We start from the raw sequence: 54,940 nt of genomic DNA, 5'->3' as shown, positions 1-54,940 counted from the left end.
TCAAGCAGGCCCTGCTCAATTTCGATGCCGGCGTGGCCTCGGCCGGCGCGCTGTTCGCCGTGGTGCTGGCCAACATCGCCGCTGCTTTCATGATCCGCCTGGTTGGCAAGAACCTCGACAAGTGAGTCCAGCATGTCGCGATCCACTTCTTTTTCGCCCGCGCTGATGCTGCGCACCCTGGTGGCCTGGGGCATCACCCTGCTGCTGTTTTTTCCCTTGGGGTGGCTGGTACTGACCGCCTTCAAGACCGAGATGCAGGCCATTGCCGTGCCACCGCTGCTGGCGTTCAGCCCCACGCTGGACAACTTCCGTGAGGTGCAACTGCGCAGCGACTACCTGCTGTATGCCAGCAACTCGGCCATCACCAGTGTCCTGTCCACCCTGCTGGGCCTGGCCATCGCGGCGCCGGCCGCCTATTCGATGGCTTTCTTCAAGAGCGCCCGCACCAAGGACCTCCTGATGTGGATGCTGTCCACCAAGATGATGCCTGCCGTGGGCGCCCTGGTGCCGGTGTACGTGATGGCCCAGCACAGCGGGCTGCTCGACACCCGGCTGGGCCTGGTGATTCTCTTCACCCTGTCCAACCTGCCCATCATGGTGTGGATGCTGTACTCGCACTTCAAGGACATCCCGCACGAGATCCTGGAGGCTGCCCGCATGGATGGCGCCACCCTGTGGCAGGAGCTGCGCCTGGTGCTGCTGCCCCTGGGCCTGGGTGGGCTGGCGTCAACCGGCCTGCTGTGCCTGGTGCTGTCGTGGAACGAGGCCTTCTGGAGCCTTAACCTCAGCTCGGCCAAGGCGGGCACGCTGGCCACGCTGATTGCCAGCTATTCCAGCCCTGAAGGCCTGTTCTGGGCCAAGTTGTCGGCCGCTTCGCTGCTGGCCATCGCGCCCATCGTCGTGTTTGGCTGGTTCAGCCAGAAGCAGCTGGTGCAGGGCCTGACCTTCGGCGCCGTCAAGTAAACCCTTTCAAGAGATTTCCCCATGGCCTATCTGCAACTGCATGGCATTGAAAAATTCTTTGGCGAGCACCGCGCCATCAAGGGCATCGACCTGCACATCGAGCAGGGCGAGTTCATCGTTTTCGTCGGCCCCTCGGGATGCGGCAAATCCACCTTGCTGCGCCTGATCGCGGGCCTGGAGAGCAGCGACGGCGGCCGCCTGATGCTGGATGGGCGCGACATCACCGAGCAGCCCTCCAGCAAGCGCGATCTGGCCATGGTGTTCCAGAGCTACGCGCTGTACCCGCACATGAGCGTGTTCGAGAACATGAGCTTTGCCCTCAAGCTGGCCAAGGCCGACCCCGCCGTGATTCGCGACAAAGTGGAGCGTGCGGCCCACATCCTCAACCTGGGACCCTACCTGCAGCGCACCCCCAAGGAGCTCTCGGGCGGCCAGCGCCAGCGCGTGGCGATCGGCCGCGCCATCGTGCGTGCGCCCAAGGTGTTCTTGTTCGATGAGCCGTTGTCCAACCTCGACGCGGCCCTGCGTGGCCAGACCCGGGTCGAGATCGCCAAGCTGCATCGCGAGCTGGGGGCCACCACCATCTACGTCACCCACGATCAGGTCGAGGCCATGACCCTGGCCGACCGGGTGGTGGTGCTGCGCGACGGGCAGATCGAGCAGGTCGGCACCCCGCTGGAGCTGTACGACCGCCCCGCCAATCAGTTCGTGGCCCAGTTCATCGGTACGCCGCAGATGAACGTGGTGGCCGCTCAACTGCTGCCGGCCCAGCCGGGCTGGGACCTGCCTGCGGGCGGCTCGGTGGGGCTGCGCCCCGAGCACCTGAGCCTGTGCCCGCCGGGCCAGGGCCCGTTGCGCGGCCGGGTGGAACTGCTGGAGGCCCTGGGGGCTGAGACCCTGATCTACGTCGGTACCCCCGAAGGTGCCCAGCTGGTGGCCCGCCAGAACAGCCGCAGCGCCCTGAAGGCGGGCGATGAGGTGGGCTTGCAGATCGATTTCGATGCGGCCCACCTTTTTGACGCCCAGGGCCGCATCACCCGCACTGGCCTGGCCCGCGAAGCCCTGAGCCATTGACTGATCCCAGACCGACCCATTCCTTTTTTCCCATGGCCGACCACGACACCCCTTTCCTCATGCTCCACCTGGGGCTGGGCTCATTCCACCGCGCCCATCAGGCCGTCTACCTGCATCAGTTGCAGCAACTCGGCGACCGCCGCTGGGCCCTGGCTGCCGGCAACCTGCGCCCCGACATGGCTGACACGATCGAGGCCCTGCAGGCCCAGCACGGCGCCTACACCCTGGAGACCGTGAGCCCGCAAGGCGAGCGGGTGTACCAGCGCATCACGGCTTTGCAGACCGTGGTGCCGTACGACCCGGCACTCAGCGGGCTGATCCGGCTTGGGAGCGACGCGCGCACCGGCATCCTCTCGTTCACCGTCACCGAGGCGGGCTACTACCTCGACTCGGCCAACCGGCTGGAGCTGGCCCAGGCCGATTTGCAGGCCGACCTGCTGGCCGCCCGGCAGGGCCGGGCCGGCAGCACGATCTACGGCGCCTTGTGCGCCATCCTGCGTGAGCGCATGCGCCTGGGGGGCGGCCCGGTGACCCTGCTGAACTGCGACAACCTGCGCCACAACGGCGACCGCTCCCGCAGCGGGCTGCTCCAGTTCATCGAGCAGCTGGGTGACACCGCCTTGTCGGGCTGGGTGCAGCGCCACACCAGCAGCCCCAACGCCATGGTCGACCGCATCACGCCGCGACCCACGCCCGCGGTGCGTGAGCGCGTGGCTGCCGCCACCGGTGTGGACGACCCGGCGGCCCTGATGGGCGAAAGCTTCATCCAGTGGGTGATCGAAGACCGCTTTGTGGCGGGGCGGCCCGAATGGGAGCGGGTAGGGGTCGAGATGGTGGGCTCGGTCCAGGCCCATGAAGAGGCCAAGATCCGCCTGCTCAATGCCACCCACAGCTGCATCGCCTGGGCCGGTACCCTGCTGGGCCTGACCTACATCCACGAGGGCACACTGCACCCGGTGATCCGCCGCCTGGCCTACGACTACGTCACCGACGATGTGATCCCGGTGCTCGACACCCCCGAGCACCCCAGCCCCATCGACCTGGCCCGCTACCGCGATGTGGTGCTGGAGCGTTTCGGCAACCCGGCCATCGCCGACACCAACCAGCGCGTGGCCATGGATGGCTTCTCGAAGATCCCGGGCTTCATCGTGCCCACGGTGCGCGAGCGGCTGGCCGCAGGGGCCAGCATCCGCAGCGTGGCGGTGCTGCCGGCCCTGTTCCTGGCCTACCTGCAGCGCTGGCATCAGGGGCGCATTCACTACGTCTACCAGGACCAGGCGATGGACCCGGCCCAGGCCCACACCGTCTGCGAGGCGGCCGACCCGGTACGGGCGTTCGCCGCCCTGCCCACGTTGTGGGGCGACCTGGCCGGCGACCGCCGCCTGGTGGCCGCCCTGCGCGAAGCCAGCCAGCGCGTCACCCAATTCATCGAGGAGCAAAAGGCATGAGCGAGCGACTGAAGCACAAGCACGCCCTGTTGACCGGGGCCGCCGGCGGCATCGGCCTGGCGGTGGCCGGGGCCTACCTGGCCCAAGGGGCTCACTGCACCGTGGCCGACATCGGGGCCCAGCCTACGCCCGAGCTGGCGGCCCTGATGCAGCGCCACCCCGAGGCCCTGCACTACCAGCAGGCCGATGTGACCCGGCTGGCCCAGATCGACACCCTGATCGAGCAGGCCCGCAGCCGCTACGGGGCCATCACCACCTTGTTCAACAACGCGGCCATTTTTGACATGGCCCCCTTGTTCGACAGCCACGAGGCGATGTACGACCGGATCTTTGCGGTCAATGTGAAGGGCGCCTTCTTTGTGATGCAGAAGGTGCTGGCCCACATGGTGGCCGAGGGCGTGCAGGGCGGCGCGGTCATCAACATGGCCTCGCAGGCCGGGCGCCGGGGCGAGGCCCTGGTGTCGCACTACTGCGCCAGCAAGGCTGCCGTCATCAGCTACACCCAGAGTGCCGCCCTGGCCATGGCACCGCACGGCATCCGGGTCAACGGGATTTCGCCCGGCGTGATCGACACCCCCATGTGGCAGCATGTCGATGCCCTGTTCGCCCGCTACGAGCACCTGGCCCCGGGCGAAAAGAAAAAGCAGGTGGGCGCCGCCGTGCCTCTGGGGCACATGGGCCAGCCCACCGACCTGTGCGGGGCCGCCGTGTTCCTGGCCAGCGACGAGGCGGCTTACATCACGGCCCAGACCCTCAACGTCGATGGCGGTAATGTGATGTCCTGAGCCTTGTCCTGAGTCCGTCCTGTTCCGAGTCCACCCTGCTGCGCCGCCATGTCCACCAAACCCCGCCAGCTCAAGCCCGAGCTTGAACACGACTACAGCCGCCCGACCGAGCTGGGCTACGAGGCGCCCGATGAGGTCGGGCTGATCCGCTGCCTGTCGCACGGCTTTCCCACGCCGCTGGCCCGTTGGCACTACCACGACGAATACGAGCTGCACCTGATCACCGCCACCACCGGCAAGGCCTTTGTGGGGGACTGGATCGGCCAGTTCCAGCCCGGCCACCTGGTGCTGACCGGGCCGCGCCTGCCGCACAACTGGGTGAGCGTCGATGTGCCCGAGGGCGGTGTGCCGCAGCGCGATCTGGTGATCCAGTTCCGCCATGAGCCCATCGAGCAGGGCAGCCAGCAGATTCCGGAGTTGCGTGAGCTGCTGCCCCTGCTGGAGCGGGCCCGCCATGGCATCGAGTTCTTCGGCCTGCAGCAGCAGGCGACCGAGCACTGGCACCGCATCAAGCGCCTGCAGGGCCTGGCGCGGTTTGCCGCCTTCTGTGATTTCATGGCCGAGTTGGGGCGCTGCACCGACTTCAGGCTGCTGTCGAGCGCCCGGCTGCAGAGTGAGGACAACGACGCCCAGCTCGACCAGATCAATGCCATCCTGATGCGCATCACCGACCGCCTCAGCGAGCCGGTGTCGGCCACCGAACTGGCGGCAGAGCTGGACATGAGCGAGAGCCGCTTCTCGCGCTTCTTCCGTCGCGCCACCGGCAACACCTTCACCGACTTCGTCAGCCATGTGCGGGTGAATCGCGCCTGCCAGTTGCTGATGGAGTCGGATCGTCTCATCACCCACATTGCCTATGAAGTGGGTTTCAACAACATGGCCAACTTCAACCGGCGCTTTCTCGACATCAAGGGCATGACCCCCAGCGAGTACCGGCGCCAGGTGGACAAGCGCTTTGGCCTCAAGACCTGAAAGGCCGTGCCCATGTACCTCGGAATCGATCTCGGCACCTCGGGTGTCAAGGCCTGCCTGCTCGACCCTGAGCTGGGGATGATGGCCAGTGCCGACGCGGCCCTGACCTTGCAACAGCCCCGCGAGGGCTGGAGCGAGCAGGCCCCGCAGGCCTGGTGGAAGGCGGTGGAGCAGGCGCTGCAGCGCCTGCGCGCCCAGGCCCCGGCAGCCTGGGGCAGCGTGCAGGCGTTGGGCCTGTCGGGCCAGATGCATGGTGCCGTGCTGCTCGACGCCCAGGACCGGGTGCTGCGCCCGGCCATTCTGTGGAACGACGGCCGCAGCGAAGCCGAATGTGCCGAACTGGAGGCCCTGGCCCCTGAGCTGCACACGGTGGCCGGCAACCTGGCCATGCCGGGCTTCACCGCACCCAAATTGCTGTGGCTGCGCCGCCATGAGCCGGCGCTGTTCGAGCGCACGCGCCGCGTGTTGCTGCCCAAGGACTGGCTGCGCCTGCAGATGACGGGCGAGGCCGTCAGCGAGATGTCCGACGCCTCGGGCACGCTGTGGCTGGATGTGGGGCGGCGCTGCTGGAGCGAGCCCTTGCTGGCGGCCTGTGGCCTGGGCCTGTCGCACATGCCTCGGCTGGTCGAGGGCGATCAGGTGTCGGGTCTGCTGCGGCCCGTGCTGGCCGAGCGCTGGGGCCTGCCGGCCGGTGTGCGGGTGGCGGGGGGCGGGGGCGACAACGCCGCCAGCGCCATCGGTGTGGGGGCGGTTCGGGCGGGGCAGGGGCTGGTGTCGCTGGGCACCTCAGGCGTGGTGTTCCGCGTCTGCGACGCGTTCCGGCCCCTCACGGACCAGGCCGTGCACACCTTTGCCCATGCTCTGGCGGGGCGCTGGCACCAGATGTCGGTGATGCTCAGCGCCGCCAGTGCCCTGAGTTGGCTGCGGCGCCTGACCGGCGTGGCCGATGAGGCCGAACTGAGCCGCCTGGCAGGTCGCTTGAGCCTGGCTGAGCGGGCCGAGGCGCCCTTGTTTCTGCCCTACCTCGGGGGCGAGCGCACCCCTCACAACAATCCTCAGGCCAGTGGCGTGTTCTTGGGCCTGCGCAGCCGCCACGGGCCGGCGGATCTGGCCTGGTCGGTGATGGAGGGGGTGGGCTTCGGCCTGCTTGACGGTCTGCAGGCGATGGGCCCGTCGCCCAGTCAAGCGCCAGCGGCCTTCTCGCTGGTGGGGGGCGGGGCGCGCAGCGATGTCTGGGCCGGTCTGCTGGCCAGCGGCCTGGGCTGCCCCTTGCTGCGGCCCGTCGGGGCCGATGCAGCGGCGGCCCTGGGCGCGGCACGCCTGGCCTGGCTGGCCGATGGCGGCGACGAAGCCACCGTGTGCCAGGCCCTGCCCACCCAGGCCTGTTTCGAGCCTGAGCCCGAGCTGCAGGCGCTGCTGCAGGCGCGCCATCCACGTTTTCGAGCCGCCTACCCGGCGCTGCAGGCCCTGTTTTGAGCCTTTTCCTGACCCCTGTGACGGACCCCGCTTCCGAACCTATTGCCCGACTGCCATGACCGAATCCCCTTTGCCACTGCGCGTGGCTGTTGCCGGCGAAGCCTTGATTGACCTGGTGGGCCTGGCCGACGGCCACTACCAACCCTGTCTGGGCGGGGCGGTGTACAACCTGGCCCGCGCCCTGGCCTGCCAGAGCGTGGGCACGCTGTACCTGAACCCGTTTTCACGTGACCGCTTTGGCCGTGAACTGCAGGCCCAGTTGTTGCGCGATGGCGTGCGTCTCGCGCAAGCCGAGCCCGTGCCCCAGGCCACCTCGCTGGCCTTGGTGGGGCTCAATGCCGACGGGCACCCTGATTACGCCTTCTACCGTGAGGGCGTGGCCGACCGGCAGGTCAGTGCGCAGGGGCTGGCCCAGGCCCTGCGGCCTCATGACAGCCTGGAGCTGGTCTGCACCGGCGGCCTGGCGCTGGATGCCCGCGATGCGGGCATCTACCTGCCCTGGCTGCAAGCCCAGCGTGCGGCCGGGCGCGGTGTGGTGGTGGACGCCAACCTGAGACCCTCGGTGATGCCGGACCTGCAGGCCTACCGACAGCATGTGCTGGCGGTGCTGGCCCAGGCCCACATCGTGAAGGTCAGTGACGAAGACTTGCTGCACCTGGCGCTGCCCGGCGACACGGCACTGGAGCGTGCAGTGCACTTGCAGCGCCAATCGGGCTGCCCTTGGCTGCTGCTGACCCTGGGGGCCGAGGGGGCCTGTCTGTTGACCGGGCCGGGGGCGGCCTGGCAGGCGCGTGAGACCGATGCCTTGACAGTGGTCGATACCGTGGGGGCGGGCGACAGCTTTCTGGCGGGCCTGCTGGCGGCCTTGCTGCAGCGCTTGCCTTCACCGCTGGAGGCGTCGAACTGGGCCGACCGCCTGCAGCGCTTGTCGGGCGACGATGCGCAGGCCCTGCTCGGCCATGCCCTGGCCTGTGCCAGCCTGTGCGTGCAGCAGCGCGGCTGTGTGCCGCCACACTGGGCCGAGGCCCAGGCCTGGCGGGCGCAGCACAGCTTGCAGTCCCGGGCCTTGGCGCTGCCGCACTGAGCGCTCAAGCCCCGGCCACCGCGGCGCTCACAGGTTGGTAGCCGCCAGCACCTCGTTCAGGTCGGTCAGGCCGTGCAGCATCTTGTCGATGCCGTCCTGGCGCAGGGTCTTCATGCCGGCGGCCAGGGCGCTCTGGCGCAGCTCGCTGCCGCTGGCGCGGTGGCGGATCTGGCCGCGGATGGTGTCATTGCTCAGCATCAGCTCGTGCAGCCCCAGCCGGCCCTGGTAGCCATGGTGCTCGCAGTGCGGGCAGCCGGCTTCGTGGGCGCGGTACAGCATCAGGCCTTGTGGCCCCCGGCCGTGGGTGTGTTGCCATTGCTCGACCTGGTGCTGAACATCTTCAGCGCTGGGTTGGGCCACACCATCGCAGGCGCTGAGCAGGTACTGACGGGCCAGGCCCTGCAGTGCCTCGGTGGTGGCGGGCTGGGCTTCGCGGCAATGCGGGCACAGCCGGCGCACCAGGCGCTGGGCCAGGATGGCCAGCAGCGAGTCGGAGAAGTTGAAGGGGTCGAGCCCGATCTCCAGCAGACGCCCGACGCTTTCGGGGGCCGAGTTGGTGTGCAGGGTGGACAACACCAGGTGGCCGGTGAGCGAGGCCTCGATTGCGATGCGGGCGGTCTCCTCGTCGCGCATCTCGCCGATCATGATCACGTCGGGGTCGGCACGCAAAAAGGTGCGCATGGCGGCGGCAAAGGTCCAGCCGATGCGCGGGTTGATCTGCACCTGACGCAGGCCCTCCTGGGTGATCTCGACCGGGTCTTCTGCGGTCCAGATCTTGCGGTCCTCGGTGTTGATGTCGCGGATCAGCGAGTGCAGGGTGGTGGTCTTGCCGCAGCCCGTGGGGCCGCAGACCAGGATCAGGCCGTAGCTTTTCTGGGCCATGGCGCGCAGGGCCAGCAGGTTGTCGGGGTTCAGGCCGATGCTGTCCAGCGGAAGCGGGCGGTGGCTGCCCAACAGGCGCAGCACCACGTCCTCCAGGCCCTGCGAGGTGGGCACGGTGACCATGCGCATCTCCAGGCGTGAGTTGCCAAAGCGCGAGAAGTCGATCTTGCCGTCCTGCGGCTTGCGGTGCTCAGAGATGTCCAGCCCGGCCATGATCTTGAGCCGGGTGACGAGTGCGAAACGCCAGTGGCAGGGCACTTCGAGGTAGTTGATCAGGCGGCCATCCACGCGCAGCCGGATGCGCACCGGTGCCGGTGCGGGCTGCATCTCGATGTGGATGTCCGAGGCCCGGTGGGCCTGGGCCTCGCTGATCAGGGTGTTGATCAGGCGCACCAGGGTGTTGTCCGATTCGCTGACCTGGGTCGGGTCGACGTGGGTTTCCACGTCGCCGGCAGGCGCCAGTTCACTGGCCAGCGCGTGCGCGTCGAGCACCTTGGGGGCGTCCGCCGTGGCCGGGGTGCCCGTTGGTCCGGTGGTGCCGGTCCGACGCGGATAGAAGCGCGCGATGGTAGGCTGCAAGGTACCGGGGGCGGCCAGGGCCGGCAGCAGGCGGTGCTGGGTCAGGAAGCGCAGCTCATCGAGCAGGCGTTGATCCCAGGGGTCGGCCATCAGCAGCACCAGCACCTCGTCTTCGAGCAGCAGCGGCAGCACGGATTCACGTTCGGCCACATGGTGGGGCACCAGGGCCAGTGCGGCGGGGTCGGGTGAGAGCTGGCGCGGGTCGATCACGGGGCTGCCCAGCCAGGCCGCAATGGCGGCCTGCAATTGCGCCTCGCTCAGAATGCCGTTGCGCACCAGAATCTGGCCGAGCAGGGTCCTGTCCTGGTGTTCACCCGCGGGGGCGTTGTGCCGTTGCTTTTGCTGGTGGGCCAGGGCGCTTTCGATGGTGGCGCGTCCGACCAGCCCGCTTTGCTGCAGGGCCTCACCCAGGTGCCGGGCCCGGCTCAGGGTGGGGTGGTGGGCATGCAGGCCGTCCCAGAGTTCGCGGCTGGTCGCGGGGCGCAGAGGTGGGTTCAAAGCGGTGGCTGGCGGTGCAGTCATGAAGGCGCGATCAAAAAAAGGACTTGGTGGGTTTCAGGTCCTGGCCCTTCTTGCTGGGGCCCTGTCACCTGATCGCGTCCTTCCCGGGCCCTGTGCAGCACAGGGTCAGCGCGTGATGTAACTATATGTTAAAGCTTGTGTGAGCCTGGGTGTGTTATCAGACCTCGGCAGGTGGGGTCATGGCGACTTCGCCGGCCCCCACTGTGCTCACGGCCTGCTCGTGCAGCCGGTGCCGTCAGGGGGCGAGACTCGAAAATGACCTGCATGACGATCTCCAGTGAGTGAATGGCGTCTCAAAGACAGGGGGGCAATGACTTCATTGAAAGCAGATAATTTCGCATCAAGGTTCCTGAAAATACAGAGCTTTCGTCATGAGCGCCTCTTTCAATTACAAGCACCTGTATTACTTCTGGGTGGTCGCCAAGGAGGGCGGTATCTCCAAGGCGGCCGAGCGGTTGGGCATGGCGGTGCAGACCATCAGTGCCCAGGTCCGAGAGCTGGAGCGTTCGTTGGGCTATGCGCTGCTCAAACCGGCCGGGCGAGGGCTGGTGCTGACCGATGCGGGCATGGCCGCCATGCAGCAGGCGGACCAGATCTTCCAACTCGGCGAGAGCCTGCCCACCCGCGTGCGCGATGCGGTCAGCGCGCCCATGGTGCGGCTGGCCGTGGGGATTTGCGACGGCTTGTCCAAGCTGGTGGTGCGCAGCCTCTTGAACCCGATCATGGAGGTCACGCACCTGCGCCTGCTGTGCCATGAAGGCGAACTGGACGACCTGCTCGGTGAATTGGCGCTGCACCGGCTCGATGTGGTGCTGTCCGACCGGCCGGCACCCGTCAATCCGAACATCAAGCTCTACAGCCACCTCATGGGCACCTCGTCGATCGCTTGGTATGGCACGGCGGCCATGGCCCAGTCTTGCAGCCGCCACTTCCCGGCCAGCCTGGCCGATGTGCCGGTGCTGCTGCCCACGGGCCACACGGCCTTGCGGGCCCGCCTGGATCAGTGGTTCGAGCAGCAGGGGGTGCGGCCCCGGGTAGTCGGTGAGTTCGAGGACAGTGCGCTGCTGAAGACCTTCGGCGCCAGTGGCATGGGGGTGTTTCCGGCTTCCGAGCTGGCGCATGAGGATCTGCAGTCCCACTACCCGGTGCGCCGCATTGGCCCTTGCGAGGGGGTGACCGAGCATTTCTATGCCATTGGCACCGAGCGCAAGGTGCAGCACCCCATCGTGCAGCGGCTGCTGCAGGCGGCGGCCTGAGGCCGGGCTCTCAGGCGGTCTGCTGGATCCCGGCCAGCACCCAGCCGCCGGCACCTGCCAGGGGCTTGCTCAGGTTCCAGACCTCGTCGAACACCTCATCGTCGATGCCCGCGCCGTAGCGGATGAAGCCGGTGAAGCGGACGCTCACCAGGTAGCGCGGGGGTTCTTGCGCCACGTCGAGCACCTGGGCCTCGAGTTGCAGGACTTCACCGCGTTGCGGGGCTGAGCCACGCTCTCCGAATTCTTGTTGCAATTGGGCCAGCATCTCCGGCGTGGTGAACTCGCGCAGGGCGTCAAGCTGGCCGCTGTCATAGGCCGCCTGGAGCCGGACGAAGTTGGACTTGGCATGGTGCTCGAAGCCCGCCCGATCGAAGTCCGCCGGAATCGCGGCCTGTTGAGCCACCGGTTGCAGGGCCGAGCCGATGAGCGAGCCGGACCCGGTGCCCAGTGGGCTGGATGGCGTCGCAACTTTGTAGGCGTTCTGCGGCTGCGTGGCTTGAGGCGCGGTGGCGTAGGGCGCACCGGGGCCGACCCCTGGGGCGACTTGAGGACCGATGGCGGCCGGCATCAGGCCTGGGGCCGCTTGGCCAGTGCCCGGGCTGCCCTGGGCGCGCCGGCGCAGCACGAAGCCGATCACGGCCATGACGGCGACGGCCAGCAAGCCCATCATCATCATGGAGGCCAACTGCTCGCCAAAGCCGAAGTGCGAGGCCAAGGCCGCCAGGCCCAGGCCGGCGGCGAGGCCGGCCAGGGGCCCGGCCCAGGAGGGCTTGCGGGCCGCGGCCGTGCCGGCGGCAGCGGCCGGCGTGGCCGCTGTTGCGGGCGTCGCGCTGGGGCTGGCCTGGGCGGCCGGGCTGGACGGGGCCTTGTTCTGCACCGCTTCGCGTTGGGTGCCGACGGACTTGCCGCCGCCCATGCGTTTGGCGGCCTCGGCGTCCATGGAGGCGGTCGCCAGGCCCAGCGACAGCACCACGGCCAGTGCGGTTAAGAGTTTCTTCATGGTCTGCTCCTGGATGAAAAATGATCCTGGACGCAGCGTAAGCAGGAAGACGCTCAAAAAAAAGCTGGGTTTAGTGGATCCTCATTCCTAAAAAACCTGAATCAAATCCGGTGCTGCTCAGCCCGTTGGCGGCTGGCCGGGCGCCATCGATGGGCGGCGCGGTGTCAGAGCGCCAGCTCGTACTCCACCGTGATCGGTGCGTGGTCGCTGAACTTCTCGCCCTTGTAGATGGCCTCGGTGCGCGCGGTCTCGGCGATGGCGGGGGTGGCCAGGTGGTAGTCCAGGCGCCAGCCCACGTTCTTGGCGTAGGCCTGGCCGCGGTTGCTCCACCAGGTGTAGCAGGCCTCGGTGGTGTCGGGCTGCAGGCGGCGGTAGACGTCGACCACGCCATCGGCCAGCAACTGGGTCATCCAGGCGCGTTCTTCGGGCAGAAAACCACTGTTCTTCTGGTTGCCCTTCCAGTTCTTCAGGTCGGCCTGCTGATGGGCGATGTTGATGTCGCCGCACAGCACGAAGTCGCGCTGTTGCTTCAGGGCCATCAAGTGCGGGTGCATCAGCGCCAGGAAGCGGAACTTGGCCTGCTGACGCTCCTCGCCCGAAGAGCCGCTGGGGAAGTAGCTGCTGATGACCGAGAACTTGCGCTGGGGGGTGTCAAAGCGCAATTCGACATAGCGACCTTCGGCATCGAACTCGCCGCCATCGAAGCCGACCACCACGTCGCTGGGCGCGTGACGGGTGTAGACGCCCACGCCTGAATAGCCCTTTTTCTCGGCCAGATGAAAGTACCCCTTGAGCTGCGCCAGCTCTTCGAAGCGGCCGGCCAGATCGGGGGCCTGGGCCTTGATCTCCTGCACACAAATACAATCCGGCTGGGTGGCCGCAATCCAGGCTTCGACGCCCTTGGTGGTGGCCGAACGGATGCCGTTGAGATTGAGGCTGGTTAATTTGAACAAGGAATTCCCCATGGTGGTTGAGAGCGTGCAAGGGTCTGGTCAAGACCTGCTGGCCCAGGATTTTGTGCAGTTTGCGGTGGATGCAGGGGTGCTGCGCTTTGGTGAATTCAAGACCAAGGCGGGCCGCCTGAGCCCCTACTTCTTCAATGCCGGGCTGTTTGACGATGGCGCCAAGCTGGGCCGTCTGGCCGAATTCTATGCAAAACGGATCCTGGAAAGCGGCATTGAGTTCGACATGATTTTTGGCCCGGCCTACAAAGGCATTCCACTGGCCGCGGCGGTCGCGATCGAGCTGGCCCGCCTGGGCCGCAACGTGCCCTTTGCCTACAACCGCAAAGAGGCCAAGGACCATGGCGAGGGCGGCACCCTGGTGGGCGCGCCGTTGAAGGGGCGGGTGCTGATCGTGGACGATGTGATGTCGGCCGGGACTGCCGCGCGCGAGTCGATTGCCATCATCCAGGCGGCCGGGGCCCAACCCCATGCCGTGGCCCTGGCCCTGGACCGTCAGGAGAAAGCCACCGAAAACGGGCAGGACGTGCCTTACAGCGCTGTGCAATATGTCCGGGATCGGCTGGGTTTGCAGGTTTGTGCCATCGCCAGGCTGGCGGACTTGTTACAGTATCTGCAACAAACCGGGCAGGGTGGTTCGGCGGCAGATCACGAGCGTGTTCTGGCCTATCGCCAACGCTACGGAGTCAGCGAAGGATAAAGAGTGACGATCAGGGTTTGGGCCGTGATGGGCTTGCTGGCAGTCCACAGTGGACTGCAGCTTGCCCATGCCCAAGCCATCTTCACCTGCGTGGACGGCAAGGGCCGTCGCATCACCTCAGACCGGCCCATTCCCGAGTGCCTGGACCGCGAGCAACGCGAGCTCAACCCCAGCGGGACCGTCAAGCGCCAGATTCCCCCCAGCCAGACCGCTCAGGAGCGCGCCTCAGAGGAGGCTCGCCAACGCCAGGCCGAAGAGGAGCAGGCGCGGGTCCTGGAAGAAAAGCGCCGCGACCGCGCCCTGCTGGCGCGCTACCCCGACCGGGCTTCGCACGACGCGGAGCGTGGCGAGTCGCTGAAGCAGGTTGACGAGGTGGTGGTGTTGGCGCAGCGTCGCATCGATGATCTCAAGGCCCAGCGCAAGGCCATTGACACCGAGTTCGAGTTTTACCGCCACGACCCGAACAAAGCACCTTTGGCGCTGCGCATGCGGCGCCAGGACAACCTGGCGACCGAGCAGGCGCAACTGCGCTTCATCGAGGAGCAGGCGCAGGAGAAAAAACGCATCAATCAGCGTTTTGACCGCGAGCTGACGCGCCTGACCCTGCTCTGGGGTGGCGCCCGCTGAGCGCACCCGGGGCCGTGCGGGCCCCGGTGCTGACACAGGCGTAGGCGCTCGCTTTCGCCTCAGGCCAGTTTGCTCTTGAGCAGCTCGTTGACCTGGCCCGGGTTGGCCTTGCCCTTGCTGGCCTTCATCACCTGGCCCACCAGGGCGTTGAAAGCCTTGTCCTTGCCGGCCTTGTACTGCGCCACGTTGTCGGCGTTGGCGGCAATCACCTCGTCGATGATCTTCTCGAGCGCGCCCGAGTCGTTCATCTGCTTGAGGCCCTTGGCTTCGATCACGGCGTCGACTTCGCTGGCCTCGCCACTCCAGAGCGCTTCAAACACTTGCTTGCCGGCGTTGTTGGAGATGGTGCCATCGGCAATGCGGGCGACCAGTGCCGCCAGCTGGGCCGCGCTCACGGGAGCGGTCTCGATGCTGGCCTCGCCGCTGTTGAGGCGGCGTGACAGCTCGCCCATCACCCAGTTGCTGACCAGCTTGGGCTGGCCGCTGGCCTTGGCCGCCGACTCGAAGTAGGCCGCCATGGCCTTGCTCTGGGTCAGGGTGGTGGCGTCGTACTCGGGCAGGCCGTAGTCGGCCACGAAGCGGGCGGCCATGGTGCGCGGCAGCTCGGTCATGGCCGCCTTCACGCGCTGCACCCATTCGTCGGCGATCACCAGTGGGGGCAGGTCGGGGTCCGGGAAGTAGCGGTAATCGGCTGCGTCTTCCTTGGTGCGCATGGCGCGGGTTTCGCCGGTGTCGGGATCGAACAGCACGGTGGCCTGCTGGATGGCATGGCCGTCTTCGATCTGGTCGATCTGCCAGCGCACCTCGTAGTCGATGGCTTGCTGCATGAACTTGAAGCTGTTCAGGTTCTTGATCTCGCGGCGGGTGCCCAGGGGCTGGCCGGGTTTGCGCACCGACACGTTGGCGTCGCAGCGGAAGCTGCCTTCCTGCATGTTGCCGTCGCAGATGCCGATCCAGGTGACGATCTTGTGCAGCTCTTTGGCGTAGGCCACGGCTTCGTCGCTGGAGCGCATGTCGGGCTCGGTCACGATCTCCAGCAGCGGCGTGCCGGCACGGTTCAGGTCGATGCCCGACTGACCGATGAAGTCTTCGTGCAGCGATTTGCCGGCATCTTCTTCAAGGTGGGCGCGTACCAGACGCACCGTCTTCTTCTCGTCACCGAGGAAGAACTCGACCTGGCCGCCGACCACCACCGGGATCTCGAACTGGCTGATCTGGTAGCCCTTGGGCAGGTCCGGGTAGAAGTAGTTCTTGCGCGCGAAGATGCTTTTGTGCGAGATGTGCGAGCCGATCGCCAGGCCGAACTCGATGGCGCGTTCGACGGCGCCCTTGTTCATCACCGGCAGCGTGCCGGGCAGGGCCAGGTCCACGGCGCAGGCCTGGGTGTTGGGTTCGGCACCAAAGGCCGTGGGCGCTCGGCTGAAGATCTTGCTCTGGGTGGAGAGCTGGGCATGGGTTTCGAAGCCGATCACGACTTCGTAGCCGTGCACGAGTTTGGGTTGACTGCTCATGATCAGATGCTCTCCGGACGGCGGAGGTGGAAGTCAGTGGCTTGCTGGAAGCGGTGGGCGGCGTTCAGCAGACGGGTTTCGCCGAAGTAGTTGCCGATCAGCTGCAGGCCCACGGGCATGCCGCCTTCGCCGAAGCCGGCCGGCAGGCTCATGCCGGGCAGGCCGGCCAGCGAGCCGGGCAGGGTGAAGATGTCGGCCAGGTAGTTGGCCACCGGGTCGGCTGATTTCTCGCCCAGCTTCCAGGCCACGGTGGGGGCCACCGGGCCGGCGATCACGTCGCATTGCTTGAAGGCCTGCTGGAAGTCGTCGGCAATCATGCGGCGGATCTTCTGCGCCTGCAGGTAGTAGGCGTCGTAGTAACCGTGCGACAGCACATAGGCACCGATCATGATGCGGCGCTTGACCTCGTCGCCAAAGCCTTCGGCGCGGGTCTTCTTGTACATGTCGGTCAGGTCGCCGTAGTCCTTGGCGCGGTGGCCGAACTTCACGCCGTCGAAGCGGCTCAGGTTCGAGCTGGCCTCGGCCGGGGCGATGATGTAGTAGACCGGGATGGACAGTTCGGTGCGCGGCAGGCTGATCGGCACCAGGGTGGCGCCCAGCTTCTCATACTCTTTCAGGGCGGCGTCGACGGCGGCACGCACATCAGGGGCCAGGCCTTCGCCAAAGAACTCGGCCGGCACGCCGATGCGCAGGCCTTCGATCGAGTCGTTCAGACCACGCGAAAAGTCTTCGGCCGGCACGTCGAGCGAGGTCGAGTCGCGGTCCGGGTCGGGGCCGCAGATCGCCGACAGCAGCAGGGCACAGTCTTCGGCGCTGCGGGCCATGGGGCCGGCCTGGTCCAGGCTGGAGGCGAAGGCGATCATGCCGTAGCGTGAGGCCCGGCCATAGGTGGGCTTGATGCCGGTGATGCCGCAGAAACTGGCGGGCTGGCGGATCGAGCCGCCGGTGTCGGTGCCGGTCACGGCCGGGGCCAGGCGGGCCGCCACGGCCGCGGCGCTGCCACCCGACGAGCCGCCGGGCACGCGGTTGCGGTCCCAGGGGTTGCGCACCGGGGCGGGCTGCTCGAAGCCCAGCGGGGCGATGGCCGAGTTCTCATTGGCCGAACCCATGGCGAACTCGTCACAGTTGAGCTTGCCCAGGGTCACCGCGCCAGCATCGGCCAGCCGTGTGACCACGGTGGCGTCAAACGGCGACTGGTAGCCCGCCAGCATCTTGGAGCCGGCGGTGCTGGGGAAACTCTTTGTAACAAAAATATCTTTGTGTGCAATCGGCACACCGTCCAGGGCGCGGGCCTGGCCGGCCGCAATCCGCTCATCGGCGGCCCGGGCCTGGGCCAGGGTGGCCTCTTCGTTCAGGGCGACAAAAGCCCCGAGTTCAGGTGCGGCCTGGATGCGGCCGAGAAAATGCTGGGCCGCCTCGACGGCGGAAACTTCACGCTTCTGAAGCTGGCGGGCCAGTTCGGCCACGCTGAGGTCATGCAATGCAGGGGAGGTCATTCGAACGATTCCTTACTCGATCACCTTGGGCACCAGGAACAGGCCCCGCTCGACGGCGGGCGCGCTTTGCTGGTTGGCCTCGCGCTGGTTGGGCTCGCTGGCGATGTCGTCACGCAGGCGCAGCGCCACCTCCTGGATGGCGGCCACCGGGTGAGCCAGGGGCTCCAGACCGGTGGTGTCGACAGCGCGCATTTTTTCGACGATGTCAAAGAAACCATTGAGCTGGGTGAGCATGCGCTCGCTTTCGGCAGGTTGAAGTTCCAGCCGGGCCAGGTTGGCGATCCGGGCTATGTCCTGAGAGGTGAGGGCCATAGAGTTTGAGCGGGTGGTATCTGAAAAAAGCCGCTGTCGCAGCGGTGTTCCGAGGAGGTCGGAGGAAGTTATTCACAGGGGATCGGGTATTATCCCGTCTTTGTCGCGTTACCCCCCAAAGTGCTGGTAATTGAGCTAAAAACCGCTCATTTTGACCCCTGGTGACCCTGTAACTGACCCCGAAAATTGAGGCGACGGCGGGCCGAAGCGCATGCCGTGCCTGAGAGGATTTTGAATGTTTGGAGCCTTCCGTCGGTATTTCTCCACCGACCTTGCCATTGACCTTGGCACTGCCAACACCCTGATCTTTGCCCGCGACAAGGGCATCGTGCTGGACGAACCCTCTGTGGTCGCCATCCGCCATGAAGGCGGCCCGCACGGCAAGAAGGTCATCCAGGCCGTGGGCCGTGAGGCCAAGGCCATGCTGGGCAAGGTGCCTGGCAACATCGAGGCCATCCGCCCCATGAAAGACGGCGTGATCGCCGATTTCGTGATCACCGAGCAGATGATCAAGCAGTTCATCAAGATGGTGCACCCGCGCACGTTGCTGGCCCCCAGCCCGCGCATCATCATCTGCGTGCCCTGTGGCTCCACCCAGGTTGAGCGTCGCGCCATCAAGGACGCGGCCGAGGCCGCAGGTGCCACCGCGGTGTACCTGATCGAAGAACCCATGGCGGCCGGCATCGGCGCCGGCCTGCCGGTGTCCGAAGCCAGCGGCTCGATGGTGGTGGACATTGGTGGCGGTACCACCGAAGTCGGTGTGATCTCGCTGGGCGGCATGGTCTACAAGGGCTCGGTCCGCGTGGGCGGCGACAAGTTCGACGAGGCCATCATCAATTACATCCGCCGCAACTACGGCATGCTGATCGGCGAGCCTACCGCTGAAGCCATCAAGAAGCAGATCGGTTCGGCCTTCCCGGGCTCTGAAGTGCGCGAGATGGAAGTCAAGGGCCGCAACCTCAGCGAAGGCGTGCCGCGCAGCTTCACCATCTCCAGCAACGAAGTGCTGGAGGCGCTGACCGACCCGCTCAACCAGATCGTCTCGGCCGTCAAGAACGCGCTGGAACAGACCCCGCCCGAACTGGGCGCCGACATTGCCGACCGCGGCATGATGCTGACCGGCGGTGGTGCTTTGCTGCGCGACCTGGACCGCCTGCTGGCCGAGGAAACCGGCCTGCCGGTGCTGGTCGCCGAAGACCCGCTGACCTGCGTGGTGCGCGGTTGCGGCATCGCGCTGGAGCGCATGGACCGTCTGGGCAGCATCTTCACGAGCGAATAACACCACCATGTCCGCACCAAGCCGGTTCGTCGTTCAGGCGGCCGGCTTTTTGCGATTCTGGTGACACCTGGGTCTAGCCGAACATGCCTCTGGGAACCCTGGACCGCAACGCGCCGTCGCTTTTCCGGCAAGGGCCAACACCGCTGACCCGGCTGTTGTTCTTCAGCGCCTTGTCGGTGTTTCTGATGGTGGCCGATGCGCGCTTTCACCTGACGCACCCTCTGCGGGCGGCGGTCGACACGGCCTTGTACCCGCTGCAATGGGTGGCCTTGCAACCGGTGCGGGCAAGCCAATCGGCGGCTGAGTACTTCGAGTCGCTGAATTCGGCACAGGCGATCGAAGAAGAGGCCCGCCGCAAGCTGGCCTTGCAGTCGCAGCGCGCCAACCAGGTCGAGCAACTGCAGCAGGAGAACACCCGCCTGCGCGAGCTGCTGGGGCTGCATGAGCGATTCAAATCCGAGGCCCAGGCGGCCGAGGTGCTGTATGACGCGCCCGACCCCTACACCCGCCGCGTCATCATCGACCGCGGGCAGCTCAAGGGCGTGGCGCTGGGCTCACCGGTGATCGACGAGGCCGGGGTGCTGGGCCAGGTGACGCGGGTGGACCCGCTGCTGGCCGAGGTGACCCTGGTGATCGACCGCGATTTCGCGATTCCTGTGCTCAACACCCGCACCGGTGCGCGCAGCGTGGCCTATGGTGACCCGATCGCCAACGGTGGCGGCCTGGAGCTGCGCTACATGCCCGCCAATGCGGATGTGCAGGCTGGCGATCTGCTGTCCACCAGCGGGGTCGATGGCGTCTACCCGCCCGGCCTGCCGGTGGCCCGGGTGGACAAGGTGGAGCGCCGGGCCGATTCGGCCTTTGCGCGCATCCATTGCGTGCCCCTGGGCCTGGTGATGGCGTCGCGTCACGTGATGGTGCTGAGCCCCCTGGGCGACCAGGTGCCGCCGCGGCCGCAGCCCGAACCCGCCGCACCGCAGCGCAAGGGAGGCCGCAAATGATGGGCAAAGCGAGCGGCCAGCAGCTTTTGCTGCCGGCCAATCCGGTCTTCATCTGGACCTCCGTGGTGGTGGGCCTGCTGGTCAACCTGCTGCCGCTGGGCCGCATGCCGGGCATGCCCGATGTGCTGCTGCTGTTGCTGATGTTCTGGTCGGTGCATCAGCCCCAGCGGGTGGGCATTGGCGCGGGTTTTGTGCTGGGCCTGGTCATGGACGTGCACCAGTCGGCGCTGCTGGGGCAGCATGCCCTGGTCTATGCCGGCTTGAGTTACCTGGCCACGCAGATGCAACGCCGCCTGCTGTGGTTCAGTGTGCCGTCGCAGGCGCTGCAGTTGCTGCCATTGTTCCTGGGTGCGCACCTGGTCGAGCTGGCTTTGCGGGTGTTGCTGGGCGGCATCTTTCCGGGTTTCTGGTTCCTGCTGGCGGGCACGCTCGAGGCCTTGCTGTGGCCGCTGGCGTCCTGGGTGCTGCTGGCGCCTCAACGGCGTCCGCCGGATCGCGATGAAAACCGGCCGCTATGACCGAGCTGCGCAACGTCGAGGTCGACCTGTGGCGCTTCCGCACCCGTGTGGTGGCGGCGGGCGCGGTGGTGTTGATTTGTTTCTCTTTGCTGGTGGCCCGCCTGATCTACCTGCAGGTGGTGCGTCACGAGGACCTGGCCGAGCAGGCTGAGAACAACCGCACCGCGGTGGTGCCCATCGTGCCCAACCGCGGCCTGATCGTGGACCGCAATGGCGTGGTGCTGGCCACCAATTACTCGGCCTACACGCTGGAGATCACGCCCTCCAAGGCCGGCCCGCTGGACGAGGTGATCGATGGCCTGGCCACCGTGGTCGACATCCAGGCCCGCGACCGGCGTCGCTTCAAGAAGCTGGTCGAAGAGTCCAAGAGCTTCGAGTCGCTGCCCATCCGCACCCGGCTGTCAGACGAAGAGGTGGCTCGCTTTGCCGCCCAGCGCTTCCGCTTTCCGGGCGTCGAGATCAAGGCCCGGCTGTTTCGCAACTACCCCTATGGGCCGCTGGCCAGCCACGTGATCGGCTACATCGGCCGCGTCAACCAGAGGGAAAAGGAAGACATCCAGGATTCGGACGACGAAGCCAACTACCGAGGCACCGAGTACATCGGCAAGCTGGGCGTGGAGCAGAGCTTCGAGCGGCAGCTGCATGGGATCACCGGTGTCGAGCAGATGGAGACCTCGGCCGGTGGCCGCGCCGTGCGGCGCCTGGCCAGCCACCCGGCCACACCGGGCAACACCGTGATGCTGTCGATCGACATCAAGCTGCAGAAGCTGGTCGAAGACCTGTTCGGCGAGCGCCGGGGTGCCCTGGTGGCACTGGACCCCAAGACCGGCGAGGTGCTGGCCTTTGTCAGCAAGCCCACTTTCGACCCCAACCTGTTCGTGGACGGCATCGACCAGGAGAATTGGCAAGCCCTCAACGAGTCACCCGACAAGCCCCTGTTGAACCGGGCCTTGCGTGGCACCTACCCGCCGGGCTCCACCTACAAGCCCTTCATGGCCCTGGCCGCGCTGGAGACGGGCAAGCGCACGCCCCAGCAGACGATCTACGACCCGGGCTATTTCATGTTCGGCAACCACCGCTTCCGCGATGACAAGGAAGGCGGCCATGGCACGGTGGACATGTACAAGTCGATCGTGCAGTCGTGCGACACCTATTACTACATGCTGGCCAACGACATGGGCGTGGACCTGATCCACGACGAGATGCAGAAGTTCGGCTTTGGTGCGCTCACCGGCATCGACATCTTCGGTGAGGTGCGCGGCATCCTGCCCTCCACCGATTGGAAGCGCAACGCCTACAAGCGTCCTGAGCAGAAGCGTTGGTACTCGGGCGAGACCATCTCGCTGGGCATTGGCCAGGGCTACAACAACTTCACCATGCTGCAACTGGCCACGGCCACGGGCGTGCTGGCCAACAATGGCGTCAAGATGAAGCCGCACCTGGTCCGCCAGGTGACCGATGTGGTGACGCGCCAGTCGCAAGACACCCAGCAGGAAATCAAGGCCGAGTTGACCGCCAAGCCCGCCAACATCGCTGTCATTCGCAATGCGCTGGTGGGTGTGAACACCGAGGGCACCGGGGCCACGGCCTTCCGGGGCGCCGGCTATGTGGCCGCCGGCAAGACCGGCACCGCCCAGGTGGTGACGGTCAAGCAAAACGAAAAATACGACGCCGCCAAGCTGTCCGAGCGCTACCGCGATCACGCGCTGTACATGGCCTTTGCACCGGCCCAGGACCCGCAGATCGCCCTGGCCATGGTGGTCGAGAACGCGGGCTGGGGTGGGGCCACGGCAGCGCCCATCGCACGCCGGGTGTTCGACTACTGGCTGATGCAGCAATACCCCAGCGAGCCGGACCTGGCCGCCGTGCAGGCCGGCCAGGCCCAGACCCCGATAGGCACCCCGCGCAAGGTGTCGGAAGTGCCCGGGTTGCCCGATCTGTCGCAGGGCCAACTGCCGGCGCGCGGCAGCAGCCGTTGACGCACCGAGCGGGCGGCGGCGGGCCGCGGCCCGCCGGCCTCAGCGCAGGAAGGCGTCGTAGCCCGTCTTGAGGATCAGGAGCGACACCACGGCGATGAACACGCCGCGCACAAAGCCTGCCCCATGTTTGAGGGCCAGCCGCGTGCCCAGCACGCTGCCCAGCACATTGGCCGCCGCCAGCGGCAGCGCGTAGTGCCACCACACATGGCCCTTGAGGCTGAACAGGATCAGTGCGGCCAGGTTGGTGGCGGTGTTCAGCAGCTTGGCATTGGCCGACGCGTTCAAAAAGTCGTAGCCCAGCCAGCGCACCAGCAAAAAGACAAAGAAGCTGCCCGTGCCCGGGCCGAAGAAACCATCGTAGAAACCGATCACCAAGCCGATCAGGCTGATGGCGGCGGTCTCATGCAGGCCCGCAAAGCGCGGCGCATGGTGACGTCCGAGTTCCTTGCGGGCCAGGGTGTAGGCCAGCACACCAAGCAGGATCAGGGGCAGCAGGCGGCGCAGAAACTCGGGCGAGATCTGGGTCACGGCCCAGGCCCCCGCAAAGGCCCCGGCAAAGCCCGCGGCTGCGGCGGGCAACACGGTGGGCCAACGCAGGCTCACGCGGCGCTGGTACTGCCAGGTGGCGATGCCTGTGCCCCAGATCGAGGCGCTCTTGTTGATGCCGAAGAGGGTGGCCGGTGGCGTGGTGGGGTAGATGGCGAACAGGGCTGGTACCAGGACCAGGCCGCCGCCGCCGACGATCGAATCGATGAATCCTGCCAGCAACGAGGCCAGCGATACAAGAAAGAAGTCCATTGGGCGGATTGTCGCATCGCCTGCCGGGGGGATCGGCTGATCGGGTCGGAGGCGTTTCAGCCAATAAAAAAGGCGCCCGGTTGGGCGCCTTTGTCAGGTTGCGGCAGCTTCTTTGAGCACCGTCCAGATGATGTTCTGGTTGTTTTGAAGGTTTGTCTCCTCGATCCCCCGCCATGACAGGTCACTGTGTGCCCGTCGCGAGTGCATGAAATGTATAACTTTGGACCATTTCGGTGCATTGGGGGTTTCCCTGCCCCCAATCGTGCTGCAGGCCCCGTTCAGCCCCTGGCATGAGTCATGCAGCTTGTGCGTCAGAAGAACCCCTGGAGGCAGGATGCGCGCAAGAGTGTTGGGAAACAGCAAGGTGATTGGGGCGCTGGGCTGGGCCTGTCTGGCCTGTTCGGTGCGGGCCGAGTCGGCGCTGGCGATCAGCCGCCCGGGCCTGGTGCCCGAGGCCAGCCTGAACCCGGCCGACACGGCCTGGATGCTGAGCGCCACCGCCCTGGTGCTGCTCATGACCCTGCCGGGCCTGGCCTTGTTCTACGCCGGGATGGTGCGGCGCAAGAACGTGATCAACACCATGGCCAGCGTGCTGGCGGTGGCGGCCCTGGTCAGCCTGCTGTGGCTGGGGTTGGGGTATTCGCTGGCCTTCACGCCGGGCACGCCCTGGTTGGGCTCATGGGCGCGGGCCGGCTTTGCAGGCATGGACTACGTGAAAGAGGGGGCCCAGGTGGCGGTGAGCCATCTGGCGCCGCATGTGCCCGAGTCGGTGTTCGCCATGTTCCAGCTGACCTTCGCCGTCATCACGCCGGCCTTGATCGTGGGGGCCCTGGTCGAGCGCATGCGGTTTTCTGCCCTGCTGTGGTTTGCCGGCCTGTGGTCGCTGCTGGTGTACGCCCCGGTGGCCCATTGGGCCTGGGAGCCTGGGGGCTGGATGGCCCAGCTGGGCACGCTGGATTTTGCCGGCGGCACGGTGGTGCACATCAACGCCGGTGCGGCAGGTCTGGTCTGTGCCTATGTGCTGGGGCCGCGCCAGGGTTACGGGCGGGAGCCTTTTGAGCCCTACAGCCTGGCCTTGACCATGGTGGGCACGGGCCTGCTGTGGGTGGGCTGGTTTGGCTTCAACGCGGGCTCGGCCCTGGCCGCCGACGGCCGGGCCGGCCTGGCCATGCTGGTCACCCACCTGGCCGCCTGTGCCGGTGCCCTGGCCTGGATGCTGGGGGAATGGGTGCGCCGCCGCCGCCCTTCGCTGCTGGGCCTGTGCTCCGGGGTGGTGGCGGGCCTGGTGGCCATCACGCCGGCTTCGGGCTATGTGACACCGGCCTCGGCCGTGCTGATCGGCGCGGTGGCCGGGCTGGCTTGCTATTGGGGGGCCACCGGCCTGAAGCGCCTGCTGCGCGCCGACGACTCACTGGACGTCTTTGGCGTTCATGGCATCGGGGGCCTGGTGGGCTGCCTGATGACGGGCTTGCTGGCCAACCCGGTGGTGGGTGGGGCCAAGGGGCAACTCGTGGTGCAGGCCCTGGGGGCTGTGGCGGTGCTGGGTTACAGCTTGGTGATGACTTGGGTGGTGCTGGGGCTGACCCGCGTGTTGGTGGGCCTGCGGGTGGACGAGGCCAGTGAGCAAGGGGGCCTGGATGTGGCCCAGCACCGAGAGCACCTGGGGGCATGAGCTTGCGTCCCCGCTGCCCGATGGAATTTGTCTGGAGAACCGCTCATGCTTGCCAGTGAAAAGTTGGCCATCGCGGCCCACCTGCATGTCTTGTTGCGCCGCAAGGCCGGTCGGGTGACGGACACCGAATGGATGGCCGTCAATGCCGACTACGCGGCTGAGATGGTGCGGGTGGCGCGCAGTGCGGCCCAGGAAGGCGCGCACGCCGACCTGGCCGAATGGGCTGACAAGCTGGATCAGGCCTGGAACCCTCGGCCGGCGCCGGCTGTGTCGGCGCGCGAGCAGTTGGCGCGGGTGGGCCTGCGTGCTGCGGCCCCAGCCAGCCCGGCCGACCCGGAGGCCCCGCGCTATATCGGCGGCCTGCGCTGAACCTGCCCCTGACCGTGGTCAGGGCTTGAACTCCACCCACACCTCGAACTGCGACTCCGTCTGGCTCATCTCCGGGGGCGGTGATGGATAGATGGCCGAGCGCACCGACTGCAGGGCGGCCCGGTCCACCAGGCCCATGCCACTGCCCACCAGCACGCGGGCGTTGGCCGGGGTGGTGCCCCGCAGCGTGAAGGCCACCCGGGTACGGCCATGGAAGTCGGCCGCCACGGCCGCGGGCGGGTAGATGAAGGCGGCCTGCACAGCGGCGCGCACCTTGGCGATGTACTCGGGCGAAGGCCCCGTCGGGCCGGCGGGCGGCGGTGGGGGCGGCGGTGCCGGTGGCGCGGCCACGGCCGGCGCAGCGGCGGCCTGGGCCTGGGGCGTGGCTGCCACTTCGCTGGGGGCGCTGCTCACCGGCAGCGGTGGCGTGGGGGCCGGCGCTGCGGGCGGGGCCATGGCGGGGCGCGGGCTGCGTTGCACGGGCTGGGGGGTCGGCAGCGGTGGGGGCGGCTTGCTCACCGGCGGTGTCGGTGCTGCCTGGGGCGTGGGGGCAGGCGCTGCCTCGATCTGCAAGGGCAGCACGCGCAGCGGTGGCTCGGCCGGGTGCAGGCTCAGCCAGAGCAGCAGGCCCGCCACGGCTGCGGCTTCCAGGGTCAGGGCGGCACCAAACGCTGGCCACAGCGGGGGCCGTGTGGGCGCTGCGGGGCGGGGCAGCAGCCTGGTGGCGGCAGACAAGGTGCTCATGGCCGCACGGTGCGTGCCGCCAGCCCGATCTGGGTGGCGCCGCCCAGTCGCACGGCGTCGATCGCGCCCATCAGCTGCTGCAGGTTGACTTGCTCGCCACCCGCGATGGTGACGGCCAGGTGGGCGGCGTCGCGCTGCTTGACCAGGGCCGTCAGCTCGGGGGCTGGCAGGGCCTGCCCATCGACATGCAGCGAGCCGTCCTCATGCACCTCCACCAGCAGTTTGGGCGAAGGCATCGCGGTGGCCGTGCTGCTGGTGGGCAGCTTGCTGACGTGGCCCGAGGTGGGGATCATTTTCAGGGTCATCATGGCAAAGAAGACCAGCAGGAACAGCATGATGTCGATCATCGGAATGATCTCGATGCGGGCTTTCTTGGTTTCGAAGTAACGCATGGCGACTCACACGGCCTTCAGGTGCGAGGCCTGCTGCGTGGGCTGTGGGCGGCGGCGGTTCAGCAGCATGATCTTGAGGGTTTCGAGCTGGTGCACGATCACGCGCACCCGGGTGCTCAGCCAGTTGAAGAAGATCAGGCCGAGCATGGCGATGAACAGGCCGCAGGCAGTGGCGATCAGGGCTTCGGCGATGCCGCCGGTGACCTGGCTGGCCCCGTTCTGCACATCGTCCAGCACCGAGAAGGCGCGGAACATGCCCACGATGGTGCCGAACAGGCCCAGCAGCGGGGCCAGGGTGATGACGGTGTCCAGCACCCACAGCGATCGGTCCAGCAAGGGCACCTCGTGCATCAGCGATTCTTCGATGTGGCCGGCTGCGGTGTCGCTGGACGATTCGGCGGGCTCGTTGTCCAGGCTGCGGATCACCCGCACATGCGGCTGATCGGCATGTTTTTTCAGCAACACCTGGGTGGCCGGCGCCAGCAGGGCCGGGTCGTCGCGCAAGGCATTCATCAGGTCGACGCCGGCTTGCTGCATGTTCAGCAGGTGGCGGCTGCGTTCGATGATCACGGTCAGGGCAATCAGCAGCAGCAGGCCCATCAGGTACAGGGTGCCGCCGGAGGCGTTGGCCAGTTCAAACAGTTTGGAGGGGGTCATGTCGGGCTCGTGCAGTGGGTCAGTGGCGGGGCAGAAGGCATCTGGGGCCAGCGGGTGCTGGCCCCAGTCAGAGCGCCAAGGGCTCGGCGTCTCAGAAATCGGCGCGGGCCGACAGCATGTAGCTGCGGGGGGCCTGCCACTGGTACTGGGTGGAGGCGCTGCTCAGCGGGCCGCTCACGGCGATCAGGTTTTGCCGGTTGGTCAGGTTGAACACGCTGAACTGCAGCTTCAGGGCCTTGGCGCCCATCAACGCACCGACGTTCTTGAAGGTGTAGGCCACGTTCAGGTCGGTGTTGTCGATGTGGCTGAGCTTGCCACCCAGCTTGGCGTTGTACTGCTCGCCGATGCGCTTGAAGATCAGCGAGGCGTTCCAGGGGCCAATGTTGTAGAGCGCGCCCAGGGCGGTGGTCACATTGGGGGCGTTGGGCACGTCGCCCGTGGGCTGGCCGTTGGCCGCGTTGCCGGCCTTGTACTTGGCGCTGTTGACGCCCACGTTGCCGTAGGCGGCCAGGCCTTGGCCGATCATGTAGGTGGCCTCGCCTTCAATGCCCTTGTAGATGGCGCCGCCGGCGTTGATGTAGTTCGGGTTGGCGCTGGTGCCGGTGTTGAGCTGCAGGTTGTTGACCGTGATGTAGTAGATGTCGCCCGACAGCGTGAGCGCGTCCGACTTGTGCACGGCACCCACCTGGTAGTTGGTGGTGGTCTGCGGGTCCGGTGCGGCACCGTTGGGCGAGCCCACGCCCAGGAAGGGCACCTGCATGCCCTTGGCGTACTGGGCGTACAGCGAGTTGCTGCCGTCGAGCTGCTGGTTCACGGTCAGGAAGGGCAGCACCGCGTGGTAGGTGTACTGGTAGTCCTGCGGGGTCAGCGACTTCTGGTTCATGGCCGATTTCAGGCCCATGTGGTACCACATGGTCTTCAGGCCCGGGGTCACGGTCAGGCCCTTGGCGGCGGCCCATTCGAACTCGGCAAAGGGCTGCACCTGGTGCCAGTTCGAGTTCTGCTCGGCAAAGTTGGACGAGGTGACCACGCCGGTCGGGTAGGACCCATTGGCCCCAGGCAGTTGCTGGCCGGTGGTCAGGTCGGCCTCCAGGTTGTGGCGCTGGGTGCGCGAGCCCTCGTACCAAAAGCCAGTGCGCAGCAGGCCGGCGTCGAACTGTTTGGTCGCTTTGAACACATCGCCCCACACGCGGTACATGTTGAGCTTGTAGTAGCCGGGCACGTCCCCGTTGGGCAGGGTCACGGGCTTCTTGAGCAGGTTGGTGAAGCTCAGGCTGGTGTCGGCGGTGCCGTTGTACAGCGAGGGGTCCTGGCCGGCCGTGGTGCTGTTGGTGTAGGCGTAGGTGTAGGCGTTGTTGTCGATTTCCCAGCCCGACGCCAGGCGGCTTTGCAGGCGCACATATTCCATGTCGGTCTGCTTGGCCGCGTAGTTGTAGCCGTAGTAGCCCTGGCTGCGCGGATTGCTGTTCAGGCTGTAGTTGGCGCCCATGGCGTTCACCTGGGCACGGGTCGGGCCGCTGGCGTTGTCAGGGGTGTTGGTCTTCACATCGGCCAGGCTCATGAACAGCGTCAGCAGGCTGCTGTCGCCCACGGGGCGCTGGTACTTGGCGGTGATGTTCTTGTTGACCTGGTCGTTGTGGGTCAGGTAGCCCTTGGCGCCCATGTGCTGGGCATTGAGTTGCAGGGTGGCGTCGCTGCCCTCCATGCGGCCGCTTTCGTAGGCAATGCCTTCCAGCACCGTGCCCCACGAGCCCACCGAGCCATACACCTGAACCTGCTGCGTTTCCGAGGGGGTCTTGGAGAACAGGTTGACGCTGCCGCCGTAGGTCGAATAACCGATGTTGCTGGCATTGCCCGGGCCACGCTCGATCACCATGCCGCCAATCACCGAGGCCGGAAAGTAGGCGGTCGAGTGGTGGGTCGGGCCGTTCGAGTCGCCGAAGGGGATGCCGTCGAAGGTGACGTTGTACTCACCGTCCTGGAAGCCGCGCAGGCTCATCTTCTGGTCGGCCAGGCCTGGGCCGTTGGTGGAAGGCATCGACGCCACGCTGGGCGCAATCGCCGTGATGGTGTTGAAGTTGCCGGTGGGCGGGGTCGAGTCTTCGATGAAGGCGCGCGAGATGATCGACTGAGGCTGGGTGGCTTTCAGGCTGGCTTGCGTGGGGGCCACCGAGGCTGCGGTACCGCGTTCGGCTTTCACGGTCGGCGTGGCGGCAGCGCCACCGCTGCCGCCGACGGTGCCAAGGTCAACGGTGTCGGCCAGGGCGGCCTGTGAGGCCCCCAGTGAGATCAGGGTCAGCGTCAGCAGGCGGGTCAGGGGACGTGTTGGGAAAGGACAGACGTGGGACATGTTATGGGTTCTTCTGCAAAGGATGGGACACAAGGTCAAGCCATGGGGAACCCCGGGAATCTAGAGATGGCCCGTGACATGCCGTTGACGTTGTTGTGACAAATGGATACAAATCGACGCCCCACCGGCAGGCGTTAAGCTCTGCGCCTCCTGAGGTTTCCGGTGCGCATGAGAGAGGGCTGCCCATGAATTTGCGATTGAACTGGCTTCTGGTGGGCTGCTGTGCCTGGCTGCTGTCGGCCTGTGCCCTCCCTGAGGGCGGTACCTTGGTCCCGACGCCTGCAGTGGCAGCCGCTGCACCGGTGCCTGCGATGTCCCAGAAGGCCGATGTGGCGCCGCCGGCCCCGGTGTTTCACTTCACCACCGTGGGTGACAGCCGGCACGACCCGCGCGCCCCGGGCTTGACGGGGCAGGATCGGCGCTGGTTACAGGCCACCCAGGTGTTGGCGCGCATGACCCGGGAGATGGCGGCGGTGCGGCCGCAGGCCCTGGTCTTCAACGGCGACATGATCATGGGCTACACCCGCGATGCCACCCAGGTCGAGCGCGAGTACGCCTACTGGCGCGGCATGGTGGCTGGCTTGATGGAGCAGGGCACCTATGTGCTCCCGGTGCCTGGCAACCATGAGGTTCAGGTGCCGACGCGGCTGGGCAATGGACGCACCGAGAAGCTGGCGCAAGCCTGGCTCGAAGACGCCTGGCGGGCCAACATGGGCGATCTGATCCTGGACGAGACGCGCTGGAGCCGCCTGACGGGCCAGCCCGCCCAGGCCTGGCGCCCCTCCCACGCTCCGGCCCCGGGCAGTGATGGCGTCAGCACGCCGCAGCAGCAACTCAGCTATTCATTCGATGTCGGCTCGGTGCACCTGGCCGTCATCAACACCGATCCGGTGGGTTTTGACAGCTCGGCGCCGGTGCGCTGGCTGCGCGCCGACCTGGCTGCCGCCAAGGCGCGCGGAGCGAGGCACTATTTCGTGTTCGGCCACAAGATGGCCTATGTGTATGAGTTTCAGGCCGGTGTGGCCGAGCGTGAAGATGGCCTGAACGTGCGCCCGGCCTTGCGCGATGCGTTCTGGGATGTCATCGAGGACTATGGCGCCACCTACTTCTGCGGCCACCAGCACATCTACCACGCCTCGCAGCCCCGGCTGGCGCAAGGGGGCCGGGCCTGGCAGGTGATCGTGGGCTCGGGCGGATCCCCTTTTGCCGCCTGGCCCGGCCAGAGCAGCAACCCTTTCGACCGCTTCTATGCCTGGGCGGATGTGAAGGTCTATGCCGACGACCGCGTGCAGATCCAGGTGCTGGGCTTTGACGAGCACTTCGGCCCCACCCAGGTGCTGAAGACCTGGGATCTGCCCTGATCGGGCTCAGCTCCGCCCGGTGATCCAGCCGGCGGCGCGCTCGGCCATCATCAGCGTGGGGCTGTTGGTGTTGCCGCTGGTGATGGTGGGCATCACCCCGGCGTCGACCACACGCAGGCCGGCGATGGTGCGCCGGGGCTGGCCGGGCAGGCCCACGCCGTCGAACACGCGCAGGCGCGAATCGACCACGGCCTGCGGGTCGTCGGCGCGCCCCATGCGCGTGGTACCCACGGGGTGGAAGATGGTGGTGGCAATGTCGCCGGCCAGCCGGGCCAGTTCTTCATCGCTCTGGTACTGGGTACCGGGCTTGAACTCTTGGGGCTGGTAGCGCGCCAGCGCAGGCTGGGCCACGATGTGCCGCGTCAGGCGCAGGCTGTCGGCGGCCACCTGGCGGTCTTCGTCCGTGCTGAGGTAGTTGGGGGCGATGGCGGGGGCTTCGTCAAAACGCGGGCTTTTCACCAGCACCGAGCCGCGGCTGCTGGGGTTGAGGTTGCACACGCTGGCGGTGAAGGCATTGAAGCTGTGCAGGGGCTCGCCAAACGCGTCCAGGCTCAAGGGTTGCACGTGGTACTGGATGTTGGGGTGGGGCAGGTCGGGCCGGCTGCGCGTGAAGGCCCCCAGCTGGCTGGGCGCCATGCTCATGGGGCCGCTGCGTTTGAGAGCGTACTCCAGACCGATCATCGCCTTGCCCCACAGGCTGTTGGCCAGGGTGTTGAGCGTTTTCACGCCCTGGACCTTGAACACCGCCCGGATCTGCAGGTGGTCCTGCAGGTTGTGGCCGACCCCGGGCAGATCGACCTGGGGGGCAATGCCGCGTGCCAGCAGTTCCGGGGCCGCGCCGATGCCCGAAAGTTGCAGGATCTGCGGCGTGCCGATGCTGCCGGCACACAGCACGACCTCGGCGCTGGCCCGGGCCGTGACCATCTCGCTGCCCGTCCAGACCTGCACGCCGGTGCAGCGTCGGCCGCCGTCGGCCTGGGTTTCAAGCAGCAGGCGCGCCACCTGGGCTTGGGTCCAGAGTTCAAAGTTGGGGCGTGCATAGCAGGTGGGCCGCAAAAAAGCCTTGGCCGAGTTCCAGCGCCAGCCGCTTTTCTGGTTCACCTCGAAATAGCCCACGCCTTCGTTGCTGCCCTGGTTGAAGTCGTCGCTGGCCGGCACGCCCGCTTGCTGGGCTGCCTGGGCAAAGGCGTCCAGGACGTCCCAGCGCAGGCGCTGCTTTTCAACCCGCCACTCCCCGCTGCTGCCGGTGCGCCGGTGGCCGTGCCATTGCTCGAAGCCGGCCGGTGATTGACCCGCCACATCCAGGCGCCAGTGGTCTTCGTGGCGCATGAATTCGGGCAGCACCTGCTGCCAACGCCACGCGTCATCCCCCGTCAGTTCGGCCCAATGCTCGTAGTCGCGGGCCTGGCCACGCATGTAAATCATGCCGTTGATGCTGCTGCAGCCACCCAGGGTCTTGCCGCGCGGGTAACGCAGGGTGCGCCCGTTCAGGCCGGCGGCCGGTTCGGTCTGGTAGAGCCAGTCGGTGCGCGGGTTGCCGATGCAGTACAGGTAGCCCACCGGGATGTGGATCCAGTGGTAGTCGTCCTTGCGGCCCGCCTCGATCAGCAGCACCCGGCGGCTGGGGTCGGCACTGAGCCGGTTGGCCATCAGTGCGCCCGCCGTGCCGGCACCGATCACGATGTAGTCGAACAAGGCCTCTGCCGCTGGGGCCGGTGCCTGTGAAGAGGAGGGGGCTTGGCTCATGGTGTCTCCGGGGCGTGTATTTGCCAATCTCATGATTCGTTGGCGATCTGTGACGCAGTTTCAGGCAGATTGGCCCGTTAATCCAATGAGTTGTTCAAAACTGTCTTATAAGAATGGCAAATATCACGAAGGGATTGCGCCCATGTCACCGTCCCTCATGACCGACCCTCAAAGCCTGCGCGCCTTCGTCATGGTGGCCCGCGAGGGCAGCGTGTCGCGGGCGGCGGCCCGCTTGCACCTGTCGCAGCCGGCGGTCAGCCTGCAGCTCAAGGCGCTGGCCCAGGCCACCGGTTTGAGCCTGTTCAGCCGCAGCCCACGTGGCCTGGTGCTGACCGCCGATGGTGCTGCCTTGCTGCCCCAGGCCGAGCGGGCCTTGGGCGCGCTGGTCGATTTTGCCCAGGCGGCCCAGCGTCTGCACCACACCGTGCGCGGCAGCCTGCGCATCGGCACCATCCTCGACCCCGAGTTCACCCGCCTGGGCGCCTTTCTCAAGCACCTGGTCGAGGCCGCCCCGCAGGTCCGCACCGAATTGCGTCAGGCCATGAGCGGCGATGTCTGGGATGCCGTGCAGCGCAATGCGCTGGATGGGGGCTTCTACCTGGCCGAACCGGATCAGCCACCCCCCGAGCCCCTGACCCAGCTCACCTTGACCCGGTTCACCTACCGGGTGCTGGCGCCGGCGGGTTGGGGGCCGCAGGTGCAGGGGCGTGGTTGGAAGGGCCTGGCGGCCCTGCCCTGGCTGGCCACGCCGCCCGCATCGGCCCACCATCGGCTGCTGGCGCGGGTCATGGGCGTCGGTTCGCCTGCCGGTCTGGAGCCCCGCTGGGTGGCCCTGGTGGACCAGGAGTCCAGCATGCTGGACCTGGTGCGCTCCGGTGTGGGCCTGAGCCTGGTGCGTGACTCCATTGCCATGCGCGAAAGCCAGGCCCGAGGGCTGGTGATTGCAGATGCCGTCAGCCTGGATTGCGACCTGGCCTTTGTGTACCCGGCGGCCCGGCGTGATGACCCGGTGCTGGCCTGTGCCTGTGCGGCTTTGGCGGCGGTCTGGGCCTGAGCGCGTGGTCTTGGCGTGTTGTCCAAACGTCAGCTTTGTGTCGCTTTGCAATCTATTTGATCCTGTGCCGTGGCGCCCTTGAGAGCCCGGGCTGGCTGGCGTTACGATGTGACAGTTTTGACCTCCCCCTTGCCTTGTGACCGACACCTCCCCGTCTTCCCCCAGCCTGGTATGGCGTGACACCGCCGGTGGGCGCTGTGCCGCGCCCATCGGCCACTGGACGGCCGCGGCGCTGGCGGATCGAGGGGTGGCACACCAGCTTCTGCAGGCCCTGGCACCGGCGCGCGGTGGCCCTGCCGGGCCGGTGCAATGGGATCTGAGCGGCCTGCAGCGGCTGGACCACGTGGGGGCGCAATTGCTGTGGCGCCAATGGGGAATGCAGTGGCCGGCGCAGTTGCAGATCGATGCCTTGCAGCGCCAGATGCTGGAACGCGTGGCGCGCCTGACCTTGCCGCCTGGGCAGGACCGGACCGAGGCCTCCGGCGATGGCACCCGTTCGGCCATCGACCACCTGGGGGGGCGGGTATTGAAAGGCCTGGGCCATGCGCGTGACTACGTGCGCATGCAAGGGCAGCTGTTGCTGGATGTCATGCAATTGCTGCGGGCACCGCGCGACGCCCCCTGGCGGGATTTGTCGGGCCACCTGTACCAGATGGGGGCCACGGCCATGCCGATCACCGCGCTGGTGGGTTTTCTGATCGGCGTGGTGTTGGCCTACTTGATGGCGCTGCAACTGCGCCAGTTCGGTGCCGAAGCCTTCATCGTGAACATTCTGGGCATTTCACTGATCCGCGAGTTGGGGCCCCTGCTGGCCGCCATCCTGGTGGCGGGGCGCTCAGGCTCGGCGATCACGGCGCAGATCGGCGTGATGCGGGTCACCGAAGAGCTGGACGCCATGCGGGTGATGGGCATCGCCCACGGCTTCCGGCTGGTCATGCCGCGGGCGCTGGGGCTGGCCATCGCCATGCCGTTGATTTCGGTCTGGACCACCCTGGCCTCGCTGGCCGGCGGCATGCTCGCCAGCGATCTGGCCCTGAAGGTGACCCCGGCATTTTTCATGCAGGCGCTGCCGGCGGCGGTCGAGGCCAGCAATCTGTTGCTGGCCACCGGCAAGTCGGTGGTGTTCGGCATCCTGATCGCCCTGGTGGGCTGCCATTACGGCCTGGGGGTCAAACCCAATACCGAGAGCCTGGGGCAGGGCACCACGGCGTCGGTGGTGACTTCCATCACCGTGGTGATCCTGGTGGACGCGCTGTTCGCCATCCTGTTCAAGGACGTGGGGATCTGATGAACGCAACGGTCATGCCTCTGGCCAACCTGGCCCCACCGGCCGATGCCGCCCCCGTGGTGGACATCGAGGGCCTGTGGACCGTGTTCGGTCGTGGCGAATCCGAGGTGGTGATCCACCGCGACCTGGCCTTGCAGGTGCGCCGCGGCGAGGTCTTGACCCTGGTCGGGGGCTCGGGCACCGGCAAGACGGTGCTGCTGCGCCAGATGCTGGGCCTGGAGCATCCCGCGCGGGGGCGTGTGCAGGTGCTGGGGCAGCCGGCGGCCGAGCTGGGCCGCCACGGCGCCTCCAGCCGCGTGGGCATGCTGTTTCAGCAAGGGGCCTTGTTTTCGGCCTTCAGCGTGCTCGAGAACATCGCCTTTGCTTTGCGAGAGCTGGGCACGCTGCCGGCCGATGTGGTGACCGACGCCGCCTACGTGAAGCTGCAGATGGTGGGCCTGGGTCCCCAGCATGCCCACAAGCGCCCCTCGGATCTGTCGGGCGGCATGATCAAGCGGGTGGCACTGGCGCGTGCCCTCATCATGGACCCGCCCTTGCTGCTGCTGGACGAACCCACCGCAGGCCTGGATCCCCACGCGTCTGACGACTTCTGCGACCTGCTCAAGGACCTGCACGCCGAGCTGGGTCTGACGGTGATCATGGTCACGCACGATCTGGACACGCTGTTCGCGCTGTCCACTCGGGTGGCTGTGCTGGCCAGCCAGAAAGTGCTGTTCACCGACACGCCGCGGGTGGTCGCCGGCCTGGACCACCCCTTCATCCACGACTTCTTCCAGGGCGAGCGCGGGCGCCGGGCCATGGCCCCGGCCCCCACCATCCCCTGAAGCCCACGTTCGAGGAACACCGCACATGGAAAACAAATCCCACGCCATGGCCGCCGGCACCTTTGTGCTGGTGGTCACCCTGCTCTTGCTGTCACTGGGCTTCTGGCTCACGCGGGACAAGGGGCGCTACCAGTCCTGGGAGCTCTCGACCCGTGACAGCGTCACCGGCCTGCAGCCCCAGGCCCCCGTGCGCTACAAGGGGGTGGCCGTGGGCAAGGTGACCCAGATCGGCTTCGACAACGAAGCCAAGGGCAATGTGCTGATCCGCATCTCGGTGGAGGAAAAGACCCCCCTGACCGCGACCACCTTTGCCACCCTGGCCTACCAGGGGGTCACAGGCCTGGCCTATGTGCTGCTGGACGACGCGGGCCAGGCCCAGGAGCCCTTGCCCAGTGGCGAAGATGGGCTGCCGCGCCTGCCCCTGGTCACCTCGCAACTGGGCAAGCTCACCGAACAGGCCCCTGAGCTGCTGTCCCAGATCCAGGATGCCACCCAGCGCATCGCTCAGACCTTGTCGGACGACAACCAGAAACGCCTGTCGCTGATGCTGGCCAACATCGGGCAGGCCTCGGCCAATGTGGCCGAGATCACGGCCACCCTCAACAGCACGGTGAAGACCCACGTGGAGCCTGCGCTGGCGGCGGTGCCTGCGTTGACGCGGGATGCCTCGCAGACCCTGCGGGCCGTGCAGAACAGCGCTGCCGAAGTGGGGCGCATGTCGGGCGAAATCGCGCAGACGGCGCATCGTTTGAACGAGAAGGACGGCCCGCTGGACCGCATCGCGCAAGGCACCGAAGCCTTGTCCCATGTCACGGACACCCTGGGCTCGACCACCTTGCCGCGGGTCAACCGTTTCACTGAAGACAGCGCCCGTGCCGCGCGCCAGTTGGGGCGCACCGTCACCGGCATCAATGACAACCCGCAATCGCTGTTGTTCGGCCATGGCCTGGTCGAGCCGGGCCCGGGTGAGCCCGGCTTTCGGGCCCCGGCTGTCTTGACCCGCCCGTGAACCAGATCCAGGAGAACCTTGCCATGACCCCCTATTTGACGGATCGCCGGGTGCTGTCGGCTGCCTGGGCTGCGGCCTTCCTTCTGCTGGCCGGCTGCTCTGCCCTGCCGGAGCGCCCTGTGCGCCCCGCCCAGTACGATTTCGGCCCCGGCCTGGCGCAGGCCGATGCGGTCGCCCCGCCCGCCAAACCCTTGCCAGTGCTGGCACTGGCCGACCTGGAACCCGTGGGCGTGTTCGAGGGCTCCAGTGCGGTGCTGTATCGGCTGGCCTACGCGGGCGATCAGCAACTGCGCCCGTATGCGCAGGCCCGTTGGACCTTGCCGCCCGCTCAGCTGATCCGGCAGCGCCTGCGCGATCACCTGTCGACGCGCTACACGGTCATGAGTGCGGGCGAGAGTGCAGCGCTCAAGCGTGCCGACAACCAGCCCGTGCGGGTGCTGCGCCTTGAGTTGGAGGAGTTCACCCAGGTGTTTGACAGCCCCAGCCACAGCCAGGCGCTGGTGCGCCTGCGCGCCACCCTGGTCGATAACAGCCCTGCGGGTGAAACCCTGCTGGCCCAGCAGGTCTTCACGGCGCACGAACCGGCGACCAGTGCCGATGCGGTCGGTGGCGTGCTCGCACTGACACGGGCCACCGATCAGGTGGCCGGCACCTTGGGGCAGTGGCTGGAGCGGGCTCGCTGAGCACCGGGATGAGCGCCGTCCGGTCTGGCAAAGCCAGACTGGGTGAACACCGTGCTGGTGTTTGAAAATGATGTGTCTGAGTCCCCGCATGCGTCAACCACGCGATGGGCATCGTCGTTGAGTCCATTGGTGCAGTCAACTTGACCGATGGTTGCCTGGGCCAGGGCTTGGTCACGGGCCCTCCATCAGCGGCCGGGGAACTTCGCCTGCCGCGCGCCATCCACTCAGATCAATGAGGGCGATCACGCCCCGAGGGAGTTCCATGTCAGACACCAGGAAGAACGCGCCGCCCAAGGGCAGCGCTTCCACCCAGACCCCACCCGCGCGTGCCGCCCAACCCTTGCCCGGATCCGATGCGCCGGCCACCCCGGCTTGGGCCAAAGCCTCGGTGGCCTGGCCTTTCAAGGCGGCCCCCTCGCTGGCCCAACGCACCCGTCGCAAGCCCTGAGAGCCTGTTCAATGTCTCGCCTGATTTCGCTGCGCGACCCAAGGGAGACTTTGAACAGGGGGTGTCGAGCCTGCTGACGGTCACCCTGCCGGCTGGCTGACCTGGATCAAATCCAGGGCGTTCGCTCGCGCTTATGCTGCCGCGATTGCGCACACCCGGAGAACCGCTCATGAACCAGCTCGAATGGAGCGACGCCCTGTCGCTGGACCTGCCTTTGATGGACGACACCCACCGCGAGTTCGTCGATCTGCTGGCGGTCGTGGCCTCAGCCCCTGACGACACCCTGCTGCAACATTGGCAGGTGCTGGTGGACCACACGGATGATCACTTCGGCCGTGAAGACCGCTGGATGCAGGACACCCGCTTCTCGTCGTCCAACTGCCACACCATGCAGCACAAGGTGGTGCTGCAGGTGATGCGCGAAGGTGCGGTGCGCGGTGCCGCAGGTGATCTGGCCGTGGTGCGGCAGATGGCCTCTGAACTGGCCATCTGGTTTCCGCAGCATGCTCAATCCATGGATGCGGCCCTGGCCCTGCACCTGCGTCGCGTGGGTTACGACGCCGAGACCGGCGTCGTGGCATCGCCCGATGCCCTGCCCCAGGGTGAGATCCATGGCTGCGGCGGGTCGACCTGCTCTGACACGGCAGAAGAAACGCTGGCGGCCTGATCGCCGCCTGAGGGCCGCTTTGACCTGGGGCTGAGTCTGGCCCCCAAACAAAAACCCGCTCGGCGGGTTTTTTGTTGTCTGCTTGAGTCGATGCTGTTCGTGTGAAACGGCCCAGGCAACAAAAAAGCCAGCAGGCTTGCACCTGCTGGCCTCAACTGGGCGTATGCGGCGATGGTTTAGAAGCGCCAGCCCAGACCCACACCCACCAGCAGGGGGTCCACCTTGAAGGTCCCCAACTTGCTGCCAGCGGCGCTCACATCCGTGCGGATGTAAACCTTTTTCACGTCGAAGTTGACGTACAAATTCTTGCCCACAGGAATGTCCACACCGGCTTGCAGGGCGGGGCCGAAGCTGTTGCTGTCCACGCTCACACCGGCGGGCAGGTTGATGCTGCTCAGGCGGGTGTAGTTGATACCGGCGCCGACATAGGGCTTGAAGCCGTTCATGTCGAAGTGGTATTGCAGCGTCAGGGTCGGCGGCAGGTGCTTGAACGAGCCGATGGCCGCGCCGTTCGAGTACAGCGTCTGGCTTTGCGGCACAGTCAGGATCAACTCGGCAGCGATGTTCTTGTTGATGAAGTAGGTGAAGTCGACTTCAGGCAGCCACTTGTTGTTGGTCGACAGACCCAGGCCGGTCGTGTCGCCGTTGGAGGCTTGCAGATTCACGGCGCGGGCGCGCACCAGCCAGGGGCCTTCGGCTTGCTGGGCGAAGGCCGCGCCAGACATCAGTGCACACAGGGCGGCGACAGCCATCACTTGCTTTTTCATGGTGTTCTTTCTCACATCACCGGGGACGGCCCCCGTATCGCTATTAAATTCAAATCACCCCGGTCAAACCTTGCGGAATGTCAAATTCAAAACCGACTCGAGGTCGAGGGTGTCATTTGTTTGCGCTGCATCAAGTTTGCGGGGCTTCGGTGGTTTTCCAGACCCTGTGGCTTGTGCTTGTTTTCAGCCCGGCAACAGCACCTGTGCAGGCGCATTGGCGCTCAGGCTGAAGGTGGCCACGGTCTGGGTCAGGCGTTCGGCCTGCTCGCGCAGGCTCTGGGCGGCGGCGGCGGATTGCTCCACCAGGGCCGCGTTTTGCTGCGTCATCTGATCGAGCTGGCCCACTGAACTGTTCACCTGCGAAATGCCCTGGGATTGTTCGGCTGCGGCGGCCGCGATGTCGGCCACCACTGTGGTGACACGCTGGACTGCGCTGACGATGTCTTCCATGGTGCGCCCCGCTTCATGCACCTGGCGGGTGCCGTCCTCGACCCGTTCGACGCTGCTGGTGATCAGTCCCTTGATTTCGCGGGCCGCTTCTGCGCTGCGCTGGGCCAGGGTGCGCACTTCGCTGGCCACCACGGCAAAGCCACGGCCTTGCTCGCCGGCCCGGGCGGCCTCCACCGCAGCATTCAGCGCCAGGATGTTGGTCTGAAAGGCGATGCTGTCGATCAGGCCGGTGATGTCAGCGATCCGGCGCGAGCTGGCATTGATGGCTTCCATGGTGCTCACCACCTGGGCCACCACGGCCCCGCCGTGAGAGGCCACTTCGGTGGCGTGGGAGGCCAGACCGCTGGCGGTGTGGGCGGCGTCAGCGGTCTGCTTGACATTGCCGGTGAGCTGTTCGATCGACGAGGCCGTGAGCTGCAGACTGGCCGCGGTCTGCTCGGTGCGCACCGACAGGTCGTGGTTGCCCGTGGCGATCTCGGCACTGGCGGTGGCGATGCTGTCGGCTGACTGGCGAATGCCCAGGATCACCCGGGTCAGCGAGGCCTGCATGGTGCCCAGGGCCTGCAGCAGGTGGCTGGTCTCATCCCGGCTGTCGCGTATGGCCAGCTGATGCTGGGGCAACGGGCTGAGATCGCCCGAGGCCACCTGTTGCGCCACCTTGAGCGAGCGCGACACGGGTTGGGTGATGCTGCGCGTGATGAGCACCGAACAGCCCACGCCCACGCCCAGGCACAGGCTGCCCAGCAGCCACATCAGGTGGCGCGCGCGGTCGTTGGCCTCGCGGATCGGGGTGGCGGCCTGATCGAGGGCCTTGCGCTGCATTTCAAGCAAAGTCTTGACACGTTCCACATACCGGCTGGCATTGGGCAGGAAGGCGCTTTCAAGCAGCTTGTCGGCCTCGGCACCCTGGCCATCGCGTTTGAGGCGGATCACGTCATCACGCGCCGCCACGTAGCCCTTGCGCAGTTCTGAGATCTCGGCGAACAGGTGCTTTTCCTCGGCGCTGACCATCAGGCCTTCGACCTGTTTCTGGATGGCGGTGGTGTCGGCCGCCGATTGCTTTTGCTCATCGGCAAAGAAGGTGGCCAGTGAGGGGTCGGTGCTTTTGGCAATGGCCGTGGTCCGGCGCACGGCACTGTGAATGAGACGGTACCAGTCCGAGATCAGGCGCTCTTTGGCCAGGGGCTGGTCGATGATGGCCTGGGTGGATTCGGTGGCGGTCTGCAACTGCCAGTTGCCCAGGCCGGTGTTGAGCAGCGTGAGCAGCAATAAAAGGCCGAAGCCCAGCGCAAGCCGGGTGCCAATGGGGAGTTTCTGCATGGGTAGGGTCCTGTGACTGCGACGCAGCCTGGTGGCCTGACGGCTGAAACCAGCTTCTCGGTCGGGACGGATGGTCAGGCGGCGTCCCAGCGATTCTAGAAACGCAGGCCATGCACCGCTTGGGTGCTTGGGGTTTCCTTGACCGATATCAATCGCGTGCCCCTTGGGCTTGCTGGCTCAGCGGCTCATCAGGATGGGAAACAGTTTGCCCAGGCCATCGGCCATCACTTCCACCGACAGCGCGGCCAGGATCAGGCCCATGAGGCGGGTCATCACGTTGATGCCGGTTTTGCCAAGGATGCGGGCGATGGGTTCGGCCAGCGAAAAGCACACGGCCGTGGCCAGGGCGATCACGGCGCCATAGCCCACCAGCGCGGCGTGTTGCCAAAAGGTATGGGCCTTGTCCGCATAGATCACCACGGTGGACATGGTGGCGGGGCCGGTCAACAGGGGAATGGTCAGGGGAACCACCGCGATCGAGGCTCGGGCCGCGGCATCATTGACCTCGTCGGCATTCGACTTGGCTTCGGCTGGTTGGGCGTTGAGCATGTTGATCGAGCCGATCAGCAGCAGCGTGCCTCCCCCGACCTGGAAGCTTTGCAGAGAGATGCTGAAGAAATCCAGGATCTGCAGCCCCAGGATGGCACTGATGGCGATCACCGCAAAAGTGCTGATGGCCGAGATGCCGATGGTGCGTCGGCGTTGGGCAGGCGTGAAGTCCTGCGTGTAGTGGATGAAGAAAGGAACAATCGCCAGCGGGTTGACGATGGCGAGCAGGGTGACAAGCGGCTTAAAGTCCATGCGCTTGAGTCTCGCACATCGACCTTTCGGAAACCATGAACCGCTACACGGTGCTTTCCATGAGTCAATTGGCGGATTCTGCCGGTGCGACGGCGGGGTTGCGACGGCGGAACATGCCATACCCCTCCATGTGCAGCACCTTGTCGCCATGCTGATTGAACATCTCCCATTGGGTGCGCACCAGGCCCACGTCGGGGCGTTTGCTCATGGGACGGCTTTCCAGCACGGTGTGTTGCAGGCGCAGCGTGTCGCCGGGGAACACCGGTTTGAGCCACTTGATGCCCTCCAGGCCCGGTGAGCCCAGGCTGGATGATTCGCGCAGGAAGTGGGTCACCATCAGGCGCATGGCCATGGAGCAGGTGTGCCAGCCACTGGCACACAAGGCCCCGAACACCGAGGCCTTGGCGGCTTCGTCGTCCAGGTGAAAGGGCTGGGGATCGAACTGGCTGGCGAAGGCAATGATGTCTTCCCGGCTGGGGGAGATGGTGCCAAGGTCTTTCTGAAATCCGACGTGCAGGTCTTCCCAGTAATACCGAATCGAGCTTGCTTGGGTCATGAGAGGTTTGTTTGGTTGTCTCAACGGCCGCCAGAAACGTCCAGCAGCGACATGGTGGTGTAGCTTGCCGCGTCAGACAGTAACCACACAATCGCCTGCGCGACTTCCTCGGCGCTGCCGCCGCGCTGCATGGGCACCAGGTGGGCCAGGTCGCGCACCCGGTCGGGCAGGCCGCCTGAGGCATGGATGTCGGTCTCGATCAGCCCGGGCCGCACCGCATTGACACGGATGCCTTCGGCCGCCACTTCTTTGGCCAGGCCGATGGTGAAGGCGTCCACGGCGCCCTTGGCCGCGGCGTAGTCCACGTACTGGCCGGGCGAGCCCAGGCGGGCCGCCGCACTGGAGACGTTGACGATGGCGCCGCCGTCGCCGCCGTGGCGACGGCTCATGCGGCGCACCGCCTCACGGGCGCAAAGCATGGTGCCGATCACGTTGATGTCGAACATGCGTTTCCAGCGCGTCACGCTCATGTCCTCGACCCGGGCGGTCACATCGACCACGCCGGCGTTGTTCACCAGGGCGCTCAGACGCCCCAGTTTGGCATCGACCTTGGCGAACATGCCCAGCACCTGAGCTTCGTCGGCCACGTCGGCTTGCACCGCCACGGCCTGCCCACCACTGGCGCGGATCTGGCGGACCACTTCATCGGCGGCCAGGGAGTTGGCCGTGTAGTTCACGGCCACTGCGTAGCCCTGCTGCGCCGCCAGCAAGGCGGTCGCTGCGCCGATGCCGCGGCTGCCGCCGGTGATCAACACTACTTTGCTCATATCCATGTCTCCAGCCAGATGGGGTCAATTGGGGTAAAAAGCCGCCTGTGCCCGGCGACGCGTGTGCCCGCTATTTTGCGTCGGGTGTCGGCAGAGCCCGGTCTTTGTCGGGTGTGCCGTTTGCATGTACTTTCCAACAGGAGTTTTCCATGGGTCAATTCATCGATCTGAAGGCCGCTGACGGCCATGTGTTCCCCGCCTATGTGGCGCAGCCCGCCGGCACGCCCAAGGGGGCTGTCGTGGTGCTGCAGGAGATCTTCGGTGTCAATTCGCACATCCGTTCGGTGGCAGATGGCTATGCCGCCCAGGGTTATCTGGCCGTGGCGCCGGCCACGTTCAACCGCGTCAAACCCGGGGTGGAACTGGGCTACTCCGAGGCCGACATGGGTGAGGGTTTTGGCTACAAGACCGAAGTCGAAGCCCTGCCTGCCCCCGGCGTGTTGCAAGACATCCAGGCCGCCATCGACCATGCGGCCCGTGCCGGCAAGGTGGGCATCGTCGGTTATTGCTGGGGCGGCCTGCTGGTTTGGCGCTCGGCCGTGGCGCTCACGGGCTTGAGCGCTGCTGTGGCCTATTACGGCGGTGGCGTGACCACACCCGACGAAGTGGCGCGTCAGCCCAAGGTGCCGGTGCTGGCGCACTTTGGTGACAAGGACCACTGGATTCCGCTGGAGTCGGTCGAGGTGTTCCGGGCCGCCCACCCTGAGGTGCAGGTGCACGTCTATGCTGCCAACCACGGGTTCAATTGCGATCAGCGTGGCTCGTATGACGAGGTGGCTGCGAACACGGCCCGTGAACGCACGCTGGCCTTCTTTGCGCAGCATCTGGCTTGAGGGGCCTGTGGCGCTGGCGCGGTGACAATCACGGCTTCCGCGCCACCTGTCCATCGAGTCTCCTGCCATGAGTTCCTTGCCCCCCGTCAATGAGGCGCTGCCTCTGTTTCCCCTGCAAACTGTGTTGTTTCCGGGGGGATGGTTGCCGCTGCAGATCTTCGAGGTGCGCTACCTGGACATGATTGGCCAATGCCACCGCGAGGGGCGGCCTTTTGGCGTGGTGTCGTTGCTACAAGGCCAGGAGGTGCAGCGCGCAGGGGACTCTGCACCAGAGGCCTTCCAACGGGTGGGTACTCTGGCGCACATCGTCGGGCTGGAGCGGCCCCAACCCGGGTTGATGTTCATCCGTTGTGAGGGTGGGCAGCGGTTTCGCCTGGCCACACCGCAGCGTCTCAAGCATGGGCTGTGGGTGGCGCCGGTGGCCGAATGGTTGCCGGACGACCCGCTGGTGGCCGTGCCTGATCACCTCTTGCACGTGCAGCGCGCGCTGCAGGCCCTGGTGGCCCAGGGCGAAGCCGAAGTGCAGCGGCAGCCCCAGGCGGGGCTGGAGTTGCCGGTCCGCCAGCCTTATCAGTGGCATGACGCGGGCTGGCTGGCCAACCGCTGGTGTGAGCTGCTGGGCTTGCCGGCAGCCCAGATGCAGCAGTTGATGAGCCTGGAAAGCCCTCTGCTGCGCCTGGAGCTGGTGGCAGATCTGCTGGAGCGTGATCACGGCCTGACGCCGCCGGACCCGCACTGATCGGGGGCCAGGCCTGGTTCAGCGCCTGGAGCGGGCAAGGTATTGCTTGCGCCAGAACACCACGATCAAGCCCAGTGCAATCAGTCCCATGGTGCCCATGGCCCACCAGAAGCCGGTTTCCCGGTGCACCAGAGGAATGAATTCGAAGTTCATGCCGAAGATGCCTGCGATCAGATTCAAAGGCAGGAACACGGCCGTCAGCGCCGTCAGGGTGCGCATGATGTCGTTGGTGCGGTTGCTCTGGGCTGAAAAATGCATTTGCACGGCGGTCTCGGCGCTTTGTTCCAGCCGACGCACATGGTGCACCACGCGCTCAATGTGCTCCAGCACGTCGCGGCTGCGCACCTTCAACAGGTCACGCTCGCGCTGTTCAGCCGGGGTTTGGGCGTCGGGCCAGGTTTCCAGGGCATCGATCCAGTCCTGGATGGCGGCGCGCTGGTCTTCGCAGATCTCGTCAAGCTGGTGAAGTGACAGCCGGGCCTCCAGCAGGGCGCTCCAGTTGTTGAAGCGGGTGCCGGGTTTGAGCAGAGAGCTTTGCCAGTGATCGAGCTGGCGCGTGAGTTCACGGCGCAGCTCCAGGTAGCCGTCCACCATCAGATTGACCAGCCGCAGCATCAGATCGGCCGGGTTGGCCGGCACGCGTGAGCCGGTGGGGCGCGGATCGGCATGGCCGTGGTTGAGCAGACGCGCGGCGTAGGCCTCGCGCACGCTGCAGTCGCTCGGGTGCACGGTGAGCAGCAAATGGTCGAACAAGGCAAAGCCCACCGGGCTGGTGTCGATGCGGCGCAGCACGGGTGGGCCGCCGCGGGCCGGTGTGCGCACCAGCGGCTCACCCGAATGGGCACCATCACTTTCACCGTGGCGGGTCGCCAGCCTGCGAAACACCAGCAAATCGTATTGCGAGGTGTAGTCGTAGTGGGAGGGCAACTGCTTGTTCAGCAGGTCGGAGATGTGCAGATCCACCAGTTGCAACCCCGTCCAGGCCTGCAAGGCCCCTTGCAGGCGACCTTGCAGGTGCTCGAATTCTTCGTGCGAGCAGGCCAGCCACAGGTAGCCCTGCTCGGGCAAATGGCCTGGCAGGGTGTCGGTCTCGCTGATGTTCGAGCCTTGGATCGAGAAAATGCGCATGGGGGCGGCTGCGTGCCCTCAGGCTTGTTGTTGCAGGGCTTTGGCGGCGTCGATGGCGAAGTAGGTGAGTACGCCATCGGCACCGGCCCGTTTGAAGGCCAGCAGGCTTTCCAGCATCACGGCATCGTGATCGAGCCACCCGTTCTGGGCGGCGGCCTTCAGCATGGCGTACTCGCCGCTGACCTGGTAGGCAAAGGTGGGCACATGGAACTGGTCCTTCACGCGGCGCACGATGTCCAGGTAAGGCATGCCGGGTTTGACCATCACCATGTCGGCGCCTTCGGCCAGGTCCAGGGCCACTTCGCGCAAGGCTTCGTCGCTGTTGCCGGGGTCCATCTGGTAGACCTTCTTGTTGCTCTTGCCCAGGTTGGCGGACGAACCCACGGCGTCACGGAAAGGGCCGTAGAAGGCGCTGGCGTATTTGGCGCTGTAGGCCATGATGCGGGTGTGGATCAGGCCCTGCGCTTCAAGTTGGTCGCGGATGGCGCCAATGCGGCCATCCATCATGTCGCTGGGGGCCACGATGTCGACCCCGGCCTGAGCCTGGACCAGCGCCTGGCCCACCAGTACCTCGGTGGTCTCGTCATTGAGGATGTAGCCGCTGTCGTCGAGCAGGCCGTCTTGACCGTGGCTGGTGAAAGGGTCCAACGCCACGTCGGTCATGATGCCCAACTCGGGCACTTCCTTTTTGAGGGCTTGCACCACGCGTGGGATCAAGCCGTCCGGGTTCAGCGCTTCTTTGCCGTCGGGGGTTTTGAGTGCCGCATCGATCACGGGGAACAGGGCCATCACGGGGATGCCCAGGCGAGCGCATTCTTCGGCCTGGCGCAGCAGCAGGTCCAGGCTGAGTCGTTCGACGCCAGGCATCGAGGCCACGGCCTCGCGGCGGTTCTGGCCTTCATGCACGAACACGGGGTAGATCAGGTCATGGGCGCTCAGGCGGTGCTCGCGGACCAGGTTGCGCGTGAAGTTGTCGCGCCGAAGGCGGCGCGGGCGATTGGCGGGGAAGGGGGTGGGGTGGAGGAGATGGGAGGTCATTCGAAAATTGTGCCTCATACCTCGTCGTTCAGTAAATGACGCAGCGGAATGGTTGTTTCAAAAATATCATTTCCATGTTGGATATCCGGTAATTTGCGGCGACGTGCGGCTTTTTTCTGACGAAATTCAATGTAAATCTGAATTTCCTGCTTGAGTTTGGTCAGTGACTTTGCTAAATTACCCCTGGGCAGCTTGCTGCTCCCCGCTTTTCCTCCCTGAGCGGGTGCCTTGATGTGTGACAGCAAAAAGGCTTCCTGACCCGGCCGATGGCCGGGTTTTTTTTTGCCTGCCCTGTGTCAACACAAGGCTTGGCATCGCTTGCCGTGGTGCTTCTGGACAGGTTGGGATCTGGCCCTACACTGAGGCCATGCTCTGGATCAAAGCCTTTCACATCGTCTTCGTGGCCAGCTGGTTTGCCGGTCTGTTCTACCTGCCTCGCATTTTTGTCAATTTGGCCATGGTGCCGGTGGGTTCTGTGGCCGAGCGAGAGCGTTTGTTGCTGATGGCCCGCAAATTGTTGCGATTCACCACCTTGCTGGCCGTTCCGGCATTGGCCCTGGGCGCTGTTCTCTGGCTGGGGTATGGCATTGGCCGCGGGCCGGGCAACGGCTGGATGCATGCCAAGCTGATGGTGGTGCTGCTGGTTCTGGCTTATCACCATGTCTGTGCCAGATTGCTTCGCCAGTTTGTGGCCAATCAGAACCGACGCGGGCATGTCTGGTTCCGTTGGTTCAATGAAGCGCCGGTGCTGCTGATGCTGCTTGCTGTGGTGCTGGTGGTGGTCAAGCCCTTTTGATGCCGGAGGCGGGTGCCGTGTCTGAACACAAAAGCGCAGCCTGGCCTCTGGCCCAGGTGTATGCGGCGCTGATTGTTTATGCCAGCCTGTACCCGTTTGGTGAGTGGCGCACCCAGGGTATCTCGCCTTTTGCATTCCTGCTGGCGCCCTTGCCTCGGTACTGGACCGGTTTTGACGTTCTGTCGAACGCACTGGGTTATGGCCCCTTGGGCTTTCTGATCACTCTGGGGGGGCTGCGCAGCAGGTTGGCTCGCCCGCTGCTGTTGGCGGTGGGGGTGGCGTTGGGCCTGTCGTTGGTGATGGAGAGTTTGCAGAGCTATCTGCCCTCGCGGGTTCCCTCCAATGTGGATTTGTTCCTCAACGGGTTGGGTGGGATTGTGGGGGCCATGGCGGCGTGGGGTTTGGAGCGCCTGGGGGCGTTGGATCGCTGGACCCTGTTCCGTGCGCGTTGGTTCGTGCCGGAGGCGCGTGGGGCCTTGGTGCTGCTGGCCTTGTGGCCGGTGGGCCTGCTGTTCCCGGCGGCGGTCCCTTTGGGCTTGGGCCAGGTCATGGAGCGGGTCGAAGAGGGTTTGGCCGACTGGTTGGCTGATACGCCTTTGCTGGATTGGCTGCCTGTGCGAGATGTGGAGCTGCAGCCTTTGATCCCGAGTGCCGAACTGCTCTGTGTGGCGCTGGGGGCGTTGGTGCCTTGCTTGCTGGCCTACAGCATTGTCCGGTCCTTGCCCAGGCGTCTGGCCATGCTGGTGCTGGTGTTGGGGGTGGGCCTGGGTTTCACCGCCTTGTCGGCCGCCTTGAGTTACGGCCCGGTGCACGCCTGGAGCTGGCTGAGTCTGCCGGTGCAACTGGGCCTGGTGCTGGCGGTGTTGCTGGCCCTGCCATCGCTGTGGCTGACTCGTCGGGGGTGTGCTGCTTTGTGCCTGCTGGCACTGGGCATCCACCTGTCTATCTTGAATCAATCGCCGACCAGTGCCTATTTTGCCCAGACCCTGCAGACCTGGGAGCAGGGGCGCTTCATCCGGTTCAATGGCTTGGCGCAATGGGTAGGCTGGTTGTGGCCTTATGCCACGCTGGTTTATCTGGTCAGTTGGATGGCCCGGCGCGAGCCGGTTTGAGGTCGGAGCGATGCCCTGGGGCCGCTTCTCTCTAAAATGGCGCCATGTCCGAATCCTCTACCGTCAAGGCCGCCACTGGCGCTGTTGCCGATGGCGCGCCGCAGCTGGCTGCGCAGCCCTCCTATTACGAGCGGCACATCTTTTTCTGCCTCAACGAGCGCATCAATGGTGAGGACAGCTGTGCTCACCACGGAGCCAAAGAGGCCTTTGACCGCTGCAAGGCTCAGGTCAAGGCAGCCGGGCTGGCGGGGCCTGGCCAGGTGCGCGTGAACAAGGCCGGGTGCCTGGATCGCTGTGCTGGTGGGCCCGTGGCGGTCGTCTACCCAGAGGCGGTCTGGTACACCTTTGTGGACCCCAGCGACGTCGATGAGATCGTGGAATCCCACCTCAAGAACGGCAAGGTGGTGGAACGACTTCTGACGCCGCCCCATCTCGGACGTTGATTTGTTGTTGGATATCGAACCGGGTCGCATCCTGGCGGAGCGACCCGGTTCTGTTTGAGAAGGTATCGCCATGAATGCCCAAACCTTGAAGCTTGAACTCGTGGGGCCTTCCGGCGCTCTGCAAGGCTTGCGCGACTCGGCCTCTGTGCCAGAAGGTGGCGCCCCGAGAGGGGTGGCCATCATCGCCCACCCGCATCCGCTGTTTGGCGGCACCATGGACAACAAGGTGGTGCAGACCTTGGCGCGTGCCTTCGTTCAGTCGGGTTGGGATGCCGTCCGATTCAACTTCCGGGGGGTGGGGGGCAGCGCTGGCGTCTGGGATGAGGGGCGTGGGGAGATCGACGATTTTCTGGCCGTCCTGGAGCAGCAGGCGCCTCATGGGCCCATTGCCATCGCAGGGTTCTCTTTTGGCGCCTATGTGGCCAGTCATGCCCTCAAGGCTGTCTGCTCCAGTCGCGAGGTGGACCGGGCGGTCTTGGTCGGTACCGCTGCCTCACGCTTCCAGGTGGCCGAGCTGACGCCAGAATTGCATGAGCGGGCGCTGGTTCTGCATGGTGAGCAGGACGATACGGTGCCCCTGTCGGCGGTGATGGATTGGGCGCGTCCTCAGGCGCTGCCGGTGATGGTGGTGCCCGGAGGGGGGCATTTCTTTCACGGTCAGCTGCCGTTGTTGAAAGCGCTGGTGATGCGCCATTTACGTCCCTGACGACGTGCGAAGCCATGAACTTTGGGGTGCGTTGGGCGCTCTCATGGTTTGGCTGCGCCTTCGCGGTCCCTGTGTTCTTCGGCTCTGCGTACGCGCTCTTCGCATGAATTCTTTTTTCAAGCCCCTGCTGGCCTCCATCCTCATCGTCGCCTCGCTTCGTGCTGGGGCGCAGGCACCTCAGGTGCCGGAACTGGCGGCCCGCTCCTACCTGCTGATGGATGTGACGGCCCATCAGATCCTGGCGGAGAAAGACATCGACTCACCGGTCGAGCCGGCTTCTCTGACCAAGCTGATGTCGGCCTACCTCGTCTTTGATGCGCTGAAGGCTGGGCGGATCGAGCTCGCGCAGCGACTGCCGGTCAGCGACCGAGCCTGGAAGATGCCTGGTTCGCGCATGTTCATTGACCCCAAGATGAAGGTGCCGGTAGAGGACTTGATCAAGGGCATGGTGGTTCAATCCGGCAATGACGCCACCATGGCTTTGGCGGAAGGGGTGGGAGGCTCGGCCGAGCACTTTGTCGAACTCATGAATGCCCAGGCCAAGGTTCTGGGGATGAAGAACACCGTTTACAAGAACCCTGAAGGCATGGTCGAGGCTGGCCATACCAGCACGGCGCGTGATCTGAGCATTCTGGCCACCCGCCTGATCCTTGATTTTCCGGACTACCTCCGCTACTACGCCATCAGGCAATACCGCTATGAGGGCTCGCCTGCCACGAACGCCAGCAATCGCAACCTGCTGCTGTTTCGTGACCCGACGGTGGATGGCTTGAAGACTGGCCATACCAATGCGGCAGGCTATTGTTTGATTGCCACGGCCAAAAGAGACTTTCCGAATGTGGGGGGGCGACGGTTGCTGTCGATCGTGCTGGGGGCGGCCAGTGAGAATGCGCGGGCCAATGAAAGTCAGAAGCTGTTGAATTGGGGCTATACGGCCTACGAAGCCGTCAAACTGTTCGACGCGGGCCAGCCTGTGGTGACGCCGAGTGTCTGGAAAGGCAAGGAGAGCACGGCGCGCCTGGGCCGTCCGGAGGCGATTGTGGTGGCGGTGCCTGCAGGTCAGGCCGGCAAGTTGCAAACCCTGGTGACAAGGCCCGACCCGGTGGTGGCCCCTTTGCAGAAGGGGCAGGGCATCGGTACCCTGAAAGTCAGCTTGGCCGATCAACCCTTGCTTGACGTGCCGCTGCTGGCCCTGGACGGCGTCGAGCAGGCCGGCGTCATGGGGCGAGCCTGGGACGCTCTGCGACTCTGGATCAAGTGATGGGGGGAGGCTTTGTCAAGCCGTACTTGCCCCCAAAAGCCTGACCTGATACATTAGAAGGCTTTTCGGAATTTCCGAAGGGTTGCACATTTGCGCGTCAATCTGATTTGACTTGCATGGGCTGTATGACCGCAGTGACTGCTGAGTGATCCGTTTGGACGGCTCGGTGGTTTGCTCCAGCGGTTTTCGCGGCTCGGCATGGTGATCAGGCAGGTGCGTTTCACGCGTGTGCAGTGCCGTGCGGTGTCGATTGCTCGGCTTTTTTGTAATTTTCAAACGTTTAGGGACGTTTCATGCCAACCATCAACCAGCTCGTGCGTCAGGGGCGCGAGGTCGAAAAGACCAAGTCCAAGAGCCCCGCGATGCAAAACTCCCCCCAGCGTCGTGGCGTGTGCACTCGTGTGTACACCACGACTCCCAAGAAGCCTAACTCCGCTCTGCGTAAGGTTGCCAAGGTGCGCCTGACCAACGGTTTTGAGGTGATCTCCTACATCGGCGGTGAAGGCCACAACCTGCAGGAACACAGCGTGGTGCTGGTTCGCGGCGGTCGTGTCAAGGACTTGCCCGGTGTGCGTTACCACATCGTGCGTGGTTCGCTCGACTTGCAAGGCGTGAAAGACCGCAAGCAATCGCGTTCCAAGTACGGCGCGAAGCGCCCGAAGAAGGCCTAAGCAATTTTGCTGTCAGCCACGGGTGAATGGTTCCCGAAAGCGTCACAGCTTTGAAAAACATCGGTGTTTGAATGGCCTGGCTGGCCTTCAGACGTAGTGACCCGAACAGTGCCATGTTGGCGCGGGGTCGAGTAAGTGAGTTGCCCCATGGCACTCGCGGTACCTGAAATGGTGCCAACTGAAGCATAGAGGTGAAGAAATGCCACGTCGTCGCGAAGTCCCTAAACGTGAAATCCTGCCGGACCCGAAGTTCGGTAACGTCGAGCTGTCCAAATTCATGAACGTGATCATGGAAGGCGGCAAGAAGGCGGTCGCAGAACGCATCATTTACGGTGCTCTGGACCTGATCGCCAAGAAGCACCCTGACAAGGACGCCCTGGAAGCTTTCACGGTTGCCATCAACAACGTGAAGCCCATGGTCGAAGTGAAGTCCCGCCGTGTCGGCGGTGCCAACTACCAAGTGCCTGTGGAAGTCCGCCCTGTTCGTCGTCTGGCTCTGTCCATGCGCTGGATCAAGGAAGCCGCCCGCAAGCGTGGCGAAAAGTCGATGGCCCAACGTCTGGCCAACGAACTGCTCGAAGCCACCGAAGGCCGTGGTGGTGCCATGAAGAAGCGTGATGAAGTTCACCGCATGGCCGAAGCCAACAAGGCTTTCAGCCACTTCCGCTTCTAAATAGATCCATCCCCTCGCGTCTGAGAGCCCGCCTTTGTGCGGGCTCTCAGCGATTAACGGAGAAATTTCATGTCCCGCAAGACCCCCATCGAGCGCTACCGCAACATCGGTATTTCTGCTCACATTGACGCCGGTAAGACCACTACCACCGAGCGTATCCTGTTCTACACCGGTGTGAACCACAAGATCGGTGAAGTGCATGATGGCGCAGCCACCATGGACTGGATGGAGCAAGAGCAAGAGCGCGGCATCACGATCACCTCGGCTGCCACGACCTGCTTCTGGAAGGGCATGGACATGTCTTTCCCCGAGCACCGCATCAACATCATCGACACCCCCGGCCACGTTGACTTCACCATTGAAGTTGAGCGCTCGATGCGCGTGCTGGACGGTGCTTGCATGGTTTACTGCGCTGTGGGTGGCGTGCAGCCCCAGTCTGAAACCGTGTGGCGTCAGGCTAACAAGTACAAGGTGCCGCGTCTGGCCTTTGTGAACAAGATGGACCGTACTGGTGCCAACTTCTTCAAGGTCGTGGACCAGATGAAGCTGCGCCTGAAGGCCAATCCTGTGCCTATCGTGATCCCCATCGGCGCTGAAGAAAACTTCAAGGGCGTTGTGGACCTGCGCAAGATGAAGGCCATCATCTGGGATGAAGCCTCGCAAGGCATGAAGTTCAACTTCGAAGAGATCCCGGCCGACCTGCTGGAAACCGCCAAGGAATGGCGTGAAAAGATGGTCGAGGCTGCAGCCGAATCTTCGGAAGAGCTGATGAACAAGTACCTGGAAGAAGGTGACTTGACCGAAGAAGAGATCACCCACGGCCTGCGTACCCGTGCCATCGCCTGCGAAATCCAACCGATGCTGTGCGGTACCGCCTTCAAGAACAAGGGTGTGCAGCGCATGTTGGACGCCGTGATCGAACTGATGCCTTCGCCTGTGGACATTCCGCCGGTGAAGGGTACGGACGATGACGAGCAGCCGGTCAGCCGCAAGGCCGACGACAGCGAGAAGTTCTCGGCCCTGGCATTCAAGCTGATGACCGACCCGTTCGTGGGTCAGCTGACCTTCGTTCGCGTTTACTCCGGCGTTCTGAGCAAGGGCGACACGGTCTACAACCCGGTGAAGGGCCGCAAGGAGCGCATTGGTCGTATCGTGCAGATGCACGCCAATGAGCGCCAGGAAGTGGACGAAATCCGCGCTGGCGACATCGCTGCCTGCGTGGGCTTGAAGGACGTCACCACCGGTGAAACCCTGTGCGATCCTGATGCCATCGTCATGCTCGAACGCATGGTGTTCCCTGAGCCTGTGATCCGTCAGGCTGTGGAACCCAAGACCAAGGCTGACCAGGAAAAGATGGGCATTGCCCTGCAACGTCTGGCTTCGGAAGATCCGTCTTTCCGCGTCAACACCGACGAAGAATCGGGCCAGACCATCATCGCCGGTATGGGCGAGTTGCACCTGGAAATCATCGTTGACCGCATGAAGCGCGAATTCGGTGTGGAAGCCAACGTGGGCAAACCGCAAGTGGCCTACCGCGAAACCATCCGCAAGTCGGTTTCTGACGTCGAAGGTAAGTTCGTGCGTCAATCGGGCGGTAAGGGTCAGTACGGCCACGTGGTGTTCACTGTCGAGCCGAACGAAGTGGGCAAGGGTTTTGAATTCGTCGACGCCATCAAGGGCGGTGTGGTTCCTCGCGAATACATCCCTGCCGTTGAAAAGGGTGTGATCGAAGCCTTGAACAGTGGTGTGCTGGCCGGCTACCCGGTGGTGGACGTCAAGGTCACCTTGACCTTTGGTTCGTACCACGATGTGGACTCGAACGAAAACGCGTTCAAGATGGCTGCCATCTTCGGTTTCAAGGAAGGTTGCCGCAAGGCCAGCCCGGTCATTCTGGAGCCTATGATGGCTGTGGAAGTCGAAACCCCTGAAGACTACGCCGGCAACGTGATGGGTGACCTGTCCAGCCGTCGCGGTATGGTTCAGGGCATGGACGACATGGTCGGTGGTGGCAAGGCCATCAAGGCCGAAGTGCCGCTGTCGGAAATGTTCGGCTACTCGACCACGCTGCGTTCGATGTCGCAAGGTCGCGCGACCTACACGATGGAGTTCAAGCACTACAGCGAAGCTCCGCGCAACGTGGCTGAGGCCATCGTGGCAGCCCGCGCCAAGTAATTGGCACTTGCCCCGCGCCTGCAGAGGTGGCGGGGCATCCTCATTTGTCTGCGATCCGGTGCCCCTTTGTCCCCGTGCGAAGGGATTGAGCAACTGGATGCAGACGTAAAACCACACACGGGATCGCTCTTTTTGGAGATTGAAAATGGCAAAAGGCAAGTTTGAACGTACCAAGCCGCACGTGAACGTCGGCACCATCGGTCACGTTGACCACGGCAA

Annotated in this window: 55 protein-coding genes and 1 pseudogene (1 of these 56 cut by a window edge); 36 read left to right on the top strand and 20 right to left on the bottom strand. The window is 65.5% G+C overall.

The window, feature by feature from the left end:
* The 8 genes in view from AC3WUT_RS26675 to AC3WUT_RS26640 are tightly spaced (at most 55 nt apart) and all read left to right on the top strand, a layout consistent with a single transcriptional unit that may run on beyond the window.
* Window positions 1-125: the end of a carbohydrate ABC transporter permease gene (locus tag AC3WUT_RS26675; protein WP_492350093.1), read on the top strand. It extends 736 nt beyond the left edge of the window; only the last 125 of its 861 coding nucleotides appear in the window; its start codon lies beyond the left edge, outside the window; the stop codon is at window positions 123-125.
* Window positions 126-132: 7 nt separating this feature from the next.
* Complete coding sequence (locus AC3WUT_RS26670; protein WP_492350092.1) at window positions 133-963, top strand: carbohydrate ABC transporter permease; 831 nt, start codon at window positions 133-135, stop codon at window positions 961-963.
* Window positions 964-984: 21 nt separating this feature from the next.
* Window positions 985-2,037 carry an ABC transporter ATP-binding protein gene (locus tag AC3WUT_RS26665; RefSeq protein ID WP_492350091.1) on the top strand — a complete coding sequence of 351 codons (1,053 nt, stop codon included), beginning with the start codon at window positions 985-987 and terminating at the stop codon, window positions 2,035-2,037.
* A gap of 32 nt (window positions 2,038-2,069) precedes the next feature.
* Entirely contained in the window at window positions 2,070-3,485 is a 1,416-nt protein-coding gene (gene dalD, locus AC3WUT_RS26660; RefSeq protein ID WP_492350090.1) for a D-arabinitol 4-dehydrogenase, read from the top strand.
* The gene (locus tag AC3WUT_RS26655) at window positions 3,482-4,270 is read left to right on the top strand and encodes an L-iditol 2-dehydrogenase (RefSeq protein ID WP_492350089.1); all 789 of its coding nucleotides are present in this window, start codon (window positions 3,482-3,484) and stop codon (window positions 4,268-4,270) included. The genes dalD and AC3WUT_RS26655 overlap by 4 nt, the downstream gene beginning before the upstream one ends.
* A gap of 48 nt (window positions 4,271-4,318) precedes the next feature.
* A complete protein-coding gene (locus AC3WUT_RS26650; RefSeq protein ID WP_492350088.1) occupies window positions 4,319-5,242 on the top strand; it encodes an AraC family transcriptional regulator in 924 nt (307 codons plus the stop codon).
* A 12-nt stretch (window positions 5,243-5,254) separates the two neighbouring features.
* Entirely contained in the window at window positions 5,255-6,718 is a 1,464-nt protein-coding gene (gene xylB / locus AC3WUT_RS26645; protein WP_492350087.1) for a xylulokinase, read from the top strand.
* A gap of 55 nt (window positions 6,719-6,773) precedes the next feature.
* Window positions 6,774-7,802, top strand: a complete 1,029-nt coding sequence (locus AC3WUT_RS26640) for a PfkB family carbohydrate kinase (RefSeq protein WP_492350086.1) — start codon at window positions 6,774-6,776, stop codon at window positions 7,800-7,802.
* Window positions 7,803-7,829: 27 nt separating this feature from the next.
* Here AC3WUT_RS26640 and AC3WUT_RS26635 read toward each other — a convergent pair whose 3' ends face one another.
* Window positions 7,830-9,785: a GspE/PulE family protein gene (locus AC3WUT_RS26635; protein ID WP_492350085.1), complete on the bottom strand. Its 1,956-nt coding sequence runs from the start codon at window positions 9,783-9,785 to the stop codon at window positions 7,830-7,832.
* Between the two features lie 371 nt (window positions 9,786-10,156).
* Between AC3WUT_RS26635 and AC3WUT_RS26630 the strand changes: the two genes are divergently transcribed.
* Window positions 10,157-11,041: a LysR family transcriptional regulator gene (locus AC3WUT_RS26630; RefSeq protein WP_492350084.1), complete on the top strand. Its 885-nt coding sequence runs from the start codon at window positions 10,157-10,159 to the stop codon at window positions 11,039-11,041.
* Between the two features lie 10 nt (window positions 11,042-11,051).
* Here AC3WUT_RS26630 and AC3WUT_RS26625 read toward each other — a convergent pair whose 3' ends face one another.
* Together AC3WUT_RS26625 and AC3WUT_RS26620 are read right to left on the bottom strand one after the other, a co-directional pair.
* On the bottom strand, window positions 11,052-12,041 hold the full coding sequence (locus AC3WUT_RS26625) for a Tim44 domain-containing protein (protein WP_492350083.1): 990 nt from the start codon (window positions 12,039-12,041) through the stop codon (window positions 11,052-11,054).
* A 164-nt stretch (window positions 12,042-12,205) separates the two neighbouring features.
* Entirely contained in the window at window positions 12,206-12,994 is a 789-nt protein-coding gene (locus AC3WUT_RS26620) for an exodeoxyribonuclease III (RefSeq protein ID WP_492350082.1), read from the bottom strand.
* A gap of 10 nt (window positions 12,995-13,004) precedes the next feature.
* Between AC3WUT_RS26620 and pyrE the strand changes: the two genes are divergently transcribed.
* Together pyrE and AC3WUT_RS26610 are read left to right on the top strand one after the other, a co-directional pair.
* Entirely contained in the window at window positions 13,005-13,703 is a 699-nt protein-coding gene (gene pyrE / locus AC3WUT_RS26615) for an orotate phosphoribosyltransferase (RefSeq protein ID WP_492350081.1), read from the top strand.
* A gap of 3 nt (window positions 13,704-13,706) precedes the next feature.
* Window positions 13,707-14,330 (top strand): DUF4124 domain-containing protein, encoded by a 624-nt coding sequence (locus tag AC3WUT_RS26610; protein WP_492350080.1) that lies wholly within the window; start codon window positions 13,707-13,709, stop codon window positions 14,328-14,330.
* A 59-nt stretch (window positions 14,331-14,389) separates the two neighbouring features.
* Here AC3WUT_RS26610 and gatB read toward each other — a convergent pair whose 3' ends face one another.
* The 3 genes from gatB to gatC are packed head-to-tail and all read right to left on the bottom strand — an operon-like array spanning window position 14,390 to window position 17,649.
* Window positions 14,390-15,841, bottom strand: a complete 1,452-nt coding sequence (gene gatB, locus AC3WUT_RS26605; protein ID WP_492350079.1) for an Asp-tRNA(Asn)/Glu-tRNA(Gln) amidotransferase subunit GatB — start codon at window positions 15,839-15,841, stop codon at window positions 14,390-14,392.
* Window positions 15,842-15,843: 2 nt separating this feature from the next.
* Window positions 15,844-17,337 (bottom strand): Asp-tRNA(Asn)/Glu-tRNA(Gln) amidotransferase subunit GatA, encoded by a 1,494-nt coding sequence (gene gatA, locus AC3WUT_RS26600; RefSeq protein WP_492350078.1) that lies wholly within the window; start codon window positions 17,335-17,337, stop codon window positions 15,844-15,846.
* 12 nt (window positions 17,338-17,349) lie between these two features.
* Window positions 17,350-17,649, bottom strand: a complete 300-nt coding sequence (gene gatC, locus AC3WUT_RS26595; RefSeq protein WP_019577859.1) for an Asp-tRNA(Asn)/Glu-tRNA(Gln) amidotransferase subunit GatC — start codon at window positions 17,647-17,649, stop codon at window positions 17,350-17,352.
* A 235-nt stretch (window positions 17,650-17,884) separates the two neighbouring features.
* On the opposite strand from gatC, the gene AC3WUT_RS26590 reads away from it, so the two are divergent.
* The 4 genes from AC3WUT_RS26590 (at window position 17,885) to mrdA (ending at window position 22,426) form a co-directional block, all read left to right on the top strand.
* Window positions 17,885-18,928 (top strand): rod shape-determining protein, encoded by a 1,044-nt coding sequence (locus AC3WUT_RS26590; RefSeq protein ID WP_019577858.1) that lies wholly within the window; start codon window positions 17,885-17,887, stop codon window positions 18,926-18,928.
* 83 nt (window positions 18,929-19,011) lie between these two features.
* A complete protein-coding gene (gene mreC / locus AC3WUT_RS26585; RefSeq protein ID WP_492350077.1) occupies window positions 19,012-19,929 on the top strand; it encodes a rod shape-determining protein MreC in 918 nt (305 codons plus the stop codon).
* Entirely contained in the window at window positions 19,926-20,447 is a 522-nt protein-coding gene (gene mreD / locus AC3WUT_RS26580; RefSeq protein ID WP_492350076.1) for a rod shape-determining protein MreD, read from the top strand. Before mreC ends, mreD begins: the two co-directional genes overlap by 4 nt.
* Window positions 20,444-22,426, top strand: a complete 1,983-nt coding sequence (gene mrdA / locus AC3WUT_RS26575; RefSeq protein ID WP_492350075.1) for a penicillin-binding protein 2 — start codon at window positions 20,444-20,446, stop codon at window positions 22,424-22,426. The genes mreD and mrdA overlap by 4 nt, the downstream gene beginning before the upstream one ends.
* 39 nt (window positions 22,427-22,465) lie before the next feature.
* On the opposite strand, the gene AC3WUT_RS26570 is transcribed toward mrdA, so the two are convergent.
* Entirely contained in the window at window positions 22,466-23,224 is a 759-nt protein-coding gene (locus AC3WUT_RS26570) for a sulfite exporter TauE/SafE family protein (RefSeq protein WP_492350074.1), read from the bottom strand.
* Between the two features lie 334 nt (window positions 23,225-23,558).
* Here AC3WUT_RS26570 and AC3WUT_RS26565 point away from each other — a divergent pair, with 334 nt between their 5' ends.
* On the top strand, window positions 23,559-24,896 hold the full coding sequence (locus tag AC3WUT_RS26565) for an ammonium transporter (protein WP_492350073.1): 1,338 nt from the start codon (window positions 23,559-23,561) through the stop codon (window positions 24,894-24,896).
* A gap of 45 nt (window positions 24,897-24,941) precedes the next feature.
* Entirely contained in the window at window positions 24,942-25,265 is a 324-nt protein-coding gene (locus AC3WUT_RS26560) for a hypothetical protein (RefSeq protein ID WP_492350072.1), read from the top strand.
* An 18-nt stretch (window positions 25,266-25,283) separates the two neighbouring features.
* Here AC3WUT_RS26560 and AC3WUT_RS26555 read toward each other — a convergent pair whose 3' ends face one another.
* The 4 genes from AC3WUT_RS26555 to AC3WUT_RS26540 all read right to left on the bottom strand — a co-directional run bounded on the left by AC3WUT_RS26555 (window position 25,284) and on the right by AC3WUT_RS26540 (window position 29,408).
* Complete coding sequence (locus AC3WUT_RS26555; RefSeq protein ID WP_492350071.1) at window positions 25,284-26,009, bottom strand: energy transducer TonB; 726 nt, start codon at window positions 26,007-26,009, stop codon at window positions 25,284-25,286.
* Window positions 26,006-26,401 (bottom strand): ExbD/TolR family protein, encoded by a 396-nt coding sequence (locus AC3WUT_RS26550; protein ID WP_492350070.1) that lies wholly within the window; start codon window positions 26,399-26,401, stop codon window positions 26,006-26,008. Before AC3WUT_RS26550 ends, AC3WUT_RS26555 begins: the two co-directional genes overlap by 4 nt.
* Window positions 26,402-26,407: 6 nt before the next feature.
* Entirely contained in the window at window positions 26,408-27,058 is a 651-nt protein-coding gene (locus tag AC3WUT_RS26545; RefSeq protein WP_492350069.1) for a MotA/TolQ/ExbB proton channel family protein, read from the bottom strand.
* Window positions 27,059-27,149: 91 nt separating this feature from the next.
* Entirely contained in the window at window positions 27,150-29,408 is a 2,259-nt protein-coding gene (locus AC3WUT_RS26540) for a TonB-dependent receptor (RefSeq protein WP_492350068.1), read from the bottom strand.
* Between the two features lie 185 nt (window positions 29,409-29,593).
* Between AC3WUT_RS26540 and AC3WUT_RS26535 the strand changes: the two genes are divergently transcribed.
* Window positions 29,594-30,769: a metallophosphoesterase family protein gene (locus AC3WUT_RS26535; RefSeq protein WP_492350067.1), complete on the top strand. Its 1,176-nt coding sequence runs from the start codon at window positions 29,594-29,596 to the stop codon at window positions 30,767-30,769.
* 6 nt (window positions 30,770-30,775) lie between these two features.
* Here the strand turns inward: AC3WUT_RS26535 and AC3WUT_RS26530 are convergent, their stop codons facing one another.
* The gene (locus tag AC3WUT_RS26530; RefSeq protein ID WP_492350066.1) at window positions 30,776-32,515 is read right to left on the bottom strand and encodes a GMC family oxidoreductase; all 1,740 of its coding nucleotides are present in this window, start codon (window positions 32,513-32,515) and stop codon (window positions 30,776-30,778) included.
* A gap of 142 nt (window positions 32,516-32,657) precedes the next feature.
* Between AC3WUT_RS26530 and AC3WUT_RS26525 the strand changes: the two genes are divergently transcribed.
* The 7 genes from AC3WUT_RS26525 (at window position 32,658) to AC3WUT_RS26495 (ending at window position 38,488) form a co-directional block, all read left to right on the top strand.
* Window positions 32,658-33,569, top strand: a complete 912-nt coding sequence (locus AC3WUT_RS26525) for a LysR family transcriptional regulator (protein ID WP_492350065.1) — start codon at window positions 32,658-32,660, stop codon at window positions 33,567-33,569.
* Window positions 33,570-33,705: 136 nt separating this feature from the next.
* Window positions 33,706-34,857 (top strand): MlaE family ABC transporter permease, encoded by a 1,152-nt coding sequence (locus tag AC3WUT_RS26520; RefSeq protein WP_492350064.1) that lies wholly within the window; start codon window positions 33,706-33,708, stop codon window positions 34,855-34,857.
* Window positions 34,857-35,681, top strand: a complete 825-nt coding sequence (locus tag AC3WUT_RS26515) for an ABC transporter ATP-binding protein (protein ID WP_492350063.1) — start codon at window positions 34,857-34,859, stop codon at window positions 35,679-35,681. Before AC3WUT_RS26520 ends, AC3WUT_RS26515 begins: the two co-directional genes overlap by 1 nt.
* Window positions 35,682-35,706: 25 nt before the next feature.
* Window positions 35,707-36,690 (top strand): MlaD family protein, encoded by a 984-nt coding sequence (locus AC3WUT_RS26510; protein WP_492350062.1) that lies wholly within the window; start codon window positions 35,707-35,709, stop codon window positions 36,688-36,690.
* A 23-nt stretch (window positions 36,691-36,713) separates the two neighbouring features.
* Window positions 36,714-37,373, top strand: coding sequence for an ABC-type transport auxiliary lipoprotein family protein (locus AC3WUT_RS26505; protein ID WP_492350061.1), 660 nt, complete (start codon window positions 36,714-36,716; stop codon window positions 37,371-37,373).
* A 262-nt stretch (window positions 37,374-37,635) separates the two neighbouring features.
* A complete protein-coding gene (locus tag AC3WUT_RS26500) occupies window positions 37,636-37,821 on the top strand; it encodes a hypothetical protein (protein WP_492350060.1) in 186 nt (61 codons plus the stop codon).
* 169 nt (window positions 37,822-37,990) lie between these two features.
* Window positions 37,991-38,488 (top strand): hemerythrin domain-containing protein, encoded by a 498-nt coding sequence (locus tag AC3WUT_RS26495; RefSeq protein WP_492350059.1) that lies wholly within the window; start codon window positions 37,991-37,993, stop codon window positions 38,486-38,488.
* Window positions 38,489-38,664: 176 nt separating this feature from the next.
* Here the strand turns inward: AC3WUT_RS26495 and AC3WUT_RS26490 are convergent, their stop codons facing one another.
* From AC3WUT_RS26490 to AC3WUT_RS26470, 5 genes are all read right to left on the bottom strand, one after another.
* Window positions 38,665-39,255 carry an OmpW/AlkL family protein gene (locus AC3WUT_RS26490; protein ID WP_492350058.1) on the bottom strand — a complete coding sequence of 197 codons (591 nt, stop codon included), beginning with the start codon at window positions 39,253-39,255 and terminating at the stop codon, window positions 38,665-38,667.
* 183 nt (window positions 39,256-39,438) lie between these two features.
* Window positions 39,439-41,025 (bottom strand): methyl-accepting chemotaxis protein, encoded by a 1,587-nt coding sequence (locus AC3WUT_RS26485; protein WP_492350057.1) that lies wholly within the window; start codon window positions 41,023-41,025, stop codon window positions 39,439-39,441.
* Between the two features lie 177 nt (window positions 41,026-41,202).
* Window positions 41,203-41,826 (bottom strand): MarC family protein, encoded by a 624-nt coding sequence (locus AC3WUT_RS26480; RefSeq protein ID WP_027477393.1) that lies wholly within the window; start codon window positions 41,824-41,826, stop codon window positions 41,203-41,205.
* A gap of 64 nt (window positions 41,827-41,890) precedes the next feature.
* A complete protein-coding gene (locus AC3WUT_RS26475; protein ID WP_492350056.1) occupies window positions 41,891-42,382 on the bottom strand; it encodes a MaoC family dehydratase in 492 nt (163 codons plus the stop codon).
* Between the two features lie 20 nt (window positions 42,383-42,402).
* The gene (locus AC3WUT_RS26470) at window positions 42,403-43,149 is read right to left on the bottom strand and encodes an SDR family oxidoreductase (RefSeq protein WP_492350055.1); all 747 of its coding nucleotides are present in this window, start codon (window positions 43,147-43,149) and stop codon (window positions 42,403-42,405) included.
* A 149-nt stretch (window positions 43,150-43,298) separates the two neighbouring features.
* Here AC3WUT_RS26470 and AC3WUT_RS26465 point away from each other — a divergent pair, with 149 nt between their 5' ends.
* Both AC3WUT_RS26465 and AC3WUT_RS26460 read left to right on the top strand, forming a co-directional pair.
* Window positions 43,299-43,982 carry a dienelactone hydrolase family protein gene (locus AC3WUT_RS26465; RefSeq protein ID WP_492350054.1) on the top strand — a complete coding sequence of 228 codons (684 nt, stop codon included), beginning with the start codon at window positions 43,299-43,301 and terminating at the stop codon, window positions 43,980-43,982.
* Window positions 43,983-44,049: 67 nt separating this feature from the next.
* Window positions 44,050-44,721 (top strand): LON peptidase substrate-binding domain-containing protein, encoded by a 672-nt coding sequence (locus AC3WUT_RS26460; RefSeq protein ID WP_492350053.1) that lies wholly within the window; start codon window positions 44,050-44,052, stop codon window positions 44,719-44,721.
* Window positions 44,722-44,739: 18 nt separating this feature from the next.
* On the opposite strand, the gene AC3WUT_RS26455 is transcribed toward AC3WUT_RS26460, so the two are convergent.
* Genes AC3WUT_RS26455 through AC3WUT_RS26445 form a run of 3 tightly spaced genes read right to left on the bottom strand, consistent with a single transcriptional unit; the run spans window position 44,740 to window position 47,132 of the window.
* Window positions 44,740-45,849, bottom strand: coding sequence for a magnesium transporter CorA family protein (locus AC3WUT_RS26455; protein ID WP_492350052.1), 1,110 nt, complete (start codon window positions 45,847-45,849; stop codon window positions 44,740-44,742).
* Window positions 45,850-45,867: 18 nt separating this feature from the next.
* Entirely contained in the window at window positions 45,868-46,887 is a 1,020-nt protein-coding gene (gene hemB / locus AC3WUT_RS26450) for a porphobilinogen synthase (RefSeq protein WP_492350051.1), read from the bottom strand.
* Window positions 46,888-46,901: 14 nt separating this feature from the next.
* Window positions 46,902-47,132 carry a hypothetical protein gene (locus tag AC3WUT_RS26445; protein WP_492350050.1) on the bottom strand — a complete coding sequence of 77 codons (231 nt, stop codon included), beginning with the start codon at window positions 47,130-47,132 and terminating at the stop codon, window positions 46,902-46,904.
* Window positions 47,133-47,254: 122 nt separating this feature from the next.
* Between AC3WUT_RS26445 and AC3WUT_RS26440 the strand changes: the two genes are divergently transcribed.
* The 9 genes and pseudogenes from AC3WUT_RS26440 to AC3WUT_RS26400 form a co-directional block, all read left to right on the top strand.
* Window positions 47,255-47,683 (top strand): CopD family protein, encoded by a 429-nt coding sequence (locus AC3WUT_RS26440; RefSeq protein ID WP_492350049.1) that lies wholly within the window; start codon window positions 47,255-47,257, stop codon window positions 47,681-47,683.
* On the top strand, window positions 47,683-48,795 hold the full coding sequence (locus AC3WUT_RS26435; RefSeq protein ID WP_492350048.1) for a VanZ family protein: 1,113 nt from the start codon (window positions 47,683-47,685) through the stop codon (window positions 48,793-48,795). The genes AC3WUT_RS26440 and AC3WUT_RS26435 overlap by 1 nt, the downstream gene beginning before the upstream one ends.
* Before the next feature lie 44 nt (window positions 48,796-48,839).
* The gene (locus AC3WUT_RS26430; protein ID WP_492350047.1) at window positions 48,840-49,238 is read left to right on the top strand and encodes a (2Fe-2S) ferredoxin domain-containing protein; all 399 of its coding nucleotides are present in this window, start codon (window positions 48,840-48,842) and stop codon (window positions 49,236-49,238) included.
* Between the two features lie 70 nt (window positions 49,239-49,308).
* Window positions 49,309-49,944, top strand: a complete 636-nt coding sequence (locus AC3WUT_RS26425; protein WP_492350046.1) for an alpha/beta hydrolase — start codon at window positions 49,309-49,311, stop codon at window positions 49,942-49,944.
* 103 nt (window positions 49,945-50,047) lie between these two features.
* Window positions 50,048-51,205, top strand: a complete 1,158-nt coding sequence (locus AC3WUT_RS26420; protein WP_492350045.1) for a D-alanyl-D-alanine carboxypeptidase family protein — start codon at window positions 50,048-50,050, stop codon at window positions 51,203-51,205.
* A gap of 293 nt (window positions 51,206-51,498) precedes the next feature.
* The gene (rpsL, locus tag AC3WUT_RS26415) at window positions 51,499-51,876 is read left to right on the top strand and encodes a 30S ribosomal protein S12 (RefSeq protein WP_017759704.1); all 378 of its coding nucleotides are present in this window, start codon (window positions 51,499-51,501) and stop codon (window positions 51,874-51,876) included.
* 199 nt (window positions 51,877-52,075) lie between these two features.
* Window positions 52,076-52,549 carry a 30S ribosomal protein S7 gene (gene rpsG / locus AC3WUT_RS26410; protein ID WP_019577824.1) on the top strand — a complete coding sequence of 158 codons (474 nt, stop codon included), beginning with the start codon at window positions 52,076-52,078 and terminating at the stop codon, window positions 52,547-52,549.
* Window positions 52,550-52,618: 69 nt separating this feature from the next.
* Window positions 52,619-54,721 carry an elongation factor G gene (gene fusA, locus AC3WUT_RS26405; protein ID WP_492350044.1) on the top strand — a complete coding sequence of 701 codons (2,103 nt, stop codon included), beginning with the start codon at window positions 52,619-52,621 and terminating at the stop codon, window positions 54,719-54,721.
* Window positions 54,722-54,866: 145 nt separating this feature from the next.
* Window positions 54,867-54,940: pseudogene (locus AC3WUT_RS26400) on the top strand (GTP-binding protein); the annotation flags it as partial.

It is taken from the genome of Curvibacter sp. EU05-FHT14A10 (assembly GCF_058791075.1).
Note: the sequence above shows the minus strand (reverse complement) of the source record. Positions and strands in the feature narration are given on the sequence as shown.

Coding starts and splice junctions, on each gene's coding strand:
- AC3WUT_RS26670 (WP_492350092.1), top strand. CDS start 133: ATGTCGCGATCCACTTCTTTTTCGCCCGCGCTGATGCTGCGCACCCTG.
- AC3WUT_RS26665 (WP_492350091.1), top strand. CDS start 985: ATGGCCTATCTGCAACTGCATGGCATTGAAAAATTCTTTGGCGAGCAC.
- dalD (WP_492350090.1), top strand. CDS start 2,070: ATGGCCGACCACGACACCCCTTTCCTCATGCTCCACCTGGGGCTGGGC.
- AC3WUT_RS26655 (WP_492350089.1), top strand. CDS start 3,482: ATGAGCGAGCGACTGAAGCACAAGCACGCCCTGTTGACCGGGGCCGCC.
- AC3WUT_RS26650 (WP_492350088.1), top strand. CDS start 4,319: ATGTCCACCAAACCCCGCCAGCTCAAGCCCGAGCTTGAACACGACTAC.
- xylB (WP_492350087.1), top strand. CDS start 5,255: ATGTACCTCGGAATCGATCTCGGCACCTCGGGTGTCAAGGCCTGCCTG.
- AC3WUT_RS26640 (WP_492350086.1), top strand. CDS start 6,774: ATGACCGAATCCCCTTTGCCACTGCGCGTGGCTGTTGCCGGCGAAGCC.
- AC3WUT_RS26635 (WP_492350085.1), bottom strand. CDS start 9,785: ATGACTGCACCGCCAGCCACCGCTTTGAACCCACCTCTGCGCCCCGCG.
- AC3WUT_RS26630 (WP_492350084.1), top strand. CDS start 10,157: ATGAGCGCCTCTTTCAATTACAAGCACCTGTATTACTTCTGGGTGGTC.
- AC3WUT_RS26625 (WP_492350083.1), bottom strand. CDS start 12,041: ATGAAGAAACTCTTAACCGCACTGGCCGTGGTGCTGTCGCTGGGCCTG.
- pyrE (WP_492350081.1), top strand. CDS start 13,005: ATGGTGGTTGAGAGCGTGCAAGGGTCTGGTCAAGACCTGCTGGCCCAG.
- gatB (WP_492350079.1), bottom strand. CDS start 15,841: ATGAGCAGTCAACCCAAACTCGTGCACGGCTACGAAGTCGTGATCGGC.
- gatA (WP_492350078.1), bottom strand. CDS start 17,337: ATGACCTCCCCTGCATTGCATGACCTCAGCGTGGCCGAACTGGCCCGC.
- gatC (WP_019577859.1), bottom strand. CDS start 17,649: ATGGCCCTCACCTCTCAGGACATAGCCCGGATCGCCAACCTGGCCCGG.
- AC3WUT_RS26590 (WP_019577858.1), top strand. CDS start 17,885: ATGTTTGGAGCCTTCCGTCGGTATTTCTCCACCGACCTTGCCATTGAC.
- mreC (WP_492350077.1), top strand. CDS start 19,012: ATGCCTCTGGGAACCCTGGACCGCAACGCGCCGTCGCTTTTCCGGCAA.
- mreD (WP_492350076.1), top strand. CDS start 19,926: ATGATGGGCAAAGCGAGCGGCCAGCAGCTTTTGCTGCCGGCCAATCCG.
- mrdA (WP_492350075.1), top strand. CDS start 20,444: ATGACCGAGCTGCGCAACGTCGAGGTCGACCTGTGGCGCTTCCGCACC.
- AC3WUT_RS26570 (WP_492350074.1), bottom strand. CDS start 23,224: ATGGACTTCTTTCTTGTATCGCTGGCCTCGTTGCTGGCAGGATTCATC.
- AC3WUT_RS26565 (WP_492350073.1), top strand. CDS start 23,559: ATGCGCGCAAGAGTGTTGGGAAACAGCAAGGTGATTGGGGCGCTGGGC.
- AC3WUT_RS26560 (WP_492350072.1), top strand. CDS start 24,942: ATGCTTGCCAGTGAAAAGTTGGCCATCGCGGCCCACCTGCATGTCTTG.
- AC3WUT_RS26555 (WP_492350071.1), bottom strand. CDS start 26,009: ATGAGCACCTTGTCTGCCGCCACCAGGCTGCTGCCCCGCCCCGCAGCG.
- AC3WUT_RS26550 (WP_492350070.1), bottom strand. CDS start 26,401: ATGCGTTACTTCGAAACCAAGAAAGCCCGCATCGAGATCATTCCGATG.
- AC3WUT_RS26545 (WP_492350069.1), bottom strand. CDS start 27,058: ATGACCCCCTCCAAACTGTTTGAACTGGCCAACGCCTCCGGCGGCACC.
- AC3WUT_RS26540 (WP_492350068.1), bottom strand. CDS start 29,408: ATGTCCCACGTCTGTCCTTTCCCAACACGTCCCCTGACCCGCCTGCTG.
- AC3WUT_RS26535 (WP_492350067.1), top strand. CDS start 29,594: ATGAATTTGCGATTGAACTGGCTTCTGGTGGGCTGCTGTGCCTGGCTG.
- AC3WUT_RS26530 (WP_492350066.1), bottom strand. CDS start 32,515: ATGAGCCAAGCCCCCTCCTCTTCACAGGCACCGGCCCCAGCGGCAGAG.
- AC3WUT_RS26525 (WP_492350065.1), top strand. CDS start 32,658: ATGTCACCGTCCCTCATGACCGACCCTCAAAGCCTGCGCGCCTTCGTC.
- AC3WUT_RS26515 (WP_492350063.1), top strand. CDS start 34,857: ATGAACGCAACGGTCATGCCTCTGGCCAACCTGGCCCCACCGGCCGAT.
- AC3WUT_RS26510 (WP_492350062.1), top strand. CDS start 35,707: ATGGAAAACAAATCCCACGCCATGGCCGCCGGCACCTTTGTGCTGGTG.
- AC3WUT_RS26505 (WP_492350061.1), top strand. CDS start 36,714: ATGACCCCCTATTTGACGGATCGCCGGGTGCTGTCGGCTGCCTGGGCT.
- AC3WUT_RS26500 (WP_492350060.1), top strand. CDS start 37,636: ATGTCAGACACCAGGAAGAACGCGCCGCCCAAGGGCAGCGCTTCCACC.
- AC3WUT_RS26495 (WP_492350059.1), top strand. CDS start 37,991: ATGAACCAGCTCGAATGGAGCGACGCCCTGTCGCTGGACCTGCCTTTG.
- AC3WUT_RS26490 (WP_492350058.1), bottom strand. CDS start 39,255: ATGAAAAAGCAAGTGATGGCTGTCGCCGCCCTGTGTGCACTGATGTCT.
- AC3WUT_RS26485 (WP_492350057.1), bottom strand. CDS start 41,025: ATGCAGAAACTCCCCATTGGCACCCGGCTTGCGCTGGGCTTCGGCCTT.
- AC3WUT_RS26480 (WP_027477393.1), bottom strand. CDS start 41,826: ATGGACTTTAAGCCGCTTGTCACCCTGCTCGCCATCGTCAACCCGCTG.
- AC3WUT_RS26475 (WP_492350056.1), bottom strand. CDS start 42,382: ATGACCCAAGCAAGCTCGATTCGGTATTACTGGGAAGACCTGCACGTC.
- AC3WUT_RS26470 (WP_492350055.1), bottom strand. CDS start 43,149: ATGAGCAAAGTAGTGTTGATCACCGGCGGCAGCCGCGGCATCGGCGCA.
- AC3WUT_RS26465 (WP_492350054.1), top strand. CDS start 43,299: ATGGGTCAATTCATCGATCTGAAGGCCGCTGACGGCCATGTGTTCCCC.
- AC3WUT_RS26460 (WP_492350053.1), top strand. CDS start 44,050: ATGAGTTCCTTGCCCCCCGTCAATGAGGCGCTGCCTCTGTTTCCCCTG.
- AC3WUT_RS26455 (WP_492350052.1), bottom strand. CDS start 45,849: ATGCGCATTTTCTCGATCCAAGGCTCGAACATCAGCGAGACCGACACC.
- hemB (WP_492350051.1), bottom strand. CDS start 46,887: ATGACCTCCCATCTCCTCCACCCCACCCCCTTCCCCGCCAATCGCCCG.
- AC3WUT_RS26440 (WP_492350049.1), top strand. CDS start 47,255: ATGCTCTGGATCAAAGCCTTTCACATCGTCTTCGTGGCCAGCTGGTTT.
- AC3WUT_RS26435 (WP_492350048.1), top strand. CDS start 47,683: ATGCCGGAGGCGGGTGCCGTGTCTGAACACAAAAGCGCAGCCTGGCCT.
- AC3WUT_RS26430 (WP_492350047.1), top strand. CDS start 48,840: ATGTCCGAATCCTCTACCGTCAAGGCCGCCACTGGCGCTGTTGCCGAT.
- AC3WUT_RS26425 (WP_492350046.1), top strand. CDS start 49,309: ATGAATGCCCAAACCTTGAAGCTTGAACTCGTGGGGCCTTCCGGCGCT.
- AC3WUT_RS26420 (WP_492350045.1), top strand. CDS start 50,048: ATGAATTCTTTTTTCAAGCCCCTGCTGGCCTCCATCCTCATCGTCGCC.
- rpsL (WP_017759704.1), top strand. CDS start 51,499: ATGCCAACCATCAACCAGCTCGTGCGTCAGGGGCGCGAGGTCGAAAAG.
- rpsG (WP_019577824.1), top strand. CDS start 52,076: ATGCCACGTCGTCGCGAAGTCCCTAAACGTGAAATCCTGCCGGACCCG.
- fusA (WP_492350044.1), top strand. CDS start 52,619: ATGTCCCGCAAGACCCCCATCGAGCGCTACCGCAACATCGGTATTTCT.